The organism is Thermodesulfobacteriota bacterium, from assembly GCA_040758155.1.
Classification (GTDB): Bacteria; Desulfobacterota; Deferrimicrobia; order Deferrimicrobiales; family Deferrimicrobiaceae; genus UBA2219.
On the sequence record JBFLWB010000151.1, the window covers coordinates 1 to 42085 of the forward strand.

Annotated in this window: 39 protein-coding genes; 15 read left to right on the forward strand and 24 right to left on the reverse strand. The window is 67.9% G+C overall.

Features of this window, described 5'->3' with window-relative positions:
- The 6 genes from AB1346_10605 to AB1346_10630 all read right to left on the reverse strand — a co-directional run.
- The coding region (locus AB1346_10605; GenBank protein ID MEW6720887.1) for a hypothetical protein at positions 1-185 on the reverse strand (185 nt) is incomplete at its 3' end.
- Entirely contained in the window at positions 169-1419 is a 1251-nt protein-coding gene (locus AB1346_10610) for an MFS transporter (protein MEW6720888.1), read from the reverse strand. The genes AB1346_10610 and AB1346_10605, both read right to left, overlap by 17 nt.
- On the reverse strand, positions 1420-3630 hold the full coding sequence (gene glgB / locus AB1346_10615) for a 1,4-alpha-glucan branching protein GlgB (GenBank protein ID MEW6720889.1): 2211 nt from the start codon (positions 3628-3630) through the stop codon (positions 1420-1422). It lies immediately after the preceding gene.
- Positions 3631-3649: 19 nt separating this feature from the next.
- A complete protein-coding gene (locus AB1346_10620) occupies positions 3650-4267 on the reverse strand; it encodes a glycine zipper domain-containing protein (protein MEW6720890.1) in 618 nt (205 codons plus the stop codon).
- Positions 4268-4343: 76 nt separating this feature from the next.
- A complete protein-coding gene (locus tag AB1346_10625; GenBank protein MEW6720891.1) occupies positions 4344-5159 on the reverse strand; it encodes an MBL fold metallo-hydrolase in 816 nt (271 codons plus the stop codon).
- 16 nt (positions 5160-5175) lie between these two features.
- Entirely contained in the window at positions 5176-5676 is a 501-nt protein-coding gene (locus AB1346_10630; GenBank protein MEW6720892.1) for a cytochrome P460 family protein, read from the reverse strand.
- Positions 5677-5919: 243 nt separating this feature from the next.
- Between AB1346_10630 and AB1346_10635 the strand changes: the two genes are divergently transcribed.
- Positions 5920-6903, forward strand: coding sequence for a nitronate monooxygenase family protein (locus AB1346_10635; protein MEW6720893.1), 984 nt, complete (start codon positions 5920-5922; stop codon positions 6901-6903).
- A 7-nt stretch (positions 6904-6910) separates the two neighbouring features.
- On the opposite strand, the gene AB1346_10640 is transcribed toward AB1346_10635, so the two are convergent.
- Positions 6911-8080, reverse strand: coding sequence for an MFS transporter (locus AB1346_10640; GenBank protein ID MEW6720894.1), 1170 nt, complete (start codon positions 8078-8080; stop codon positions 6911-6913).
- 211 nt (positions 8081-8291) lie between these two features.
- Here AB1346_10640 and AB1346_10645 point away from each other — a divergent pair, with 211 nt between their 5' ends.
- From AB1346_10645 to AB1346_10665, 5 genes are all read left to right on the forward strand, one after another.
- Positions 8292-8729 carry a MucR family transcriptional regulator gene (locus AB1346_10645; GenBank protein MEW6720895.1) on the forward strand — a complete coding sequence of 146 codons (438 nt, stop codon included), beginning with the start codon at positions 8292-8294 and terminating at the stop codon, positions 8727-8729.
- Positions 8730-8908: 179 nt separating this feature from the next.
- Positions 8909-9817, forward strand: coding sequence for a rhodanese-like domain-containing protein (locus AB1346_10650; protein MEW6720896.1), 909 nt, complete (start codon positions 8909-8911; stop codon positions 9815-9817).
- Positions 9818-9948: 131 nt separating this feature from the next.
- Entirely contained in the window at positions 9949-10527 is a 579-nt protein-coding gene (locus AB1346_10655) for a Fe-Mn family superoxide dismutase (GenBank protein ID MEW6720897.1), read from the forward strand.
- 53 nt (positions 10528-10580) lie between these two features.
- Entirely contained in the window at positions 10581-12530 is a 1950-nt protein-coding gene (locus tag AB1346_10660) for an ATP-binding protein (GenBank protein MEW6720898.1), read from the forward strand.
- 7 nt (positions 12531-12537) lie between these two features.
- Positions 12538-13887 carry a sigma-54 dependent transcriptional regulator gene (locus AB1346_10665; GenBank protein MEW6720899.1) on the forward strand — a complete coding sequence of 450 codons (1350 nt, stop codon included), beginning with the start codon at positions 12538-12540 and terminating at the stop codon, positions 13885-13887.
- A 1-nt stretch (position 13888) separates the two neighbouring features.
- Here the strand turns inward: AB1346_10665 and AB1346_10670 are convergent, their stop codons facing one another.
- From AB1346_10670 to AB1346_10690, 5 genes are all read right to left on the reverse strand, one after another.
- Positions 13889-14452, reverse strand: coding sequence for a PqiC family protein (locus tag AB1346_10670; GenBank protein ID MEW6720900.1), 564 nt, complete (start codon positions 14450-14452; stop codon positions 13889-13891).
- Positions 14449-16170 (reverse strand): MlaD family protein, encoded by a 1722-nt coding sequence (locus AB1346_10675; protein MEW6720901.1) that lies wholly within the window; start codon positions 16168-16170, stop codon positions 14449-14451. Before AB1346_10675 ends, AB1346_10670 begins: the two co-directional genes overlap by 4 nt.
- The gene (locus AB1346_10680; GenBank protein ID MEW6720902.1) at positions 16163-16804 is read right to left on the reverse strand and encodes a paraquat-inducible protein A; all 642 of its coding nucleotides are present in this window, start codon (positions 16802-16804) and stop codon (positions 16163-16165) included. The genes AB1346_10675 and AB1346_10680 overlap by 8 nt, the downstream gene beginning before the upstream one ends.
- A complete protein-coding gene (locus AB1346_10685; GenBank protein MEW6720903.1) occupies positions 16801-17439 on the reverse strand; it encodes a paraquat-inducible protein A in 639 nt (212 codons plus the stop codon). The genes AB1346_10680 and AB1346_10685 overlap by 4 nt, the downstream gene beginning before the upstream one ends.
- A gap of 63 nt (positions 17440-17502) precedes the next feature.
- Positions 17503-17982, reverse strand: coding sequence for a YbaK/EbsC family protein (locus AB1346_10690; GenBank protein MEW6720904.1), 480 nt, complete (start codon positions 17980-17982; stop codon positions 17503-17505).
- Positions 17983-18255: 273 nt separating this feature from the next.
- Here AB1346_10690 and AB1346_10695 point away from each other — a divergent pair, with 273 nt between their 5' ends.
- Positions 18256-20250, forward strand: a complete 1995-nt coding sequence (locus AB1346_10695; GenBank protein MEW6720905.1) for a cation:proton antiporter — start codon at positions 18256-18258, stop codon at positions 20248-20250.
- A 190-nt stretch (positions 20251-20440) separates the two neighbouring features.
- Here the strand turns inward: AB1346_10695 and AB1346_10700 are convergent, their stop codons facing one another.
- Genes AB1346_10700 through AB1346_10745 form a run of 10 tightly spaced genes read right to left on the reverse strand, consistent with a single transcriptional unit; the run spans position 20441 to position 31460 of the window.
- A complete protein-coding gene (locus AB1346_10700) occupies positions 20441-22591 on the reverse strand; it encodes a cation:proton antiporter (GenBank protein ID MEW6720906.1) in 2151 nt (716 codons plus the stop codon).
- On the reverse strand, positions 22588-23640 hold the full coding sequence (locus tag AB1346_10705) for a mechanosensitive ion channel family protein (GenBank protein MEW6720907.1): 1053 nt from the start codon (positions 23638-23640) through the stop codon (positions 22588-22590). Before AB1346_10705 ends, AB1346_10700 begins: the two co-directional genes overlap by 4 nt.
- Positions 23637-25814, reverse strand: coding sequence for a 4-alpha-glucanotransferase (gene malQ, locus AB1346_10710; protein MEW6720908.1), 2178 nt, complete (start codon positions 25812-25814; stop codon positions 23637-23639). Before malQ ends, AB1346_10705 begins: the two co-directional genes overlap by 4 nt.
- Entirely contained in the window at positions 25811-26164 is a 354-nt protein-coding gene (gene mnhG / locus AB1346_10715; protein ID MEW6720909.1) for a monovalent cation/H(+) antiporter subunit G, read from the reverse strand. Before mnhG ends, malQ begins: the two co-directional genes overlap by 4 nt.
- Positions 26161-26448: a monovalent cation/H+ antiporter complex subunit F gene (locus AB1346_10720; protein ID MEW6720910.1), complete on the reverse strand. Its 288-nt coding sequence runs from the start codon at positions 26446-26448 to the stop codon at positions 26161-26163. The genes mnhG and AB1346_10720 overlap by 4 nt, the downstream gene beginning before the upstream one ends.
- A complete protein-coding gene (locus AB1346_10725) occupies positions 26445-26918 on the reverse strand; it encodes a Na+/H+ antiporter subunit E (GenBank protein MEW6720911.1) in 474 nt (157 codons plus the stop codon). The genes AB1346_10720 and AB1346_10725 overlap by 4 nt, the downstream gene beginning before the upstream one ends.
- Positions 26915-28405: a Na+/H+ antiporter subunit D gene (locus tag AB1346_10730; GenBank protein MEW6720912.1), complete on the reverse strand. Its 1491-nt coding sequence runs from the start codon at positions 28403-28405 to the stop codon at positions 26915-26917. The genes AB1346_10725 and AB1346_10730 overlap by 4 nt, the downstream gene beginning before the upstream one ends.
- Positions 28402-28749 (reverse strand): Na+/H+ antiporter subunit C, encoded by a 348-nt coding sequence (locus AB1346_10735; protein MEW6720913.1) that lies wholly within the window; start codon positions 28747-28749, stop codon positions 28402-28404. The genes AB1346_10730 and AB1346_10735 overlap by 4 nt, the downstream gene beginning before the upstream one ends.
- On the reverse strand, positions 28750-29166 hold the full coding sequence (locus tag AB1346_10740; protein ID MEW6720914.1) for a Na+/H+ antiporter subunit B: 417 nt from the start codon (positions 29164-29166) through the stop codon (positions 28750-28752). It abuts the gene before it with no gap.
- A complete protein-coding gene (locus AB1346_10745; protein MEW6720915.1) occupies positions 29163-31460 on the reverse strand; it encodes a putative monovalent cation/H+ antiporter subunit A in 2298 nt (765 codons plus the stop codon). Before AB1346_10745 ends, AB1346_10740 begins: the two co-directional genes overlap by 4 nt.
- Positions 31461-31553: 93 nt before the next feature.
- Between AB1346_10745 and AB1346_10750 the strand changes: the two genes are divergently transcribed.
- The 7 genes from AB1346_10750 to AB1346_10780 all read left to right on the forward strand — a co-directional run bounded on the left by AB1346_10750 (position 31554) and on the right by AB1346_10780 (position 39026).
- The gene (locus tag AB1346_10750) at positions 31554-33365 is read left to right on the forward strand and encodes a chloride channel protein (protein ID MEW6720916.1); all 1812 of its coding nucleotides are present in this window, start codon (positions 31554-31556) and stop codon (positions 33363-33365) included.
- A 60-nt stretch (positions 33366-33425) separates the two neighbouring features.
- A complete protein-coding gene (gene otsB, locus AB1346_10755) occupies positions 33426-34154 on the forward strand; it encodes a trehalose-phosphatase (protein ID MEW6720917.1) in 729 nt (242 codons plus the stop codon).
- On the forward strand, positions 34151-34804 hold the full coding sequence (locus AB1346_10760; protein ID MEW6720918.1) for a DUF5752 family protein: 654 nt from the start codon (positions 34151-34153) through the stop codon (positions 34802-34804). The genes otsB and AB1346_10760 overlap by 4 nt, the downstream gene beginning before the upstream one ends.
- On the forward strand, positions 34801-36039 hold the full coding sequence (locus AB1346_10765; GenBank protein MEW6720919.1) for a glycosyltransferase: 1239 nt from the start codon (positions 34801-34803) through the stop codon (positions 36037-36039). The genes AB1346_10760 and AB1346_10765 overlap by 4 nt, the downstream gene beginning before the upstream one ends.
- 17 nt (positions 36040-36056) lie before the next feature.
- Positions 36057-36569: a thiol peroxidase gene (tpx, locus tag AB1346_10770; GenBank protein ID MEW6720920.1), complete on the forward strand. Its 513-nt coding sequence runs from the start codon at positions 36057-36059 to the stop codon at positions 36567-36569.
- Entirely contained in the window at positions 36566-38626 is a 2061-nt protein-coding gene (locus AB1346_10775; GenBank protein MEW6720921.1) for an ATP-binding protein, read from the forward strand. The genes tpx and AB1346_10775 overlap by 4 nt, the downstream gene beginning before the upstream one ends.
- Positions 38627-38693: 67 nt before the next feature.
- Positions 38694-39026, forward strand: coding sequence for a hypothetical protein (locus tag AB1346_10780; protein ID MEW6720922.1), 333 nt, complete (start codon positions 38694-38696; stop codon positions 39024-39026).
- Between the two features lie 89 nt (positions 39027-39115).
- On the opposite strand, the gene hcp is transcribed toward AB1346_10780, so the two are convergent.
- On the reverse strand, positions 39116-40750 hold the full coding sequence (hcp, locus tag AB1346_10785; GenBank protein ID MEW6720923.1) for a hydroxylamine reductase: 1635 nt from the start codon (positions 40748-40750) through the stop codon (positions 39116-39118).
- Positions 40751-41029: 279 nt separating this feature from the next.
- Complete coding sequence (locus AB1346_10790) at positions 41030-41551, reverse strand: hypothetical protein (protein ID MEW6720924.1); 522 nt, start codon at positions 41549-41551, stop codon at positions 41030-41032.
- A 202-nt stretch (positions 41552-41753) separates the two neighbouring features.
- Here AB1346_10790 and AB1346_10795 point away from each other — a divergent pair.
- Positions 41754-42085: AraC family transcriptional regulator (locus AB1346_10795; protein MEW6720925.1), on the forward strand; the 332-nt coding region annotated here is incomplete at its 3' end.

Here is a 42085-nt window from a genome sequence, read left to right on the forward strand (position 1 = left end):
ATGGCCCGGAAGGTTTCCTCCCCGTCGTCGTGGCTGTCCCCGGTCACCGCGAACGACCACGCGAACGCGAACCCGGCCCACAGAAGGACGGCCAGGAGCGCGGGGAGCCAGAGGGGGACACTCTTAGCCTTCCGTACGGGCGAAGGGTTAAGAGTGTCCTCCGCCAGTTCATGGCGAAGGGCCATGTGTGTCCCCCTCCGTCAGCTCCGGGTACCGTCGGCGGATCCAGAGGGCGGCGGCAACCCCGGCGACACCGACCGACGCGAGCGCGGCGGGCGTCGAGGTCAGCTCGGCCAGCCATCCGATCAGCAGGCTCCCGACCCGCATCAGCCCCAGCAGAAGGGAAACGTACAGCGCCATCACGCGGCCCCGGAGATGGTCCGGCACGAGCTCCTGCAGGATGGCGTTCGCCGGGGCGTTCTGCACCACGTAGGAGAAACCCACGGCGGCGAACAGCAGGATGGAGGGCCAGTAGCTCCTGCAGAAGGCGAAGCCCGCCAGCAGGGCGGGGAAGACCAGGGCCGCCGTCATCATCGCCCGCCCCTTGCGCTTCCCCACGAAGGGGGTGGCGGAAAACAGGGAGCCGGCGACCGACCCCGCCCCGGCCGCCGACATGAGGACACCGTACGTCCCCGCGCTCCCGCCGAGGATCTCCTTGGCGAAGATGGGTACGAGAACGTAATAGGGCATGGCGATCAGCGCGGAGACGGAGACCAGCAGGACGACGGCGCGCGGGACCCGGTTTTCCCGCAGGAACTTCACCCCGGCGAGCTGGTCCCTCCCGGATTCGCCCGCGGCGCCCGTCCGCCGGATCAGCGAGACGTCCATCAGGAAGAGGGCGAGGAGCACGGCGAGGAAGCTCAGGCCGTTCAGGAAGAAGGCGCCCGCCACGCCCGAGGTCGCCACGAGGATCCCGGCGGCCGCCGGGCCCAGGACGCGCGCCCCGTGGAAGATGCCGGAGTTCAGCGCGATCGCGTTGCCCAGGTCCTCCTTCCCCACCAGCTCCACCGCGAAAGCCTGCCGCGCCGGCGTGTCGATCGCCATCGCGCTCCCCAAGAGGAACGCGAGCAGGAGGACGTGCCAGAAGCGCACGGCGCCGCTCCAGCTCAGGAGGGCGAGGAGGAAGGCGAGCAGCATCATCGCGGCCTGGCACCAGAAGACGACGCGGCGCTTCTCGAAGCGGTCGGCGATCGCGCCGGCATAGAGGGTCAGCAGGAACATCGGCACGGCGCCGACGAAGTTGACCAGCCCCAGGTCGGCCGCGGAGCCCGTCAGCTCGTAGACCAGCCAGTTCTGCGCGATGGACTGCATCCAGGTGCCCACGAGCGACGTGAGCTGGCCGAAGAACCAGAGGCGGAAATTCCGGTGGCGCAGCGCCTGGAACGTGGAGGCGAAGGCGCCTTGGAGAACCGGTTCCACTCAGCGCCCGGGAGAAAGGAAGATCGCTCCGAGGGGGGGAAGTACGAGCGAAACGGAATACGGGCGCCCCATCCACGGAATCTCCTCCGCGACGACCGAGCCGCCGTTTCCCATGTTGCTCCCTCCGTAGGAGGCGGCGTCGCTGTTCAATGCCTCCGTGTAACGGCCGGGGAACGGGACCCCGAGGCGGTACGCTTCCCGGGGCACGGGAGTGAAGTTGAAGGCGCAGACCATGCAGTCTCCCGGGTCCGCGCCCCTCCGCAGGAAGGAGACGACGCAGTTGTCCACGTCCCGGAAATCGATCCACTCGAATCCCTCGGGGCGGAAATCTCCCTCGTGGAGCGCGCCGGCCTCCCGGTAAAGGCGGTTCAGGTCGCGGACGAACCGCTGCACGCCGCGGTGGGTGTCCCATTGCAGGAGGTCCCACTGCAGGGAGCGGTCGTGGTCCCACTCGTCCCACTGCCCGAACTCCCCCCCCATGAACAGCAGCTTCTTCCCGGGGTGCGCGTACATGTAGGCGTAGAGCAGGCGGAGGTTGGCGAACTTCCGCCACAGGTCGCCCGGCATCTTGTCGAGCAGCGAGCGCTTCATGTGCACGACTTCGTCGTGGGAGAAGGGGAGGACGAAGTTCTCGTGGAAAGCGTACAGCAGCGCGAAGGTGAGGTCTCCGAAATGGAACTTCCGGTGAATGGGGTCCTTCCGGAAGAACTCCAGCATGTCGTGCATCCACCCCATGTTCCATTTCAGGGTGAACCCCAGCCCGCCGAGGTACACGGGGCGGGAGACCGCGGGCCACGCTGTGGACTCCTCGGCGATCGTGACGGCGCCGGGGTGCCGGCCGTGCACCTCCTCGTTCATCCGCTTGAGGAAAGCGATCGCCTCGAGGTTCTCCCTCCCCCCGAAGGCGTTCGGGATCCACTCGCCGGGCCTGCGCGAGTAGTCGAGGTAGAGCATCGACGCCACCGCGTCGACCCGAAGCCCGTCGATGTGGTACTTGTCGAGCCAGAACAGGGCGTTCGACAGCAGGAAGTTCGCCACCTCGCGCCGCCCGAAGTTGAAGATGAGGGTGCCCCAGTCCCGGTGCTCGCCCAGCCTCGGGTCCGCGTGTTCATACAGGTGCGTCCCGTCGAAGAGGGCGAGCCCGTGGGCGTCGCGCGGGAAGTGCGCGGGGACCCAGTCGAGGATCACGCCGATCCCCGCCCGGTGGAACCGGTCGACGAATTCCATGAAATCTTCGGGCCGGCCGAAGCGGGAGGTGGGGGCGAAGTACCCGAGCACCTGGTATCCCCACGAGCCGTCGAAGGGGTGCTCGGCGACCGGCAGCAGCTCGATGTGCGTGTATCCCATCTCCAGGACGTACGGCACCAGCTCGTCCGCGAGCTCCCGGTAGGAGAGATATCGCCCTTCCCCGTTCCGTTTCCAGGACCCCAGGTGGACCTCGTAGACGGAGAGCGGGCCGTCGAGCGGGTTGCGGCGCGCACGCCGCGCCATCCATTCCGCGTCCTCCCACGCGTACCCGTCGACGGAGCAGACGATCGACCCCGTGCGGGGCGGCCGCTCGCAGCGAAACGCGAAGGGATCCGTCTTGAGAAGGATCCCGCCGCCGTCCCGGGCGCGGATCTCGTACTTGTAGACCTCCTCCTCCCCCACGCCGGGAAGGAAGATCTCCCAGATCCCAGACGCCCCGCGGTTGCGCATCGGGTGCACTCGTCCGTCCCAGTGGTTGGCGTTGCAGACCACCGACACGCGCTCCGCGTTGGGCGCCCACACCGCGAAGACGGTCCCGGCGACGCCGTCCCGGATCGCCGGATGGCTCCCCAGCTTCTCGTACTGGTCGAGGTGGGTCCCCTCCGCCAGCAGGTGGATGTCGAAATCGGAAAGGATCAGGCCGAAGGCGTACGGGTCGTGCCGCTCCCACCGGAAGCCGTCCCCGTCGACGAACTCGAGGCGGTAAGGGAAGATCTTCGCCTCTCCGGGGAACTGCGCCTCGAACACGCCGTCGGGATGGATGCGGGCCATCTCCGTCCGCGTCGCGGCGCCCTCCGCATCGCGCAGGACGGAGACGCTTTGCGCCCGCGGCTGGATCGACCGGATGGATACGAACTTCCCCCCCTTGCCGCCGGCGAGGTGGGGACCCAGCACCGAAAACGGGTCCCAGTGGCGCGCGCCGACAAGGAGATCGATGTCGCGGCCTCGGAGGGTGGGCTTCATCGCGGCGGGCCGTTCCCCTTCAACGGACCCGGAACGTGATCTCTTCGGAATCCTTACCGCCGCTGCGCGTATCGACGGTCACGACGACGCGATAGCTGCCCGGGCGGGCGTTGCGGGGCAGGGTGATCGGGACGACGGAGCGCCACGTGCCGCCCTCGCGCTCGATGTCGATCGACGCCTCCCCCACGCGGGAGCCTTCGAACAGGATCTCGCGGGTTTCCCGGATGGGAACCATGACGTCTTCCCGCGGGGTCAGGATGGCGTACGTCATCTGGATCTCGACGGTGTCCCCGGCACGGACGTTGGGCGGGGTGGAACGGACCTGCTCGATCCGCACCCGGGATCCCTTCGCCGCGTCATAATCCGCGTGGGCCAGCTTCGTCTCCGCGAGCCCCTTCTCCTTCTGGTCCTTGTAGCTGCCGAGGATGCCGCCGGTCAAGCCGCCCAGCAGCCCGCCGACCACCGCGCCGCGCTTCCCGCCGACGATTCCTCCGATGACCGCCCCCCCGACGGCGCCCGCCCCCGCGCCCACGACGGTGTTCCGGCGCTCCTGCATCCCGTTGCCCGTCGTGGCGCACCCCTGGAGGACGGGGAGCAGCAGGAGGGCGATCATTGCGAGGCAGACGGTCTTGCGCATGGAATTCCCCCATGGTTTTTCTTGCCGATCCATTTGGACGACCGCGCGGATCCCGTTATTCACGGGTCCCCGGCCATCAAACGCTGAATTTCCGCAGCGGTCCGTCCCGCCGGGCCGCGTGGACGGGGATCCCGTCGAACCGGTGGGCGGACAGGATCTCCCGGACCGTGCCGCGCGCAAGGTCGGGAGTGTTGTGGTCGAGGCTCAGGTGGCACAGGATGACGGCCGAGGGGGTCTTCCGGCTTTCCTGGAGGACCCGCACCAGGAATTTCCCCGCCTGGACGTTGGAGAAATGCCCCACGCCCGAACCCACCCGCGCCCGGTCGTGCCGCCGGCTCCGGTACAGCATCTCCTCGTCGTAGTTCGCCTCGATCAGGATCAGGTCGCTGTCGACGAACTGCTCGAACAGGCCGTTCTCGTTCCGGCCCAGGTCGGTGGCCATCGTCACGCGGACGTCGCGCTCCGCGGCGGCGGTCGTGAAGGAGAACCCGCACGTGACTCCCCGCGCATCATGGGGGACCCGGAACGACCGGACCGCGATCCCCCCGATGCAGAACGTCTCGCCGTCCCGGAACGGCAGGACCGGCCCCCGCGCGGGCGACCGGGGGAGGACCTTCCGGGCGAAGCCGTCGAGGTTGCCCTGGTGCATGTGGATCGGAATCTCGTGCCGCGCGCAGCAGGCGACGGCGGACTCGTTGATGTGGTCGCTGTGCAGGTGCGATACCAGGACGCCGTCCACGTCGTCCCATCCGTATCCCGCCTCCGAGAGCGCCGCCGAGAGCCCCCGCTGGGAGGGGAGGCCTGCGTCGACCAGCAGGATCGTCCCCGCGTGGGAGACGAGCGTGAGGTTTCCGGAGGAGCCGCTTCGCAGCGGCGTTACGTGAAAATCCAATTTTCCGCCCGATCCTTCAAGGTGCGTATCGCGTGAAGACGATATCGTGCCCCTTCACGTTTGCCTGGTGGCACGGGAAACAGGTCGAGTGATCCGCCTCCCCGGCGGGCTTGCCGTCGACGAAGCGCCCGAACCCCCACCCTCCGGTGGAGGCGTACTTCTTCGCGTCCTTCACCATGAACTCGATCCGCTGCGGGTTTTTCGGCACAAGCGTGTCGGGGAACTCACTCGACTTGACGCGCTTCCACGCCAGCTTCGCCAGGACCGCCCCGTCCGGGAAGGGCAGCGTCTTCGCGCGGTATGCCTTCATCGCGATGCCGTTGCCCAGGATGACGCGGATCTCGTCCTTATCGTCGCGCTGGGAGGGGGCGACGACCGCCCAGTCCCGGTATCCTTTCGGAACGGTCACGCCGGTGGGGGCGGCGGGGGGATCCGCCGCGTTCGCGGGGGACAGGGAGACGTTCAGGATTCCCGATGCGGCGGCCAGACCTAAGGCGATCGTGAGGATTCGGCGCATTGCACCCTCCTTCTGCGGCCCGGGATTCCGTGCGATGCCGCCAATTATACCAGAACCGCCCGCGCCCCGCGGACCGTTCCATTTTTCTCCCCGAAATCCGGTTCATTCCGGTACAATATCGGCTCGTTTGCCTAGTGCTCCAGTTCATAAATACGGTGAGCACCGAGAGCGTCGATGCGCCGCATCCGGCAAGGCGCGCGACTGAATTTATGAACTGGAGCACTAAAGGGAGGTGGGGGGAAGGTGAAGCTTCCTGAATTGAAAATCGGCAGGTTCACCGCGAGGATCCCGATCGTCCAGGGCGGGATGTCGGTGCGCGTTTCCACGTCGTCGCTCGCGGCCGCGGTGGCGGAGTGCGGTGGGATCGGGACGATCGGCGGGTCGGGGATCCCGATCGACGAGCTGCAGGAGGACATCCGCAAGGCGAAGCGGATGACCCGCGGCGTGATCGCCGTGAACATCATGTATGCCATCCGGCATTTCGCCGAGGTCGTCAAGGCGTCCATCGAGGCGGGCGTGGACATGATCGTCACCGGCGCCGGCTTCTCCCGCGACGTCTTCAAGGTGGGAAAGGATCACGACGTCCCCATCGTCTCCATCGTGTCGTCCCCGGAGTTCGGGAAACTGGCGGAACGGCTGGGCGCGGCCGCCATCGTCGTGGAGGCGAAGGAGGCGGGCGGACACCTCGGCACGGACCGGCCGCTGCGCGAGATCTTCCCCGAGGTGCGCAAGGTGGTCAAGAAGGTCCCGCTGATCGCGGCGGGCGGGATCACCGACGGCTTCGACATCGCCGAGATGATCGGGAAATTCGGCGCGGACGCCGTGCAGATGGCGACGCGCTTCGTGCTCACGAAGGAGTGCGACGTGGCGGAAGGCTTCAAGCAGGCCTACCTGAACGCGCGCAAGGAAGACATCGTGATCCTCGACTCTCCGGTGGGGATGCCGGGGCGGGGGATCCGCAACCGCTTCCTCGACCGGTACTTCCGCGGGGAGAACGTTTACCCCGGGGAGTGCCGCAAGGGATGCCTGAAAAGCTGCTCCCACAAGTTCTGCATCGTGGATCGCCTCGTGATGTCCCGCGACGGCGATGTGGAGGAAGGGCTGGTGTTTTCCGGGGAGAACGTCTGGAAAATAAAAGATATCCCCAGCGTGAAGGATCTGATCGACCGCCTCGTCGCCGAGGCGGAGAGCGTCTACATGCCCCGGTCCGCGACCGCCGGCTTGTGAGCCTCCTTCACCGGGTCCTCCGGGGGAGCCAGGCGACCGTGGTCGATACGATGCAGGCGAGTCCAGCGGAGGCGAATCCCGCCGCGTAGCCCCAGCGCTCCATGACGATCCCCGTCACGGCGGCGGATGCCATGAATCCGCCGTAGATGCACGTGTTATATCCCCCCATCGCCAGCCCGCGCACGCGGATCGCCACCGATTCCGAAAGGACGGTCCCGACCGCGGTGAACGTGACCGCCATCGAGGCGCCCACCGCCGCGAACAGCAGGTAGAGAGGGAACTCTCCGCGGAACGCGCCCGTGAGGGCGATGCAGCTCCCGAACAACGTGGTCCCGCCCAGGAAGAAGAGGCGTCGCTCTCCCCCCCGGTCCAGCATGTGCCCCGCCGGTATCCGGAACAGCGCGTTCGTCGCCGCCTGCGCCGTGAAGATGAGGCCCGTGTGCACCAGGGAGATCCCCGCGTCTCTTGCGTAAAGCGGGAAAAACGAAAGGAGGGACCCCCAGGCGTAGGAGGAGAAGAAAGTCGTCGTCCAGCAGGCGAGAACCGCGGGCGTCCGCACGACTTCCCGGAGGTCCGGGAGTGGGCTCCCCCCGGACCGGGCTCGGGTGGACTTGTCGGAACGGGGCCCGATCCGCAGGAAGAACAGGGGAATCGCCGATCCGACGATCAGCGCGGACGCCGCGAACGCGGCGCCGAACCCCCGGGAGCCGATCGCTCCCCCGATCCCCGGCCCCAGCGCCATCCCTGCGTAGATCGCGGCGGTGTACCAGCCGTACGCTCTTCCGAGGAAACGCGCGGGAACGATGTCCGCGACGTGGGACATCATCGCTGGGGAGAAGCAGGCCAGCCCCACGCCGGAAAACAGGTAGATCAGCCCGATATGCAGCGGCGCGCGGGCGGCGGGCAGGAGAACGGAGGTCATGCAGGAGACCGCGACCCCGGAAAGGATCAGCAATCTCCGCCCGATCCGATCGGACATCAGCCCCAGCGGGAAGGAGAGGAAGGCCGCAGCAAACATGGAGGCGGCGCCGATCCAGCCGACCTCGCTCGTGGAGGCCCCGAGCCGTCCGGCGAGAAGAGGGACCAGGGGGATTCGCATGTAGGATCCAAGGTACAGGACGAGCGAGATCCCGCACGCGGCCGTCAACTCGGGGGGGATTTTCTGGTTGTTGTCCAAGCTATTGTTTTTAAAAGGATTTACTGTTTCGATGGGGCTTTCCTTTACGATGAGATGACTACATTATAGGATGGATCGGATTTCTTCCGAAGACACAAAGCGGGTGCTTGATAAAACGGATGAAGTTTTTATTTTGGTTATTAGTGTATTGACAACGGAGAGGTTATCGATAAACAATGATTTATGAAAAATCAACTTTCGGGGGAGAATAATGGAGAAAAAACTGCTGGTGGAGCTGACGGCGGAAATTGTTTCTGCGCACGCTTCCGTAAATGAAATGGGATCGGATGAACTATTAAGCGAAATGCAGGCGGTGTATCAGAAACTGGTGGCACTTGCCGGAGCCGAGGGCGAGGAAATCGAAATCGGCGCCAAGGAAGTCAAGCCGGCCATCCCGGTGAACAAGGCGTTCGGCGCGGATAAAGTGGTTTGCCTTGTCTGCGGCAAGTCGTTCACGACGTTGAAAAAGCATATCGCCGTAAGCCACCAGATGACCCCGAAAGATTACCGGAAGGCGTTCGGAATTCCCTCGAAGACCCCGCTCGTCGCGAGGAAGTATTCGGAAGCGAAAAAGAAAATCGCCCAGGAAAAAGGTCTTGCCGGAAAGCTGGCGGAGGGGAGAAAGAAAAGGGCAGCCTCGAAACAGTAGATCCCGCCGTTCTTTGTCCGGTGGATGAAGGCCCACGGTCGCCATGCGCCGCGTGGGCCTTTTTTCCGGCGGGAAGATGAAGGGATTCCTCAGGGAACCTTTTTCTTTATTCCCGCATCTTTTGGACAATCAGCAGGATGTTGATGCCGCACAAACCAAATAATCCGCAGGAGGGTAAAATGAGGCTCCGCGACAAGGTATTGCTTGTATGGCTGGCGGCGCTGATCCTGGCCGTTCCCGCCGTAGCCCCGGCCCTGGAAATCCCGAAGATCGTGTCCGCCGACTGGCTGGAAAAGAACGCGAACGCGCCGGACCTCCGGATCGTCGACATCCGCAGCGGCGATGCTTACAAGGCCGGGCACGTTCCAAATGCGTTCCATCAGCCGTACGGCACCTGGGCCGTGACCCGGGACAAGATGGACAACCAGGTCCCCGACGACGAGGTGCTGAGCGCCATCCTGGAAGGGGCGGGGATCGGGAAGGACACGCCCGTCGTGGTCGTCGGATCCGTCGACAACGTTGCGGAGCAGGTGAACCGGACCCGGGTCGCCTGGACCTTGAAGTACGCCGGGGTCGGGCAGGTGGGCGTGCTCGACGGCGGCTCCAACAAGTGGGCTGCCGACAGGAAGCCGCAATCCACGGAGCCCGGCAAGGCGGGCGCAGCGAAAGGGAAGCTCGCCTACAACAAGGGGATCCTGGTCTCCAAGGCCGACGTCCTTTCGAAGATCGGGAAAGCGGTGATCGTCGACACGCGCACCCCGGATTTCTTCTTCGGCGCGTCGAAGCTCCCGTTCGTGGCGCGCGCGGGCCGCATCCCCCATTCCGTGAGCCTTCCCTCCGCGTGGCTCTTTACCAAGGAGGGGGCGTTCAGGCCCATGGCCGATCTCGAGGGGATGGCCGAGGGCGTGGTGGGCAAGGACAAGGACGCCGAGATCATCGTCTACTGCGATACCGGCCGGCTCGCGTCCGGCTGGTGGTTCGTCCTCTCGGAGGTTCTCGGATATAAAAACGTGAAGATGTACGACGGATCCTCCCAGGAATGGGCGGGCGATCCGAACGCCCCGATGGTCAAGTACAACTGGAAGTGACGCCGTTCCGCGAGCGGGGGCGGGTTCCCTCCGGGGAGCCCGTTCCCGCCGGCGAAAGAATCTTGTCCGCCGGCTCCCCCCTTCAGGCAGAATAGGGATATCCAACCACATCCGGAAAAGGAGGGAGAGGCATGCCCTACGCCGCCATGGACTACGGGAAGCTGATCGGCATGGAAGGTTTCGGCGAAACGCTGCTGAAGAACCACTTCACCCTCTACCAGGGATACGTCGCCAACACGAACAAGCTTTCGGATCTCCTGGCGGCGATGCTGGCCGAGGGGAAAACGGCCGCTCCCGAGTACGCGGAGCTGAAGCGCCGCTTCGGCTGGGAGTGGAACGGGATGCGGCTGCACGAGCTCTACTTCGGCAATCTCGGGGGGAAAGGCGCGCTGGATCCGGCGTGGAGGCTCGGGAAGGCGGTCGCGGCGGAGTTCGGAAGCGTGGAGAAGTGGGAGGCCGATTTCCGCGCCGCGGGCGCGATGCGCGGCATCGGCTGGGTCGTGCTGTACCGGGACGGGGAGAGCGGCCGGCTCTTCAACCAGTGGGTCAACGAGCACGACGTGGCGAACCTGGCCGGGGCGGCCCCCATCCTCGTCATGGACGTGTTCGAGCACGCCTTCATGATCGATTACGGGCTGAAGCGGGCCGACTACATCGCGGCGTTCTTCCGGAACGTCGACTGGGCAGCGGCAGAGGCCCGCCTGCGCTGAAGATGGCGGACGTAGGGAGCGCGGGGTCCGGACCGGATCCTGTTCTCCCCATCATGGACTATTACGCCCAGGGAAGCCTTGTCGCGGGGGTGGTGGCGCTGGCCATTGCCGTGTACCTTCGCGCCTTCGCGCGGGGCGACCGCGAGGCGAAGGCGTTCTCCGACCTCTCCTTCGTCATCTTCCTGTGGTGCTTCCCGGAATTCCTCTGGAAGACGATGTCTTCCGACTTCTGGCACAAGGTGAGCCTGGCGGGGGCGATGTTCCTCCCCCCGTTCGCGCTGAGGTACTGCGGCGCCGCGGTCCGGACGCGCCCGCGATGGTTTTCCGCGGCGTTCGTCGCCGGCATGTGGGCGAGCGCGGCGTTCGGAGTGACGCTCTTCTACGATCCGTTGCTCCTCTCTCCCTGGTGGAACGTGGCGGCCATGCTGTACGTCTATCCGTACCTGGGCGCGGGGCTGTACATCATCCTGCGGCACGGCTTCGGCGACACCCACACCGCGGTCGAGCGGAAGAAGTACCAGTTCCTCGTGATCGGCGGCGGGATCGCCAGCGCGGTGGCGCCGCTCAACTTCCTCCCCGGCACCGGCATCTACTTCCCGCCGCTGGCGGCGTTCGGGGTGCTCGTCTTCTTCTATTTCGTGGCGACGGGGATTCTCCACCTCCATTTTTTCGAGCTGCCGGACATCGTCGGGCGCGGCGTTCTGCTCGTCATCCAGGTCTTCGCCTTCGCCGTCGTCTTCGGCGTCCTCGAGGTGGCGTCCGGCAGGAAATTCTGGTTCCCGCTGGCGGGCGTGTTCCTGATCTCCATCTTCCTGCTGACGTTCTACCCCGTCCTGATGCGGAAGCTCGGCGCCATCTCCTCGGACCTCCTCGTGCGGCAGTCGCGGAAGGTGCAGTCGGTGCTCTCGGGCTTCGCCAGGAAGCTTCCGGAGGCGCAGTCGCTCGCGGAGATCGCGCGGAACGTGGAGGAGGCGCTTTCCCAGGTCCCCTTCGTCGGCGACGTATCGTTGTGGGTCGGACCGGAAGGGGGCGCCGACGAGGGGTTCGGGACGCTGCCCGTGCGGCCGGAGGAGTACATCCGGGCGTTCTCGCGCTTCTCGAAGCGGTATCCCGTCCTGCGCGTCATGGAGCACGGCGGGTCGAAGGCGGCCGACGTCACGATCTGGGACGACACGTTCGACGCGTCGATCCCCGTCTTCCTGCGGGGGAAGCTCGTCGCCGTCGTTCTGTTCCGCTGGCGGGAGAAGCGGCCGTCGTTCCGGGAGATCGAGCTGCTCCTGCCGTTCCTGGACGGGATCGGCCTGGCCGTGGAGAACCTGCGGCAGCAGCAGCGCATCCAGCGCCGGGAGCACTTCGCCACGATCGGGGAGCTGGCGGCGGGGCTCGCCCACGAGGTCCGGACGCCCGTCGGCGCGATCAAGGGAGCGGCGCAGTTCCTGAGCCGGGAGGCGGGCGCGAAGGAGCGGGAGTTCCTCGACATCATCGTCGAGGAGGCGGACCGCCTGAACGGCGTCGTCACGGAGTTCCTCGAATACGCGCGCCCTTCGGGGCGCAAGCCGCGGACGTTGTCGTTGCGGGAGCCCGTGGAGAAGGCGGTGGCCCGCCTCCTTCGGGAGAAGTCCGCCGCGATGGGATCGGTGCGGCGGCATGTACTGTTCGGCGATCCGGCTCCCAGCGTCAACGCGGACCCCGCGGAGGTCGAGCGGGTGGTCTACAATCTCCTTACGAACGCCGTCGAGGCGATGCCCCAGGGAGGGGACCTGACCGTCCGGGTGAGCGCTGCCGGAGGGAAGGCGCTGATCTCCGTGGAGGACACGGGGCTCGGGATCACCGACTCGGACCGCGGCCTGCTGTTCCGCCCCTTCTTCACGACGCGGGAGCGCGGGGTGGGGATGGGACTGGCGATCTGCCGCCGGATCGTCGAGGAGAACGGCGGGTCGATCGCCGTGGAAAGCCGGGAAGGGAGCGGGAGCCGCTTCGTCGTGAAGCTCCCGGAGGCTTAGCGCAAGCATGAAGGGCTCGATCCTCATAGCGGAAGACGACCGGAACCTGCGCCGCATCCTGCGGGCGATGCTGACGCGGGAGGGGTACGAGGTGTCCGAGGCGACGGACGGCGCGGCCGCCGCCGCGTTCCTCGCGGAGCACCGGGTCGACGCGCTGGTGACGGACATCCGGATGCCGAAGATGGACGGGCTGGAGCTGTTCCGCCTGTGCCGTGAGCGCCACGTCGCGCTCCCCGTGATCCTGGTGACGGCGTTCGGCCGGATCGAGGACGCCGTCGAGGCGATGCGGGCGGGCGCCTTCGACTACATCTCCAAGCCGTTCGACGAGGCGGAGCTGCTGCGCGTGGTGGGGAACGCCGTCGCCCATTCCGCCGTGTCCGAGCGCGAGGGGGCGAGCGCGCCGGTGGAGGAGTGGTTCGGGATGGTGGGACGGTCGCCCGCCTGGCTCGAGGTGCGCAAGGTGATCGAGAAGGCGGCCGCCTCCCCGTTCTCCGTGCTCATCACGGGGGAGACCGGGACGGGAAAGGAGCTGGTCGCCCGGGCGATCCACCGGATCAGCCCCCGCCGCGACGGCCCGTTCCTGAAAATCAACGGGGCGGCGATCCCGCCGACGCTGTGGGAAGCGGAGATGTTCGGGTACGAGAAGGGGGCGTTCACCGGCGCGGTCCAGTCCAAGCCCGGCCGGTTCGAGCTCGCCGACGGCGGCACCTTCTTCCTCGACGAGGTGGGGGAGGTCCCGCCGGACGCGCAGGCGAAGCTGCTGCGGGTCCTGGAGGACCGGGAGTTCGAGCGGGTGGGCGGCGTCAAGACCTTCTCCTCCGACGTGCGCCTCATCTGCGCGTCGAACCGCGACCTGAAGCGGGAGACGGCACAGGGGAAGTTCCGGGAGGACCTTTACTACCGCGTCAACGGGATCCCCATCCATCTGCCGCCGCTGCGGGAGCGCCGGGAGGACGTCGTCCCCCTGTCGGAGTTCTTCCTCGCCCGGACCTGCCGCGAGCTCGGCGCGGGGCGGAAGGCGTTCGCTCCCGGGGCGCTGGAGTCGCTCGGGCGGTACGCGTGGCCGGGGAACATCCGCGAGCTGGAGAACGCCGTCGCGCGCGCGGCGGCGCTCTCCGAGGGCGGGGAGATCGCCTCCGCCGACCTCTGCTTCGGACTGGCGGACCCGGAGGCGCAGCCCGTCCCCGCCTCGCCCGAGGAGGAGCGTTTCCACGACTCCGTCCGGGAGCACAAGCGGGCGGTCCTCCGCCGCGCGATCGCGAAGGCCGGCGGGAACAAGACGCGGGCGGCCGAGCTCTTAGGCCTGTCGCCGACCTACCTGTTCCGCCTGATCCGGGTGCTGGGCATCGAGGGCTGACTCACTTCCCCCCGCCCTCCAGCGTCCGGACCGCCTCCGCGATCTCCTTGCTCAAGACTTCCAGCGCCCGGCTGTGCGCCGCGGCGAGCGCCTCGTAGCCCTCGCCCTTCACGGGCTCCCGGACGGCGGTCCGCCCCGAGCGCGATGGCCGGGAGCGGTCTCCGTCGCTCCCTTCCGCCCGGACCGTCCAGGCGGCTTCCAGGACGGCCGCCTCGCCGGGGACGGAGTCGAAGGCCGTCACGTCGATGCGGACGCGGTACGCGCCGGAGGAGGCCTCCAGCAGCGAGGCCAGGTTCCCCGCGACGACCCGGGCGATGTCGTCGCGCAGCGGCGATCCCCAGCGGTGGAACTCGTCGATGAAGACCCGGTTCGGCCCGGTCCGGACGACAATCTGGGGACGGTCGACGAGGGAGGGGATGGAGACCGGCCCGACCGCGACGCGCGGGGCCGAGGCGCCGGGCGCGGCCGCGGGGGCGTGCAGGGTGTAGAACTCCGACCGGGGCGTGGCGCATCCCGCCCAGCCGATGGCCAGCGCGCAGAGGAAGACGGGGACCGGGTTTCTCATCGGGGCTTCTCCGGTTTCCTGCCGCGGATCACCGCGGAGGGATTTCTTTCCAGGGAGTCGGCCAGCAGGCGGACCGCCTGCGCCGCGCGTGCGGTTTCCCGGAGGGCGTCGAGCAGCTCCTGCCGCCCCGCCGCGTCCGGGGCGAGGAGCATCTCGTCCGCGTCCTTGAGGGCGCGCTCGGCCGCCGCGGAGGCCCGGCGCAGCTCCTCGAGCGCCTTCCGGGCCTCGGGGACGATCTCGCTGTCGACCCGGGAGAGCGTCCTGTCGAGGGTCGCGAAGCTCTTCTTCGCCTCGGGCAGCGTCTCCCCCTCGAGGAGGCGAAGCGTCCGGTCGAGGCTCGCGATCGCCTCCTTCGTTTCCTTGCCGATTTCCGTGATGGGGACGTTGTCGATCTTCGCCAGGATGCTCGACAGCGTGGCCCGGAGGACCGTCGTCTCGCCGGGGACGGTCGGGAACCGGGGCGGCTTTCCGGACCAGTCGATCATGGCCTGCGGCGCGTCCGGGAAATAGTCGAGGGCGACGTAGAGCTGCCCGCTGAGCAGGCTGCCGCTGCGGAGCTGCGCGCGGAGCCCCTTCCCGACGACCTGGCGCTGCATCAGCTCCCGGCGCTTCCCGGGCGGCAGCTCCTTCTTCGCGTAGGGGCCCGCCTTTTTCATGTCCCTCAGGAAGCGGTACGGGAAGGCGACGATGTCCACGCGCGTCCCCACGCTTTCCGTCGCGGGATCGAACTCCAGCCGGATCCCCGTGACCTCTCCCACCTGCAGCCCCATGAAATTCACGGGCGCTCCGACCGAAAGGCCGCGAAGCTGCTCGTCGAAATGCAGGGCGTACGGGTCGGCCTCGCCCTCCTGCGGGGAAAGCGCCGCGGTCCGGTCGGCGGCAAGGAGGAACACCGCGTTGTCCGGCACGGGATGGTATCCCTCCAGGGAAGGAGGCGTCTCGAACGCGATCCCCCCGATCACGAGGGAGAGAAACGATTCCGTCTGCACGGTGAACCCGTCGACGCCGGCCGTCACGTCGACCCCGCTGGCCTCCCAGAACCGCGTGCCCGACGAAACGAACTTGTCGTACGGCGCGTTCAGGAAGATCCGGATCTCCACCGACCTGCCGTCCGGCGCCAGGGCGCTGGAAATGACCTGCCCCACGCTCAGCCGCCGGTAGTACACCGGGGAGCCGACTCCGAGGGAGCCGAGGGTATCGGCCCGGAGCCGGTACTCCCTCCCGGGGAGGTCCTGGGTGACGGCGGGCGGCGTCTCGAGCCCCGTGAATTCGCGCCCCGGGACGCGGGACGTCCCCGGCTCGAACCGGATGAAGTTCCCGGAGAGCAGGGTGCCGATGCCGGAGATCCCGCTCAGGGTCACGCGCGGCTTCACGATCCAGAATTTCGCGTCGCTGCCCAGCAGCTTCTCGACGCTTTTCTCCATCTTCGCCGTGACGAGGATCCGGGTGTAGTCCTCCGACAGCCGCACTCCCGTCACCTGCCCGATCTCGATGTCCTTGTACTTGATGGTCGTCTTGCCCGCCTCCACCCCTTCGCCGGACCGGAACGAGATCTGGATGGCGGGACCCTCGGCCAGGTACTGCTGGACGGCGACGCCGACGCCGGCCAGCGCGGCGAGGAGCGGGATGAACCAGACGACGGAGATCGGAAGGCGGCGCTTCGGCGCGATTTCCGCCTCGGGAACGGGTACGTTCGGGAGTCCGGAGTCTTCAGCCACCTGTTCCTCCTGTTTTCCCGGCGGGGTCCCAGATCAGGCGCGGGTCGAAGGCGTCCGCGGCGAGGATGGTCAGGATCACCACCGCCGCGAAAAACGGGACGCCGGGCCCCGGGACCACCGACATGAACGGCTCGAACCGCACGAGGGCGACGACGAACATGACGACGAATACATCGAGCATGGACCAACGCCCGATGGCTTTCAACATGCGGAACAGGCGCGCCCGCTCGAGGGGTCTCCCGGTCGAGCGGCGCATGACCGTGACCAGCAGGTAGGCCAGGGCGCCGAGCTTCCCCAGCGGGATGATCACGCTCGCGACGAGGACGATCAGCGCCAGGAACCAGGAGCCGGTCGTGTAGAAATGGATGACGCCGCTGAGGATGGTGCTCTCCGTGGTGGCCTTGATCGTGGTGGTGGTCATCACCGGGAGGAGGTTGGCCGGAAGGTAACAGACCGCCGCCGCGACGACGTATGCCCAGGTGCGCTCGATCGATTCGGGCAACCGGAAGGCCAGCGGCTCCCCGCATCGCGGGCATTCCCCCGGCTTCCCCGCTTCCGCCGGGCGGCAGAGCAGCCCGCACGTCCCGCAGGAGACGAATCCGGCGAGGGCGGCGGTCGGCGGGGGGCGGGTCATCGGTCCGACCCCGGCCAATAGCCGTTCTCCCACCGCACCCGCGACCAGGCCTCCCGCGGATCGAAGCTGGTGGACATCGCCGCGAGCAGGAACACGAGCGGCCCGACCGCGAAGAAGCCGATGCCCGGCCGCACGTCCGCCAGGGAGGCGATCTTGACGAGGGAGACGAGGATGCCGAGCATCATCACCTCGACCATCGACCAGAGGTTGCCGGTCTCCGCCCAGCGCAGCACGGTCCCGGCCCACCGCGGGGCGGGGGGGCGCCGCACCGCGAGCAGCAGGGCGATCATGCAGCCGATGTAGGCGGCGGGCGCCGCCGTCGTGAAGAAACACACCAGGACGGCCGAGACCCTTTCCCCCTGCCGCCACATCTCCCGCGCGCCGCCGAGGATCGTCGTGCTCGATTCCCGCCCCCGGGCGGAGAGCTCCATCAGGATCTCCGTATTGGCGAGAACGAGGGCGACCAGGGCGGCAAGCGCCAGCGCCAGCGTGCGGTCGAAGGGGTCCGTCTTCCCGGTGGCGAGCGCCCGCCCGCAGCGCGGGCAGCGGGCCGTCTCGCCCGCCCGAACGGACGGGACCCGCTGCAGCAGGTCGCAGTCGGGGCAGGCAACGATGTCCGTCGATCCGGTCGCCATCCGGTTCGCTCTCCAGGAAACCATTGTATCCGCGAACGGCGGAAAACGGGTGCGGGAAGCGCCTCAACCGTCGTCGCGGGACAGGTCCGCCTCCCTGCCGCCGGTCAGGGCGGCCAGCTCGTCGGGGGTGGTGGCGAACATGCAGTCCGTCTCCCCCGCGGCGGGGTAGATGACGGGGAACCGGCGCAGCGACCGGTCGAGGTACAAGGGGATCCCGGGGGGGAGCGCCACGGGCGACACCGCGCCGACCGCGAATCCCGTGAGGGCCGTGACGTCCCCGGCTCCCGCGAGGCGCACGTTCCGGCCGTGCCCCAGGGAACGGACCTTCTTCAGGTCCACCCTGCGGTCCCCGGAAACCACGACGGCGACCGGGGACGCGTCGGCCAGGAACAGGATGGTCTTGGCGATCCGGCCGGGCTCCACGCCGAGGGAGCGCGCGGCGCTTTCCGAGTCGTGCGTCGATTCCGGGAACCGGAGGATCTCCTTGCGAAGCCCCGCCGCCTCGAAGAACCGCCGGACCTCCCGTTCGCCGTTCCGGGCCATCCCCGATCCCTCCATGCGATTCATCGGAATATTATAGAGAAATGGAGACCCCCCAAGGTAAGGCGGGAACCTCGGGGGATCTTCCCGTCTGCCCGCGGTTCTCTTGGCGGGGGATGCGGGCATATGCCCCCCCGGGGAGGGGGAGCAAAACCGTCAGCGTCCTGCTACCTCTCTTCTCGGACCGCCCCTCCGGAAACTTTAGCGTAAATCCGCGGAAAAACCGCCACGTGGTGCTGTTAGACTCAAGGAAACCGACCGAACGCGGGGGGGCACTTGGATCTGCACCATGTTCTGCGCGACCTGGCGGTCGTCCTCGCGATCTCCATCACCGTCGCCCTCCTCTTCAGCAGGCTCAAGCTCTCCGTCGTGACGGCCTTCCTCGTCGGCGGCGCCATCATCGGCCCCTCGGGGGCGAAGCTGGTGTCGGGGACGGTGATGGTGAATTCGCTCGCGGAGATCGGGGTGGCCCTCCTCCTGTTCACCGTGGGGCTCGAGATCTCCTTCAGCAACCTGGGGAAGATGCGGCGCCGGCTGCTGATGGGGGGCGGCGGGCAGCTCCTCGGGACGATCCTGGCCGTCCTGCTGATCCTGCTGCCGGCCGGCTTCCCCGTCCCGCAGGCGCTGTTCATCGGCTTCGTCCTCTCCGTGTCGAGCACCGCGATCGTCATGAAGCTCCTCTCCGAGCGGATGGAGATCGAGAGCGCGCACGGCCGCATCTCCGTCGGCATCCTGCTGTTCCAGGACATGGCCGTGATCCCGATGATGCTGCTGATCCCTTCCCTGGGGGACTGGGAGACGGCCCGGCTCTCCGATGTCGCTCTCACGCTGCTGAAGGCGGGCGCGGGGGTCGCCGCCGTCCTTCTGCTTGCGACGTTCGTCATCCCGCGCCTGCTCCATGAGGTCATCCGGCTCAACCGCCGGGAGATCCTGGCGATGGCGGTCCTTTTCCTCATCCTCGGGACGGCTTCCTTCGCCCAGATGTTCGGGCTGTCGCTGGCGATGGGCGCCTTCCTTGCGGGGCTGGTCATCACCGAGTCGGACTACATCAGCGACATCGCCGCGCAGATCTTCCCCTTCCGGGACGTCTTCAACGGGATCTTCTTCGTCTCCGCCGGGATGCTCCTCGACCTTCCGTTCCTGGCCCGGCACCTTCCGCAGCTCCTCCTCCTGACGGCGGCGGTGCTGGCGGGGAAGGCGCTCTGCGCCGGAGCGGCGATCCGCCTTCAGAGGTACGCGTGGACGACGGCGGTGCTCGGCGGAGTGGCGCTGGCCCAGGTCGGGGAATTCTCTTTCGTCCTGCTGCTCCAGGGCTACCGCGAAGGGCTGGTGAACACGGGGGCCTACCAGTATCTCCTGGTCGTCGCCGTCCTCACGATGATCGCCACGCCGTTCCTGGTGAACGCCGCGCCCGGGATCGCGCGCTTCTGGACGCGGCGGATCGCAAGGGTTCCGGACGAGGCCGCCCCGGTGGAGGGAGCCCCGTCCGGCCCGCAGAAGGAGAACCACGTCATCATCGCCGGGTACGGAATGAACGGGAGAAACCTGGCGAAGGTGCTCCGGTCCGTCGGCCTTCCCTACGTCGTGGTGGACCTGAACGACATGCTGGTGCGGCGGTTCCGGGAGGAGGGGGAGCCGATCTTCTACGGGGACGTGAACAACCCGGAGATCCTCGACCGGCTGGGGATCTCCCGCGCGAGGATGATGGTCCTCGCCATCTCGGATCCGATGGCGACCCGCCGCGCGGTCGCGGTCGCGCGGCGCGCCGGCACGGGGCTGTTCATCCTCGTGCGGACACGGTACGTGGCGGACGTGGACGACCTGATCGCCCTCGGGGCGAACGCGGTCATCCCCGAGGAATTCGAGACCTCGGTGGAGATCTTCGCCCGCGTTCTCCGGGAGTACCACGTCCCGGACCACATCGTCCTGCAGCAGGAGGAGCTGATCCGCAGCGGGACCTACCGGATCCTTCGCGAGCGCGAGGCTCCCCGCGGGGAAGCCATGGTGGCGGCGTTCGAGGAGTTCCTGCGGAAGAAGGTGATCGAGGTCTTCTACGTCTCCCCGGGATCCGTCTGGGCCGGGCGGACGGCGGGGGAGCTGCCGACCGGGGGGGACCCGGGGATCACGATCCTGGCGGTCCTGCGGGGGGACCAGGCCGTCGTGCAGCCGCTGCCGTCGTTCGTGCTGCTCGCGGGAGACAAGCTCGTCCTGTTCGGCGGGCATGGCCCGCTGGCGTCGGTGATCGAGGAGCTGTCCCGGGGAGGTCGCTAGCCCGCATTTCTCACCAGCCTCCTACTGCGGCGGCGGATACGTGCATGTCTACTGCGTTGCGCTCGGTCGGGCTCCTCGACGCACTTTCAAGTGCGCCTCCGGGGCCCTCGGTCGCGACGCCTTGTGGCCACGCCCGTCTCCACCGCCTCGCTACGGACTCTGGTGAGAAATGCGGGCTCGGCGGGGCGGATCACTGCGTCCGCCGCCCCAGGCCGCGGCTCGGCACGACGACCGCAACGGCGCATCCGAGACGCTCCAGGCACCCTTCCACGACGGGACCGAAGTAGATCCTCTCCGTCATGCTGCGGTTCTCCGCACCGAGGATCACCAGGTCGTGCCCGCCTTCGCGGACCTCGTCCGTGATGGCGGCGATCAGCGAGATCCCCTCCACGACGCGAATGTCGGTCTGATGCCTGCGGAGCTTCTCCGGCACCCTCCCCTGCAGGTTCTCCAGCATGACCTGGTGCGCCCGCATCTCCGCCTGGTCGGTCCCGAGGCTCGGCAGCAGCGGGTTCTGCTCCAGCGACTGGACGAAGAAAAGCATCGTCACCCGGGCGCCGACGCGCCAGGCGTAGTCGGCAGCGAACTCGTAGGCGGCGTCCGCGTGCCGGCTGCCGTTCGTCGGGACGAGGATCCGCCGGAAGGGAAGGGGAGCCGTCCTGCCGTAATGGGGGGTGCGGAAGATCACGACCTGGGCCGGGCTTGCGCTCACGATGCCGGAGATCAGCGGATTGTAGATCGGGTGGGTGTGCATGGAGGCGCCCAGGAAGAGGAAATCGTATCCATGCCGCGCTTCTTCCAGGATCGTCTCCCGGACGCCCTTCCCGGACGGAACCTCGCGGGTGAGCAGCATGCCGCGGGAACCCGGCGACGCGGCCTGGATCTCCGCGAAGTACCCGGCGACGTCCATCCTGGGACGTTTTCTCCAGAACGCGATCCGGTCCGGCAGCGTCCGCCGCTGCGTGTCCACGTAGATCGCGGTCGCCCGGTTTCCCTCCTCGCCGCACAGCACGGCCGCGACGTGGGAGGCCGACAACGCGTTCGGGCCGCCGCCGGCGGGGACGAGGATCTTCATGGCCGACGAGGGCAGGAAGGTCTCCGGGACCGGCGCCATGCGCCGCCGTTCCTCTTCGGTCACCGGGATCCTCCCGTGGACGGTCTTCACCAGGACCGGGGCCATGAAGGAGGTGAGGATCGACATCAGGACGATGCAGGAGAAGAGCTCGACGTTCAGTATTCCCAGGTCGAGGCCGATCTTCGCCACCACCAGCCCCACGGCGCCCCGGGCGCTCATCAGGAACCCGAGGGCCAGCGCCGACCACGGGTGGAGCCGCCCGAGGATCCCTGCGACGAAGCAGCCGGCCACCTTGCCGGCGATCGCGATGAGCAGGACTGCGGCGGGAAGCAGGAAGCCCTGGATCTGCGAGAAGTCCACCCGCAGCCCGACTTCGCCGAAGAAGAGGGGGGCGAACAGCGACAGGGTGACGCTTTCCAGCTTGTGCAGCCGCTCGGTCCGAAGGGTGGGGCACTGCCGCACCAGGGTGCCCGCCACGAAGGCGCCGAACACCGCGTGGACGTGCATCGCCTCGGTGGCGGCCCCGCACAGCAGGGTGACGCCCACGATGACCACCAGCTCGCCGCCGGAGATCCGGAGGAGGTGGTCCGCCCGCGCCAGCCCCATCTTCAGCCCCGGGTAGAGCAGGTACCGCGCCGCCAGCATGAACGCGACGAGCCAGCCCAGGGTCGCCGCGAGCCGGGACGGCTCGAACGCGCCGGTGGTCACCATCCCGGAGATCATCGCGAGGACGATCCAGCCGATGGTGTCGTCCACGACGGCCGCGCTGAGCGTCAGGATGCCGAGGTCGCGCCGGACCATGTTCAGGTCGATGAGGATCTTCGCTATCACCGGCATGGCCGAGACCCCCATCGCCGTGGCGAGGAAGAGCATCAGCGGCAGGGGGCCCTTCAGCGCGTAGGAGTCCGGCAGGGCCCATCCGAGGAGCATCCCCGAGGCGAACGGCACGGCGATGCCGAAGATCGAGGCCAGGAGCGCCGTCCGCCCCATGTTCCGCATGCTACGGACGTCGGTCTCCAGTCCGGTCAGCAGCATCAGGAGCACCAGCCCCACGTAGGACATGGTCTGGAGGTGCTCCGTCTGCAGAAAGACGGTCCGCTGCAGCTCCGGCCACGCCCAACCCAGCACGGAGGGCCCGAGCAGGATGCCCGCCAGCAGCTCTCCAAGGACGGCGGGCTGATTGATGCGCTGCATGACCTCCCCCAGCGCGCGCGCCAGGACGAGGATCAGGGCGAACTGCAGGAGGAACGCGACTTCCGGGCTCATGCCTTGTTCAGGTAAAGGGTCTGGGTCGGGTAGGCGAACTCGATTTTCCGCTTTTCGAATTCACCGCGGATCCGCAGGTTCGCCGCCTGCTGGATGTTCATGTACTTCGTGTAGTCGTTCCCTTCGACGTAATAAACGATCTCGAAGATCAGGCTGAAGTCCCCGAAGGAAAAGAAGTGCGCGCGATCCAGCGTCGCCCCCTCGATGTCCCGGAAGACGTCCGCGACGATCGCCGGAATCGCCTCCAGCGCATCCGCCGGCGTCTGATAGGTCACCCCGAGGCGGAACACGACCCGCCGCCGCTCCATCCGCTTGAAGTTGCGGACCCGCGAGTCGGTCAGGTCCTTGTTGGACACGACGATCTGCTCCCCGCCGAGCCCGGCGATCCGCGTGGTCTTGATCCCGAAACGCTCGATCGTGCCCATCTGGTCCCCCACGATGATGAAGTCGCCGATCTCGAAGGGCCGGTCGAACAGGATCGTGAAATAGGCGAACAGGTCGCCGAGGACGGCCTGGGCGGCGAGCGCCACGGCGATCCCGCCGACCCCGAGCCCCGCGACCACGGCGGAGATCTCGAACCCCATGTTGTCGAGCAGGAAGAGGGCGCCGACGATCCAGATCGCGGCGTCCGCGAGGACGACGACTCCTTTCAGGGCGCGCTCCCTCGATGCGTCCGCCCCCTGCTTCCGCAGGTATTCCCGGAAGGCGAACCGGACCAGCGCGACGACGAAGAGGATGGCCAGCAGACCGGCGATGACGATCCCGGCCGTGTCGATGATCCGGGCGGCCCGCGGCGTGAGACGCAGGACCTCCAGGGAGGACTTGGCGATCGCGAGGCAGGCCAGCGGGACGCCGGTCCAGCGGATCCTGTCGATGAGGAAATCGTCGAAATGGGTCTCGGTCTTCAGCGCCCAGGCCTTCAGCCGGCGCGTCAGGACGGATTGCGCGATCTTCACCACGAGGAATCCGCCGGCGAAAATCGCCAGGAACAGCAGGTAGTCGGAGATCCGGTTGTAGTAGACCACGCGGTTCAGGAAACCCTGGATCATCGGCGCCTCCGGTCCGGATTGGACATGCATCCCCCGATGGTACAACCGAACGCCGGACCGGTCACCCGGATCCGGCCGATCTCCTCCAGGACGCGGACGACCTCCGGCATCTCCCGGAACTCCTCGAAGGAGAACCGGCACTTCCGCACCCAGTTGGAGCGCTCCTTCCATGTGCCCGGTGTGTTCTGCGGCGCCGGCTCCAGCCAGAGATCCTCCAGCCCCACGATCACGGTTTCGGCGCCGCTTTCCGCAAGGTGCGCGAGCGCGGCGCGCAGCGCCCTTTCCGCCCCGGGATTCCCCGCCTTCCCCGGCAGCCTCCCCTTCCTGCGGAAGTATTCCGACAGGGCTTCGACGACCTTCCTCCGCAGCGCCTTTTCCCGGACAGCGCCCGCCGGGTCGAGGAGCCCGAGGGAGACCCGGTCGTCGATGTCCGATCCCTTCCAGAAGGAGGCGAAGGGAGGCATGTCATGGGTGTTCACGGCGGCGACGGAGCCCTTCGGGATCCCGGCGAGGGCCCTTTCCGGCTTCGGCGACATCCCGAACTGCGCGACGAACATCCGCCGGATCCCGTGCCGCGCCATCGCGGGGCGCACATATCGTGGAACCGTCCCCAGGTCCTCCCCCACGACGCGGGTTCCGTGCCGGTTCGATTCGAGGCAGGCGACGGCGTACAGCTCCTCCGCGGGGTACCGGATATACGTCCCCTCCCCGGGGCCCGCGCCTTTGGGGATCCAGAAGAAGCGGTGCAGCCCCATGACGTGGTCGATCCGCACGGTCCCCGCGTAACGCATCTGGCTCGCCAGGCACGCGCGGAAGTAGGCGTGCCCCCGATCCCCGCTCCGCCCCGGGTGGAGCGGGGGGAATCCCCAATCCTGCCCCCTGGTGAAGAAATCGTCCGGAGGCGCCCCCGAAGACGCGTCGAGCGCGAACAGATCCCGGTTCCTCCACACGTCGTACCCGTCGTACGCGGTCCCGAGCGGGAGGTCCAGGTACAGCGGCTTCCGGGGGCCGGACGACAGCTCCCGGAGCTGCCGATGGAGCGCCCATTGGACGAACAGGTGGTACCGCTTTCCCTCGGCGGGGAAGTCGTCCTCCCGGAGGATCCCGTCCCGAAGGGGGGAGGGCCACGCGGGCCAGGGGGCTCCGCGGCCGTCCCACGCCGCCCGGAAGGAGGAGTAATCCTCGATGTGCGGATTCTCCGCGAGGAACCGGCGATACCCTTCGCCCGCATCGGAGCCGTCCCGGAAGAATCGGCGGGCGAGCGGCTCCAGCACGCTCCGTTTCAGCGCAAGGAGGCGGCGGTGGTCGACGAGAGGCGATTTCCGGGCCCCTTCCGCTTCCTCCCGGTACGAGGCGGAAGACAGCAGCGCCCGAGCCTCGGGACACTCCGCGAAACCGGGGGCGCGCTCGACGTCGAGGTAGATCTCGTTCCAGGCGAGGCGGCTGCAGGGGGAGTACGGGCTGGGCTCGAACGGCTCCGGCGCGCACGCCGATAGCAGCGGGAGCGTCGCCACCGCACCGCCGCCCAACCCTTCCACCCAATCCGCAAGGGAGCGCAGGTCCGTCAGGTCTCCCCCGGCCGGGCTTCTCCGGGAGTGGAGGGCATACAACGGCAGGAACACTCCCCAGCCGCTCCGCTCCGTTTCCGGAGGCGACCAGGCGCGGCGCGGAGCGGAAACGACCGTCGCATCCGCACGCATGCCGCGCAGCTCCACGCGGAGCGCGTGGCATCCCGGCGGCAGCTTCCACGGGAGGGGGACCCTTTTCTCCACGCAATCCCCCGCGGCCCCCTTCCCGGCGGCCGCAACCGGGAGGCGCGACAGGTCGCAGCCGGATTCGAGTTTCTTCCCTTCCTCCAGGGAGATGCGGATCCGGGCGCGGGAATCCCCCGCTGCGCGGGGGACGCGCAGCGCGAGCGGCGCCGGAACGCCGTCCCAGGCCGCGCAGACGGGGGGGCAGAAGCGGTTCCACGCGGATTCTTCCGCGCGCTGGAGCGCGTCCGGGGCGTCCCGGAACGTTTCCAGCGGTTCGCCGAGCGCGCGAAGCACCGCAAGGAGCGTTTCCGGAGGAGGGATTCTGCGCGTCCTGCGGATGTCGAAATACGAGGTCTGCACCCCGCGCACCAGCGCCAGCCGCCGCAGCTCCCGCATCTCCCTGCCGGACCGGGAGGTCATGCTTTCGGCTCTCCTTCCGGCGACACGTCGTACGCGTGCCGCAGCTCGTCAGGGATCTCCCCTCCCCAGAGAGGCACCCCCGTGAAGTAGGCCGCCCGCGCGATCATGTGCGCGGAGACCGGGGCGGTCAGGAAGAAGAAGGCGATGACCAGGAGCGCCGAGACGGTGATCCCGAAATCGGCGTAATGGATCACCAGGGCCAGGATCATGAGGCTGACTCCGAGGGTGACGGCCTTCGTCGACGCCTGAAGTCGGCTGTAGAGGTCGGGGAAGCGGAACACTCCCACGGCCCCGAGCAGCATGAACGCGGATCCGAGACAGAGCAGGATCGCGGTCGCGGCATCCTTCACGGCTGCCTCCCTTCCCCGATGTAGTATGCGAATCCCACCGTGCCGAGGAACGCCAGCAGCGCAAGGATGACCGCGGATCTCAGGAGGATCGGCTGGGATGCGAGGATGGCGTACGCGACGATGACGCCCACCGCCAACAGCGCCAGGAGGTCGAGCGCCACCACGCGGTCGGCGATGTTGGGTCCCCGCAGGAGGCGGGCCAGGCCGAGGAACAACGCCAGGGAAAGCATCCCCAGCGACAGCGTGCAGGCGTAAAGGACCAGCTTCGGCAGCTCGGGAGTCATCGCATCGCCCGCAGAAGCCGCCGCTCCAGCCCTTCCTTGATTCTCCGGCGGACGGCGTCCGGTTCGTCCACGTACATGACGTGGATGAAGAGGCGCTTCCGGTCCGGGGAAACGTCGAGGACGAGCGTGCCCGGCGTCAGCGAAATCAGGTTGGACAGGAACGTGATCTCCTCGTCGGTCTTCGCTTCGAGCGGGAGGGCGATCACTCCCGGCCGCATCCGGTGCCGCGGCGTCACGGCGTCGTACGCCACCCGGAGGTTGGCCGCCACCAGTTCGCGGAGGAAATGCGCCGCCAGCGCCGCGAGGGGTCCGATCTTCAGCGTCTTCAGGGAGAGGCCGAGCAGGTCCTGCGCGAAGTAGAGGATCAGGTACCCCAGCAGGAAGCCCGTGAAGAGGTCGACTCCCGTCACCTCGCCCGTCATGGCGGCCCAGGTCAGCGCCAGCAGGAGATTGGAAAGTATTTCCTTCATGGATTCCCCTCCAGGACCGCGCGGATGTATCCCGCGGGGTCGGTCAGCTGGCCGGCGGCCCGTTGGGCCAGGTCGAAGAGCGGCCCGGGCCAGAGCCCGATCGCGATCGTCAGGGCCGCGAGAAGCGCGGCGGGAAGATAAAGGGCGGCTCCGGCCGGGAACCCTTCGGCTGTCGCCTTCGCGGGAGCAGGTTTCCAGAACGCCTCGGCCCAGATCTTCGTCATCGAGAACAGCGTCAGCAGCCCCACGACGAGGGCGGCGGCCACGATCGCGTAGCTGCGCAGATCGAGCCCCGCCCGGACGAGCGCGAGCTTGGCGAAAAATCCGGACAGGGGAGGCACCCCGGCGAGCGAGAACGCGGGAACCAGGAACAGGATCGCAAGGGCAGTGCGGTCCCGGTAAAGCCCTCCCAGGTTTTCCAGGGAGAAGCTCCCCCGCTCCCGGTGGACGATCCCGCTGATCAGGAACAGGTTCGCCTTCACGAGGATGTGGTGGACCATGTAGAAGACGGATCCTGCGAGGGCGAGCGGCGAAAAGAGCCCGAGTCCCATGATCATGTAGCCGATCTGGCTGACGATGTGGAAGGAAAGGATCCGCCGGAAATCGGACTGCGCCGCCGCGCCGAGGACGCCGGTGACCATCGTGAGCCCGGAGAGAAGGAGAATCAGGCCATGCGTGTAGGCGGTGTCCCGGACGAAGAGGAGGGTGAACACGCGGATCAGCGCGTAGACGCCCACTTTCGTGAGAAGGCCGGCGAGGACGGCGGAAACCGCGACCGGCGGCGTGTGGTACGAGGCGGGCAGCCAGAAGAACAGGGGAAAGATCGCCGCCTTGATGCCGAACGCGACCAGGAAGAGCATGGCCAGGGCGTTCGGGAAGCCGGGGTTTTCCATGCTCCGGAGCTTCACCGCGAGGTCGGCGAAGTTCAGGGTCCCCATGGTGCCGTAGAGGATCCCCACCGCCGCGAGGAACAGGACCGAGGAGACCATGTTGAGGGTGACGTACTTGACGGCGCCCTCCATCTGGTGCCGTTCCCCCCCCAGCGCGAGGAGCACGAAGGAGGCGATCAGCATCACCTCGAACCAGACGTAGAGGTTGAAGATGTCGCCGCTCAGGAAGGCGCCGTTCACCCCCATCAGCAGGACGAGGAGCAGCGGATAGTAGCCGTGCGCTTCCCTTTCCGGCTCCATGCTTCCCAGGGAATAGACCGCCACCGCGGAACCGATGACCGCCGCGACCGTCACCAGGATCGCCGCCAGGAGGTCCGCCACGAAGACGATGCCGAAAGGGGCGGGCCAGTTCCCCATCCGCAGGACCACGATCCCGTCCCGGTCCACGGCCGCGAGCAGCGCCAGGGCGGCCGCCAGGCCGGCGAATGCCCCCGCCGTCCCCAGCAGCCGCTGGAGCCGCCGCGAGCGTCCGGCGACCAGCGAAAGGGCCGCGGCGCAAAGCGGGATCAGGACCGGCAGCACGGGGAGGAGGCTCATGTGTCGGTCGCCTTCATCCGGTCGAGGTCGTCCGTCCCGATCTCCCGGTAGGCGCGATGGAACAGTGCGAGGCCGAACGCGAGCACGGCGAAGCTGATGACGATGGCGGTCAGGATCAGCGCCTGCGGGAGCGGGTCCGCATGGGGCTGGGCGAGCGCTTCGCTCCCTTCGGGGACCAGCGGCGGGCGGTCTCCGTGGAATCCCGCGACCGTGAAGATGAGGAGATTGGCGGCGTGGCTGAGCAGGGCCAGTCCGAGGAGCAGCTTGACGAGGCTTCGCCGCAGCATCAGGTAGATCCCGGCCGCGTAGAGTCCGCCCACCACGAAGGCAAGGACGGTTTCCATTCAATCCTCCTCGGCGAACGAAAGCACGATGTTCAGGACCACGCCGAAGACGACCAGGTAGACGCCGACGTCGAACAGCAGCGGAGAGCCGAGCGCAACCGGGCCCGATGCGGGAAGTTCGAGCGTCCGCCATTGCCCCGTCATGAAGGGTTCCCCCCGGAACAGGGCCGGCATCCCGCTTCCCGCGGCGGTCAGCAGGCCGGTCCCGATCAACGTCGAGGGGCGGACCCGCAGACTCTTCCGCGCGGCAGCGGGGCCGTAGGCGATGACCACCAGCGCGAACGCCGCCGAGGCCACCAGACCTCCCGCGAAACCGCCTCCCGGCTCGTTGTGTCCCCGGACCAGGAGGAACACGGAGAAGAGCACCAGCAGGGGAAAGACGAACCGGCATGCCGTGCGGAGGATGAGGGAACTCACGGCTTCTCCTCCCGTTTCAGGCGCAGCTTCAGCAGGGCCCAGGCCCCGATCCCCGCCACCGCGAGCACGGTGATCTCCCCCAGCGTGTCCAGGCCGCGGAAGTCCACCAGGATGACGTTGACGATGTTGCGTCCGCGCGCCATCGGGACGCTCGCTTCCGCGAAGTAGCCGGAGATGGAGGGGAGGTGCCGCGCTCCGGCTGCGGCCAGGACGAAGACGGTCATCAGACCCCCGGCGAGGAGGGAGACGATCGCGTCCCGTGCCTGCGCTCCCCGGGTCGAGAGTCTCGAGAACTGCGGCAGATGATGCAGCGCCAGCACGAAGAGCACGACGGTGACGGTCTCCACGATGAACTGCGTCATCGCGAGGTCGGGCGCGCCTCGAAGGATGAAGATGAGGGCGATGCCGTACCCGACGGCCCCGAGGGACGCCACCGCGGCAAGGCGCGACCGGGAGCGCACCGTGGCGGCCGCGGCGACCAGCACGAGGAGCGCGAGGCACAGCTCGTAGAACCGGGCGCCCGAAAGCGGGGCGGCGAGCCGCGGGCCGCCGCGGACCAACGCGTGCCCCGCCAGCGCAAGCATTGCACCGACGACGATGATGAGGTAGGTCCGGAGGGAGCCGCTCTGGAGCAGGCGGGTCTGGCCCCGGGCGAGGAGAATCAGCCCTTCCATTCCCGCGTCGTACCATGAGGACGGTCCGCTCCTTCCGAGACGCCCCCAGCGGGAACGAAGGGATCGCAGCCGATTCCGGGCGGCGTAGATGCCGATCCCGCCCGCGACCGCCGCGGCGCTCAGGAGCAGCAGCGAATCGAAGCCGTGCCACAGCGCGGGCCGGACATCGTGTTCCGCGCCGAGAATCGCGGAGGCCGCCGCCGAGAGAAGGGGGGCGGCCGCGCCGGGCAGCAGACCCCCCAGAACTCCGAGCAGCGCCAGGAGCGACGGCCCGAGCCACAGGGTAACCGGCGCTTCGCGCGTTTCGGCGTTCGTCCCCGATGCCGGGCCGATGAACGGCCGGACCCCCGCGATGCCGGCGATCGCGACGTAGGCCGCCCCGGCCAGCGCCACGGCGCCGAGGAGCGCGGGCGCCGCGGCCGGCGCCGAGAGGGCGCCTCCCAGCAGCCCTTCCTTCGCGAGGAACCCGAGGAGCGGGGGTAGCCCGGCCATCGAGGCGGCGGCGGCCATCGCGGCGGCCGCGGTGACGGGCATCGTCCTTCCGAGCCCGGAAATCCGTGTGACGTCGCGCTCCCCCGCGGCATGGTCGACGGCCCCGGCCACGAGGAAGAGGGAACCCTTGTAAAATGCGTGGGCCGGAAGGAACAGGACCGCCGCGGCGGCCGCCGGCCCGGTCCCGAGCCCCAGCATCATCGTCAAGGCCCCCAGGGCGCTCACCGTCGACCAGGCCAGGAGGAGCTTGAAATACGTTTGCTGCAGCGCGATCCATGCTCCGGCCAGCATGGTCAGGGCGCCGACGGCCGTTACGGGGATCTGCCAGGCCGGGTCGTTTCCCAGCACAGGGCTCAGGCGGGCCAGGAGATAGATCCCCGCCTTCACCATGGTCGCGGCATGGAGGTAGGCGCTCGCCGGGGTCGGGGCCTCCATGGCGTTGGGCAGCCAGAAGTGGAACGGGAACTGGGCCGATTTCGTGAACGCCCCGATCAGCACCAGGGCCAGGATCGGAAGGTAAAGCGGGCTGCCGCGCACGACGTCGCCCCTGCCGGAGATCTCCGAAATTTCCAGGGAGCCTCCGGCTTCCCCCAGAAGCAGAAACCCCGCAAGGAGCGCCAGCCCGCCGCCTCCCGTCACGAGGAGCGCCTGCAGCGCGGCCTTCCGGGCCTTTTCACGCTCGTGGTCGAAACCGATGAGCAGGTAGGAGCTGACGCTGGTGAGCTCCCAGAAGACGAACAGCAGGAGCAGGTTGTCGGAAAGGACCACGCCCAGCATCGACGCCATGAACGCGAGGGTATAGGCGTGGAACCTTCCGGCGTGCGGATGCCCCTCCAGGTATCCGCCGGAATAGACGACGACCGCCGTCCCGATCCCGCCGATCAGCAGGGCGAACAGCAGCGCCAGGCCGTCGAGGGAGAACGAGAGGGAAACGCCGAGGGACGGCGCCCAGGGACGGGATGACCGGAGGACTTCCCCACCGGCCACCGTCCCCGCGAAGCCGAGAAAATAGAGCGTGAGCCCGAGGGGAAGGAGGGCAAGGATCCATGCGGCCCCGCGGGGGGCGCGGCGATAAATCCATGGCGCGAACAATGCCAGGACGAATCCCGACAGGACGGCGAAAAGCATCGGCCGGTTCCTTTCGGCTTGCCGGATGATCCTGCTAATGTATTTTAAAATAAGCCATGATCGATATTTCCCGGAAAGGAAGGAATCGCCCCCTTGTCTGATGACGTCGATCCGCGGGTGCCGGGGCGGGCGGGAACCCGGCTGCAGGAAGCCTCCGCCTGGGGCAGGAGGCAGGTCTACCGCCTCCTCGAGCGGTTCCGCATCGGCGACCAGGTCTTCCACATCCTGATGGCGACGGTCATCGGCGCGCTTTCGGGGCTGGGCGGCGTCCTGTTCATCAAGGCCATCCATTTCTTCGAGGGGATCTTCTTCGGCAAGGTCTTCCAGGCCATGGGGAGGCCCCGGGAGCTCGTGTTCCTCATCCCGATGTTTGGGGGGCTCCTGATCGGCCCGCTGATCCAGAGGTACCCGAAGGAGGCCAAGGGGGACGGCGTGCCGAGCGCGATGGAGACCATCGCGCTGCACGGGGGGATCCTGAGCCCGCGGACCGTGGGGCTGCGCACCGTCACCTCCGCCGTCACCATCGGCTCCGGCGGCTCGGTGGGGCGCGAGGCGCCGATCGCCCAGATCGGGGCGGCCATCGGGTCGGCGGTCGGGCAGTTCCTGAAGGTCTCCGCGAGCCGCATGCGCAGCTTCGTGGCGTGCGGGGCGGCCGGCGGGATCGCGGCGGTCTTCAACGCCCCCATCGGCGGCGTGTTCTTCAGCCTGGAAGTCCTCCTCGGCGATTTCTCCGCGGCGACGTTCGCCCCGATCGTCGTCTCGTCCGTCGTCTCGACGATCGTCATGCGGGAGCTGCTGGGAAACGTCCTGGTGTTCGAGGTGCCCCGCTACATCCTCGGAAGCGGGGAGGCGGTCCTGCTGAGCGTCCCGCTCGGGATCGTCTGCGGCCTTGCGGCGGTCCTCTTCATGCGGATGCTCGAATCCTCGGAGAAGATGTTCTCGTCGCTTCGGGCGCCCCTCTGGCTGAAGCCGGCGCTCGGAGGCGCCCTGACGGGCTTCATCGCGGTCTTCTTCCCCAACGTCCTCGGGACGGATACCGCCACCGTGGACGAGGCCCTCTGGGGATACATCCCCTGGGCGCTGCTGCTGCTGATCGCCTTCCTGAAAATCCTGGCGACTTCCCTTTCCCTGGGCTCCGGCGGCTCGGGCGGCGTCCTGGGGCCCTGCGTCTTCATCGGCGCGGTGACGGGAGCGAGCATAGGGAGCGTGGCCAGCCCGCTGTTCCCGGACCCGTTCGCCCTGCCCTCCGGATGCGCCCTGATCGGGATGGCGTCGTTCCTCGCCCCCGTCATCGGCGGGCCGATGACGTCGATCCTGATCGTGTTCGAAATGGCCGGCAACTACCGGATCATCCTCCCGCTGCTCACGGCCGTCGTCATCTCGATGGGCGTCGCCCACCAGTTCTCGCGCCACTCCCTCTATACCTACAAGCTGCACAAGATGGGCGTCGACCTGGTGGCGGGAAGGGAGGAGAGCGTCCTGCGGCGCCTCCTGGTCCGGGACGTGATGCGGAGGGAGTTCGATCCGGTCGATCCCGCGGCCCCCTTCGGAGAGGTCGCCGCCGCTTTCTTCGGGAGCCGGATCGACCACCTCTACCTTACCGGGGATCGGGGAGAGCTCCGTGGGGTGATCGCCTTCACCGACCTGCGCCCCCACCTGAAGGACCAGGAGAAGTGGCCCGGAATCCGCGCGACGGACGTGGCGACCCCGGACCCGGTGGCGGTGATGCCCGGAGAGACGCTGCTCGACGCGCTGAACAAATTCGCATACCGGAACGCCGTGCAGCTCCCGGTCGTCTCCGATCCCCATGAGCGGAAGATGATCGGCGTGATCCGCCGCAGCGACGTGCTGAACGCCTATCAGAAGAGCCTCTCGCCCTTCCAGGAGCCGGAAAGCCCCGCATAGAGGGGAATGCCGGCCGGCCCCGCGGTACAATGGATGGGAATCCCCGGTTTGGGAGGAGAAGTGAACCTCTGGGCGTTCGACTTCGACGGGACTCTTTCCCCCCTCGTTCCCGACCGGGAGGCCGCCTGCCTTCACCCGGCCTGCCGGCAGCTTCTCGAAACGCTCTCGGGGACGAACGGGCACCTCGCCGCGATCGTCTCCAGCCGCGAGATCGAGGACCTCGCGGGCCGCATCCCTTTGCCGGGCGTCATCCTCGGAGGCGCCAGCGGGCTGTCCTGGCGCTTCCCCGGAGGGATCCGGCTCCTGCCCGGCGACCCGGTGGAGAAGCGCCGGGATTCGGTCCGGAAGCGGCTCGCTCCGGTCCTGAACCGCCTCTCCGTCTTTCCCGGCGTCGAAATCGAGGACAAGAAGTGGTCGGTGGCCGTGCATTACCGGAGGGTCCTTCCGGACGCGGTTCCCATGCTGGAGCCGCTCCTTGCGGAACTCGGCGCCGTCCCGGGGATCCGCCCTTACCGGGGCGCATGCGCGGTCGAGGTGCAGCTTTTCCCCAACGTGAGCAAGTCGTTCGGCGTACGGCGGCTCTGCCGGCTCCTGAAGTTCGACCCCTCCGCGGACCGCATCCTGTATGCGGGGGACGATGAAAACGACGCCGTCGCGATGCGGTGGGTCCTGAAGAAGGGAGGGACCGCGTTCTGCGTCGGGGGCCGCGTCCGCGTGCGCGGGGCGCGGTCCGTGGACGGTCCGGAGGCCCTTGCGCGGGCCGTCCGCGACCTTGCGGAGGCGATATGACACCGTTCGAAGTGATGGACTGCGCGCTCCTCACGCGGATGAGCGGCATCCCGCCCGCCATCAACCTGCGGGAGCTGCGGGACCGGATCGCGGTCTGCGGCGAGAACGTCCTGTACCACCATTTCTGCGAGACGACGCTTCGGACCACGTTCGACAACCCCGACTACCGGAACGACTTCGCCGTCTGGGCGAAGCTGTACCTCGGAGACCGGGTGCTCGCGGAGCGGCTGGGCATCCTCGACCCGTACTCCTTTCCGTCCATGGAAGAGCTGAGGGCGGCGACGCTGGAGGTGATCGACGAGCGGCTCGGCGAGCTGACCATGATCCCGTGGGCGCGGGCCGGCGACGAGTTCTTCTTCATGGAGGCGAACACCGTCGTGTACCGGGAGGGGACGCTGATCCGCGATCCTTCCCGGCTGGCCGCCACCATCCGGAAGATGACCAACAGCAGCGTCTACTACCACTTCCTGGAGGCCCGCCGCCGGCCGCCCTTCGGCATGGACGACTTCTCGGCGTGGCTCGCGCAATGGGGGGAGAAGTATCGGGGATGCCTGGAGGCGCTGGGGGGGATCGAGATCTACTTCAACAGCCTCGGGGCGCTGCGCCGCGAGATCGCGCGCGTCCTGGTGTGCGTGAAGGAGGCGAAATGAACCTCCAGCTTTCCTCTTACGAGGGCGTCGTCGGATCGGCCGTCGTGCGGCAGCTTCGCCAACTGGGGGAGAAGCTCGCCGGCACCCGCATCGTCCACGTGAACTCCACCCGCGAGGGCGGGGGGGTGGCGGAGATCCTCGAGTGGATGATTCCGCTCATGAACGACCTGGGGCTCAAGGCGTCCTGGGAGGTCATCCACGGGGAGCCGCGGTTCTTCGATTTCACCAAGGCCGTGCACAACGGGCTCCAGGGGCACCCCGTTCCGGTTTCCGCGAAGGACTGGAAGGTCTACGAGGACGTGAACGCCGTGAATTCCGAGCGGCTGCGCCCGGTGCTCGAGGAAGCGGACGTCGTCGTCATCCACGATCCGCAGCCGGCGCCCCTCCTGAAACTCTGCGGCGGGCGGAAGGGGAGATGGATCTGGCGCGCCCACATCGACATCAGCCGCCCGTTCCGCCCCGTCTGGAAAGGGCTCAAGCCGTTCGTCGAGCGGTACGACGCCTCCATCTTCTCGATGGCGGAGTTCGCCCAGCTCCTGCCCCATCCGCAGTTCCTGGTGCCGCCGAGCATCAACCCGCTGAGCGAGAAGAACCGGGATCTCGATCCGGCGGAGATCGAGGCGGTGCGGGCCGAGTACGGGCTGGACCCGGAGCGCCCGCTTCTCGTGCAGGTCTCCCGGTTCGACCGGTTCAAGGACCCGGTGGGCGTGATCGCGGCGTACCGGCTGGTCCGGAAGGTCGCGCCCGTCCAGCTCGTGCTGGCGGGCGGCGGCGCCACGGACGACCCGGAAGGGGCGGCGGTCCTGGACGACGTGATGGAGGCGGCGGAGGGCGATCCGGACATCCACGTCCTGCTCCTGCCGCCGACCTCCCACCGGACGATCAACGCGCTGCAGCGGCTCGCGGACATCGTCCTTCAGAAATCCACGCGGGAAGGCTTCGGGCTGACCGTGACCGAGGGGATGTGGAAGGGGAAGCCGGTCATCGGGGGAGACACCGGGGGGATCCGCCTCCAGGTGGTGAACCATCACACCGGTTTCCTCGTGAACACGCCGGAAGGAGCGGCCCACCGGATCCGCTATTTGCTCCACAACCGGAACCGGATCGGCGAGATGGGGGCGACCGCGCGCGAGCTGGTGCGGGAAAACTTCCTGCTGACCCGGCATCTAAGGGAGTACCTGACCCTGATGCTGATCATGGCGAGGGGGATGAAGGAACGGGTATTCGGGATCTGAGAGAGAGGAGAGAGGCCATGCAGGAGAGGAAAGGCGTGGTGACGTTCAAGGGGAATCCCGTCACGCTGCTGGGGCCCGAGATCAAGGCGGGGGACAAGGCGCCCGATTTCCGGGTGGTGGGCACCGGCCTGGAGCCCGTCTCGCTCGCGGACTTCCGCGGGAAGGTGAAGATCATCAGCGCGGTCCCGTCGCTCGACACGCCGGTCTGCGACACCGAGACGCGCCGGTTCAACGAGGAGGCGGGGAAGCTTCCCGACAACGTCGTCGTCCTTACGGTCAGCCTCGACCTCCCCTTCGCCCAGAAACGGTGGTGCGCGGCCGCCGGGATCGACAAGGTCCGGACGCTTTCCGATTACCAGGACCGCTCCTTCGCCCAGGCGTACGGCGTGCTCATCAAGGAGCTGAAGCTGCTTTCCCGGTCGATCTTCGTCGTGGACGGGACCGACACGGTCCGGTACGTCCAGCACGTGAAGGAGATCACGTCGGAGCCGGACTACGCGGCGGTGCTGGAAGCGGCGAAGGGACCGTGAAGCCGGGCATCGGGCTGAAAAAGAATCTGCGCAAGGCCATGGCGGCCCAGGACCGGGACGTGTCCCGGGTCATCGGCTGGCTCGCCGCGGTCGCCGCCGCGGTCGTGATCCTGTCGACCCCCGCCGTGTATTTCGCGATCGCCTACAAGTCGCTCGACGCCGCCATGCGGGTGGAGGCGGACGTGACCGCGCGCGAGGTGGGGCGGATCGTCGGCGGGCCGGCGGGAACGCCGGAGGAGCGGTTGGCCCGCGCCCTCGAATTCCTGGAACGGCGGGTGACGGTCGGCGACGCGGAGTACTGCCGCATCGTGGGCGACGACGGGCGCACCCTCGCGGAAACGGCCTCCCGCCCGGCGCTCCCGGTGATCGTCCGGGGGAGCCTGATCCCGGGCGGGTGGGACATCGCCGGCGTCCTCCAGGTCCGGCGGTCGCTCCGTCCCCTCCTGCGGATGGCGGGCGTATTCCTCCTGCTCGGGGGGATCCTCGGCGCGGCGGTCTATTACGCGTTCCGGATCCTCCCGCTGGCGGCGCTGCGCAAGGCGCTCGGGCAGCTTGCCCGGGAGAAGGAGCGGGCCCAGACGACGCTGCGGTCGATCGCCGACGGCGTCATCGCCATCGACGCCGCGGGGAATGTGGAGCTCATGAACGAGTCCGCCGAGCAGGTGTCGGGTTGGAGCCGGGAGGAGGCGGTCGGCCGCCCCATCGGCGAGGTCTTCCGAACGCAGGACGGCGGCGCGGGGCGGGAGCCGCCGGGTCCGTTGGAGGAAGCGGCCTCCGGGGGCGGCGGCGGCAGGAAGTTTCTCCTTTGCCCGAACGGAAGCCGGCGCCTGGTCGACTACAGCGTCGCCCCGATCCCCGACGGGAGGGGGGGCAGCGCAGGGACCGTGGTCGTTTTCCGGGACGTGACGCAGAAGGTGCGGGAGGAAGAGGAGCTGCAGAAGCTGCAGCGGCTGGAGTCGCTGGGGAACCTCGCCGGCGGGATCGCGCACGGTTTCAACAACTACCTCGCGGGGATCCTGGGCAACATCTCGCTCGGGAAGCAGTCCCTCGACCCCGGCGGCCGCGCGTACGCCCGGCTGGAGGAGGCGGAAAAGGCTTGCGGCGGCGCCTCGGAGCTCGCAACGAAGCTCCTGACTTTCTCGAAGGGCGGAAGCCCGGTCCGCGAGCTGATCCGCCTCGACGCCGTCGTCCGCGACGCGGCCGCGACGGCGGCGCGGGGATCGGAGACCGCCGTTTCGTACGACATCGCCGGAGACCTGATGGCGGCGCACGCGGACGCGGGGCAGGTCGGGCAGGCCGTCCACAACCTGGTGCAGAACGCCGTCCAGGCGATGTCCGGGAAGGGCGAAGTGCGGATCCGGATCGCGAACGTCACCGTGAAGGTGGGCGGGACGGGTTCCCTGAAGGCCGGGCGGTACGTCCGGGTCGACGTGACGGACGACGGCCCGGGCATCCCGCCGGAGGAGCTGGAACGGGTTCTCGAGCCGTATTTCACCACGCGGGAGAACCGCAACGGGCTCGGGCTGACGATCGCGTATCACATCCTGAAAAGCCACGGCGGGGACCTGATCATCGATTCGGAGCCGGGCAGCGGCACGACGGCGTCCCTTTTCCTTCCCGCGTCGGAGGAGCATCCTCCCTCGGCTGAGGACCTCCGCGGGACGGCGCCCCCGGAATGCGGACAACGGGTGCTGGTGATGGACGACGAGGACCTGGTCCGGGAGATGGCCCAGGGGATCCTGGAGCACATCGGGTGCGAGTCGGCGGGCGCCCGGAACGGCGAAGAGGCGGTCCGGATGTACGGCGATGCGGCCCGGGCCGGCAGGCCGTTCGACCTGGTCATCATGGATCTGGTGATTCCCGCCGGGATGGGAGGGAAGGAGGCCTCCCGCCAGATCCTCCGTTCGTACCCGGACGCGCGGCTGATCGTCTCCAGCGGGTATTCCTCGGACCCGATCATGGCGGATCATCTCTCGCACGGATTCCGCGGGGTGCTCCCGAAACCGTACCGCGTCGAGGACTTCGTGCGGGTCGTGCGAAAGGTTCTCGCGGGCTGAAATGATTTCCTTGTCGCGGAAGGCTCCCCCGACAATAATAAGGGTGAAGAATCGATCGGAGCGTTCCATGACCGGCAGACGCGGGAAGACGGGGAAGAGGAAGGACAGCCTCCGCTACGCGGTCATATCCCCCGCGGAGTCCGCGCCGCTGGATTTCTCGGACCGGCTGGCCGGCTCGCCGAACCTGTCGTTCGCGAGGCGCGCCGGCGCCGCGCTGCTCTCGGCGGCCTCCCTTTGCATCGGCGCGATCCTGGCCGCGTTCGGCATGGGGGAGCGGAGCTGGCTCTCCGGCCTCATCGGTCTTTCGTCGATCCTTTACGGCATCGGTTGGGCGCGGACGGCGATGTCCGGGAAATCGCCGGAAGGCCGGCTACGACTGAACCCGTGGCGTAGGAGGTAGCGGGCCCTGGCGGCCATCCATGGCCTCCGCGGCGGGAAAAGGCGCGGGAAATCCTCCCCGCGCCTTTTCCGTTTCCGGCGGCGATGCTTTTATGATCCGAGGGCCGCCTGGAGGTCGCCCTCGGGGGTGCCGATGGGGCCGATGTTGTACTTTTCGACCAGGAAGTTGAGCACGTTGGGCGTGACGAACGCCGGCAGGCTCGGGCCGATCTTGATGTTCTTTATCCCCAGGTACAGCAGCGTCAGGAGAACGGCGACCGCCTTCTGCTCGTACCAGGAGAGGATGATGGAGAGCGGCAGGTCGTTCACGCCGCACTTGAAGGCCTCGGCCAGCGCCACGGCGATCCGCACCGCGGAGTAGGTGTCGTTGCACTGCCCGACGTCGAGCAGCCGCGGGATGCCGCCGATGTCGCCCAGCTCCAGCTTGTTGAAACGGTACTTCCCGCACGCCACCGTAAGGATCACCGTGTCCTTGGGGCTTTTCTCCACCAGCTCGGTGTAGTAGTTGCGCCCCGGCTTGGCGCCGTCGCAGCCGCCGACGACGAAGAAGCGCTTGATGGCCCCCTTCTTCACCGCGTCGATGACCTTGTCGGCCACGCCGAGCACCGCGTCGTGGCCGAATCCGACGAGGATCTGCTGCCCGGGCTTCTCGTCGAATCCCTTGCACTCCTGCGCCTTCCTGACGACCGCGGAAAAGTCCCATCCGTCGACGTGCTTCACGCCGGGCCACCGGACCAGCCCCCAGGTGAACAGCCGGTCCTTGTAGCCGTCGGCCGGGCGCTGGATGCAGTTGGTGTTGAAGATGATGGCGCCGGGGAAGTCGACGAGCTCCTTGTGCTGGTCCTGCCAGGCGCCGCCGAAGTTGCCGGCCAGGTGGGCGTACTTCTTCAGCCCGGGATAGCCGTGGGCCGGGAGCATCTCGCCGTGGGTGTACACGTTGACGCCGGTGCCTTCCGTCTGCTTGAGGATCTCCTCGAGGAACCGCAGGTCGTGCCCGGAGACCAGGATCGCCTTGCCGGCCTTCGTGCCGAGCTGGACCGGCGTGGGGACGGGGGAGCCGAACCGCTCGATGTGCGCCTGGTTGAGAAGCTCCATCGTGACGTAGTTGACGCGGCCGACCTCCAGGGCGATCCCGACGTACTCGCCGAGGTCGAGCTTCTCGTTGATCAGGCTCGCCAGCGTCCGGTGCGTGAAGGCGTAGATCTCCTCCGATTCCTTGCCGAGGACGCGCGCGTGGTGCGCGTAGGCGGCGTATCCCTTGACGCCGTAAAGGATGACCTGGCGCAGGGAGTGGATGTCGGCGTCGGCCCGGGGGTCCTTCACGCCGTGCCGCTCGCCCAGCGCGAGCTGCTCCGCGCGGTCCGCCGGCAGCTCCCAGGGCTTGGCGGCGGGGGGGACGAACCCGCTGAAGGCGCGGCCGTTCTTTTTCTCGAAGAGCTCCTTCGCCTTCTTCTGCACGCGCGTCGCCTCCGCGACGAGGGCCGCGACGGCGTCCGGGTCGAAATCGACGTTGGTGACGGTGGCGAACAGCGCGTCGATCACGAAACGGTCGATCTCTTCGTCCTTGCCGCCCACGGCGCGGGCCATGTCGGCCCAATAGCCGATCCCTTTCGCGGCGTGGACCAGCAGGTCCTGGAGCGTCGCGACGTCAGGCGGCTTGCCGCAGACGCCCGAAACGGTGCACCCGGTTCCCTTTGCGGTCTGCTCGCACTGGTAACAGAACATCGACATGGTCTTGCCTCCTTTGATTGGAAATGGTTCCCAAGCGGTCCATTTGCGCCCAATTTACCCGGAAGGCCGCGGCCCCGCATTGACGGAGGTCAAGTTTTTCCGCCCGTCGGCGGAAAAACGGACTGGCTCAAGGGTGGATGCCGGAAAATCGGGAAGGATGCAAGGCCATCCGGTCGTAAAATGCGGGACGGGGAAAGCGCGGGCGATTCCCGCGCCTTCCCCGTTCTGCGGGGAGGATTCGCCGGGCGCGGGGCGCCCGGCCCGGATTTGTCGTTACTTCGCGGCGGCGACGTTCTTCAGGACCGCCTCGTACTCTTCCTTGTCCATCTTGTCGTTGACCAGGCTCGCCAGCGCCTGCTCCACGGCGGCGCAGACCGCATCCGATCCCGCGCCCTTCGCGGCGACCGCCTTGAGGCCGTCGTAAATCTGCTGGCGCACGGCGGCGATTTCCGGCCGTACCCGGGGGTCCTTGGCGCCGAACTGCTCGCCCAGCCCGACCTGGCCCGCGCGGTCCGCCGGCAGCTCGAAAGGCTTCGCGGCGGCGGGAAGGAACCCGCTGAAGGCGCGGCCGTTCTTCTTCTCGAAGGCCTCCTTCGCCTTCTTCTTCATCTCCACAGCCTTGCCGACGAGCGCGACGATCTCGTCGGCGCCGGGATTGGCCGCGGCCAGGGCCTGGATCAAGAAACGGTCGACTTCCTCGTCCTTGGCGCCGACGCAGCGGGCCATGTCCGCCCAGTAGCCGACTCCCTTTACGGCGTAAACCAGCAGATTTTGCAGCGCGGTCTGTTCCGACATCGTGTTGCCTCCTTGTAGTGCTGTTTGTTATGAGTAAGGGCTTGTTCAATTCCGATCGCGGTCTATGTTGGCCGGGCGGGGATCCGACGGCAGCGCGGGCTCCTGCCTGCGGCGGAATATCGCAAGAATCGGGTTGTCAGCCCTTCCTTCCGGTGTCATCGTGTGATCAGCGGGAAGCATGGCAGGGCAAGAGGAGTCGAGCATGCAGGCGGCTGATTACGCACGTTTAACGAGGGCAATACTATACCTCGAAAAAAATTTTCGCAACCCCCCGGACCTGGAGGCGGTCTCCCGGGCCGCGGGGCTCAGCCGGTTCCATTTCCAGCGGCTGTTCTCGCGATGGGTCGGCATCAGCCCGAAGCGGTTCCTTCAGTTCCTTTCCGCGTCATATATTGCCGAATTGCTTAAGGAATCCAGGAGCGTCCTCGACGCGGCCCTCGACGCCGGCCTGTCCGGGCCCGGACGGCTGCACGACCTCGTCGTGAATGTCCATGCGGTCACCCCGGGACAGTTGAAGACCGGAGGCGAGGGGGT

Coding starts and splice junctions, on each gene's coding strand:
- AB1346_10685 (MEW6720903.1), bottom strand. CDS start 17,439: ATGGCGACCGGATCGACGGACATCGTTGCCTGCCCCGACTGCGACCTG.
- AB1346_10655 (MEW6720897.1), top strand. CDS start 9,949: ATGCCCTACGCCGCCATGGACTACGGGAAGCTGATCGGCATGGAAGGT.
- AB1346_10720 (MEW6720910.1), bottom strand. CDS start 26,448: ATGACTCCCGAGCTGCCGAAGCTGGTCCTTTACGCCTGCACGCTGTCG.
- AB1346_10620 (MEW6720890.1), bottom strand. CDS start 4,267: ATGCGCAAGACCGTCTGCCTCGCAATGATCGCCCTCCTGCTGCTCCCC.
- AB1346_10660 (MEW6720898.1), top strand. CDS start 10,581: ATGGACTATTACGCCCAGGGAAGCCTTGTCGCGGGGGTGGTGGCGCTG.
- AB1346_10790 (MEW6720924.1), bottom strand. CDS start 41,551: ATGTCGGAACAGACCGCGCTGCAAAATCTGCTGGTTTACGCCGTAAAG.
- AB1346_10730 (MEW6720912.1), bottom strand. CDS start 28,405: ATGAGCCTCCTCCCCGTGCTGCCGGTCCTGATCCCGCTTTGCGCCGCG.
- hcp (MEW6720923.1), bottom strand. CDS start 40,750: ATGTTCTGTTACCAGTGCGAGCAGACCGCAAAGGGAACCGGGTGCACC.
- AB1346_10650 (MEW6720896.1), top strand. CDS start 8,909: ATGAGGCTCCGCGACAAGGTATTGCTTGTATGGCTGGCGGCGCTGATC.
- AB1346_10705 (MEW6720907.1), bottom strand. CDS start 23,640: ATGATCCAGGGTTTCCTGAACCGCGTGGTCTACTACAACCGGATCTCC.
- AB1346_10765 (MEW6720919.1), top strand. CDS start 34,801: ATGAACCTCCAGCTTTCCTCTTACGAGGGCGTCGTCGGATCGGCCGTC.
- AB1346_10780 (MEW6720922.1), top strand. CDS start 38,694: ATGACCGGCAGACGCGGGAAGACGGGGAAGAGGAAGGACAGCCTCCGC.
- AB1346_10690 (MEW6720904.1), bottom strand. CDS start 17,982: ATGGCCCGGAACGGCGAACGGGAGGTCCGGCGGTTCTTCGAGGCGGCG.
- AB1346_10645 (MEW6720895.1), top strand. CDS start 8,292: ATGGAGAAAAAACTGCTGGTGGAGCTGACGGCGGAAATTGTTTCTGCG.
- AB1346_10760 (MEW6720918.1), top strand. CDS start 34,151: ATGACACCGTTCGAAGTGATGGACTGCGCGCTCCTCACGCGGATGAGC.
- tpx (MEW6720920.1), top strand. CDS start 36,057: ATGCAGGAGAGGAAAGGCGTGGTGACGTTCAAGGGGAATCCCGTCACG.
- AB1346_10700 (MEW6720906.1), bottom strand. CDS start 22,591: ATGAGCCCGGAAGTCGCGTTCCTCCTGCAGTTCGCCCTGATCCTCGTC.
- AB1346_10680 (MEW6720902.1), bottom strand. CDS start 16,804: ATGACCCGCCCCCCGCCGACCGCCGCCCTCGCCGGATTCGTCTCCTGC.
- AB1346_10745 (MEW6720915.1), bottom strand. CDS start 31,460: ATGCTTTTCGCCGTCCTGTCGGGATTCGTCCTGGCATTGTTCGCGCCA.
- AB1346_10735 (MEW6720913.1), bottom strand. CDS start 28,749: ATGGAAACCGTCCTTGCCTTCGTGGTGGGCGGACTCTACGCGGCCGGG.
- AB1346_10670 (MEW6720900.1), bottom strand. CDS start 14,452: ATGAGAAACCCGGTCCCCGTCTTCCTCTGCGCGCTGGCCATCGGCTGG.
- AB1346_10665 (MEW6720899.1), top strand. CDS start 12,538: ATGAAGGGCTCGATCCTCATAGCGGAAGACGACCGGAACCTGCGCCGC.
- malQ (MEW6720908.1), bottom strand. CDS start 25,814: ATGACCTCCCGGTCCGGCAGGGAGATGCGGGAGCTGCGGCGGCTGGCG.
- AB1346_10725 (MEW6720911.1), bottom strand. CDS start 26,918: ATGAAGGAAATACTTTCCAATCTCCTGCTGGCGCTGACCTGGGCCGCC.
- AB1346_10630 (MEW6720892.1), bottom strand. CDS start 5,676: ATGCGCCGAATCCTCACGATCGCCTTAGGTCTGGCCGCCGCATCGGGA.
- glgB (MEW6720889.1), bottom strand. CDS start 3,630: ATGAAGCCCACCCTCCGAGGCCGCGACATCGATCTCCTTGTCGGCGCG.